Source organism: Rhizobium sp. NZLR11, from assembly GCF_019685115.1.
Taxonomy (GTDB): Bacteria; Pseudomonadota; Alphaproteobacteria; order Rhizobiales; family Rhizobiaceae; genus Rhizobium.
In genome coordinates, this window is the sequence record NZ_JABDWD010000008.1 from 1 (window position 1) to 54,175 (window position 54,175).

General features: G+C 60.4%; 60 protein-coding genes and 1 tRNA gene (1 of these 61 cut by a window edge). 22 read left to right on the plus strand and 39 right to left on the minus strand.

Going from position 1 to position 54,175, the window contains the following annotated elements; translation table 11 throughout:
* The 4 genes from HJB83_RS15385 to HJB83_RS15400 form a co-directional block, all read right to left on the minus strand.
* A partial coding sequence (locus tag HJB83_RS15385) for an ACT domain-containing protein (protein ID WP_221132444.1) occupies positions 1-148 on the minus strand: 148 nt, incomplete at its 3' end.
* A 217-nt stretch (positions 149-365) separates the two neighbouring features.
* Entirely contained in the window at positions 366-1,382 is a 1,017-nt protein-coding gene (locus HJB83_RS15390; RefSeq protein WP_221116640.1) for an acyltransferase, read from the minus strand.
* Between the two features lie 46 nt (positions 1,383-1,428).
* Positions 1,429-2,709 (minus strand): hypothetical protein, encoded by a 1,281-nt coding sequence (locus HJB83_RS15395; protein ID WP_221116641.1) that lies wholly within the window; start codon positions 2,707-2,709, stop codon positions 1,429-1,431.
* Position 2,710: 1 nt separating this feature from the next.
* Positions 2,711-3,760 (minus strand): glycoside hydrolase family 5 protein, encoded by a 1,050-nt coding sequence (locus HJB83_RS15400; protein WP_221116642.1) that lies wholly within the window; start codon positions 3,758-3,760, stop codon positions 2,711-2,713.
* 135 nt (positions 3,761-3,895) lie between these two features.
* Here HJB83_RS15400 and HJB83_RS15405 point away from each other — a divergent pair, with 135 nt between their 5' ends.
* Both HJB83_RS15405 and HJB83_RS15410 read left to right on the plus strand, forming a co-directional pair.
* On the plus strand, positions 3,896-5,512 hold the full coding sequence (locus tag HJB83_RS15405; protein ID WP_221116643.1) for a GumC family protein: 1,617 nt from the start codon (positions 3,896-3,898) through the stop codon (positions 5,510-5,512).
* Between the two features lie 59 nt (positions 5,513-5,571).
* Complete coding sequence (locus HJB83_RS15410) at positions 5,572-5,901, plus strand: hypothetical protein (RefSeq protein ID WP_221132348.1); 330 nt, start codon at positions 5,572-5,574, stop codon at positions 5,899-5,901.
* A gap of 359 nt (positions 5,902-6,260) precedes the next feature.
* Here the strand turns inward: HJB83_RS15410 and HJB83_RS15415 are convergent, their stop codons facing one another.
* The 8 genes from HJB83_RS15415 to rfbF form a co-directional block, all read right to left on the minus strand.
* Entirely contained in the window at positions 6,261-6,935 is a 675-nt protein-coding gene (locus tag HJB83_RS15415; protein WP_207582510.1) for a GNAT family N-acetyltransferase, read from the minus strand.
* Positions 6,936-6,959: 24 nt separating this feature from the next.
* A complete protein-coding gene (locus HJB83_RS15420; protein WP_207582511.1) occupies positions 6,960-7,718 on the minus strand; it encodes a cephalosporin hydroxylase family protein in 759 nt (252 codons plus the stop codon).
* Between the two features lie 32 nt (positions 7,719-7,750).
* The gene (locus HJB83_RS15425) at positions 7,751-8,899 is read right to left on the minus strand and encodes a DegT/DnrJ/EryC1/StrS family aminotransferase (protein WP_207582512.1); all 1,149 of its coding nucleotides are present in this window, start codon (positions 8,897-8,899) and stop codon (positions 7,751-7,753) included.
* A 76-nt stretch (positions 8,900-8,975) separates the two neighbouring features.
* The gene (locus HJB83_RS15430; protein WP_221132349.1) at positions 8,976-10,214 is read right to left on the minus strand and encodes a glycosyltransferase family 2 protein; all 1,239 of its coding nucleotides are present in this window, start codon (positions 10,212-10,214) and stop codon (positions 8,976-8,978) included.
* On the minus strand, positions 10,211-10,753 hold the full coding sequence (gene rfbC / locus HJB83_RS15435) for a dTDP-4-dehydrorhamnose 3,5-epimerase (RefSeq protein WP_221132350.1): 543 nt from the start codon (positions 10,751-10,753) through the stop codon (positions 10,211-10,213). Before rfbC ends, HJB83_RS15430 begins: the two co-directional genes overlap by 4 nt.
* Positions 10,750-11,985: a class I SAM-dependent methyltransferase gene (locus HJB83_RS15440; protein WP_221132351.1), complete on the minus strand. Its 1,236-nt coding sequence runs from the start codon at positions 11,983-11,985 to the stop codon at positions 10,750-10,752. Before HJB83_RS15440 ends, rfbC begins: the two co-directional genes overlap by 4 nt.
* A complete protein-coding gene (gene rfbG / locus HJB83_RS15445) occupies positions 11,982-13,046 on the minus strand; it encodes a CDP-glucose 4,6-dehydratase (RefSeq protein ID WP_207584235.1) in 1,065 nt (354 codons plus the stop codon). The genes HJB83_RS15440 and rfbG overlap by 4 nt, the downstream gene beginning before the upstream one ends.
* Positions 13,037-13,810, minus strand: coding sequence for a glucose-1-phosphate cytidylyltransferase (gene rfbF, locus HJB83_RS15450; RefSeq protein ID WP_207582516.1), 774 nt, complete (start codon positions 13,808-13,810; stop codon positions 13,037-13,039). The genes rfbG and rfbF overlap by 10 nt, the downstream gene beginning before the upstream one ends.
* A gap of 349 nt (positions 13,811-14,159) precedes the next feature.
* Here rfbF and HJB83_RS15455 point away from each other — a divergent pair, with 349 nt between their 5' ends.
* Positions 14,160-14,456, plus strand: a complete 297-nt coding sequence (locus HJB83_RS15455) for a DUF982 domain-containing protein (protein ID WP_221132352.1) — start codon at positions 14,160-14,162, stop codon at positions 14,454-14,456.
* A 349-nt stretch (positions 14,457-14,805) separates the two neighbouring features.
* Here the strand turns inward: HJB83_RS15455 and HJB83_RS34595 are convergent, their stop codons facing one another.
* Positions 14,806-15,096 (minus strand): poly(hydroxyalkanoate) granule-associated protein, encoded by a 291-nt coding sequence (locus HJB83_RS34595; protein ID WP_311044290.1) that lies wholly within the window; start codon positions 15,094-15,096, stop codon positions 14,806-14,808.
* Here HJB83_RS34595 and HJB83_RS15460 point away from each other — a divergent pair.
* A complete protein-coding gene (locus tag HJB83_RS15460; protein ID WP_221132353.1) occupies positions 15,017-15,295 on the plus strand; it encodes a hypothetical protein in 279 nt (92 codons plus the stop codon). The genes HJB83_RS34595 and HJB83_RS15460 overlap by 80 nt on opposite strands.
* 360 nt (positions 15,296-15,655) lie before the next feature.
* On the opposite strand, the gene HJB83_RS15465 is transcribed toward HJB83_RS15460, so the two are convergent.
* The 13 genes from HJB83_RS15465 to HJB83_RS15525 all read right to left on the minus strand — a co-directional run bounded on the left by HJB83_RS15465 (position 15,656) and on the right by HJB83_RS15525 (position 29,507).
* Positions 15,656-16,894, minus strand: a complete 1,239-nt coding sequence (locus tag HJB83_RS15465; protein ID WP_221132354.1) for an HNH endonuclease — start codon at positions 16,892-16,894, stop codon at positions 15,656-15,658.
* Positions 16,891-17,859 (minus strand): DNA cytosine methyltransferase, encoded by a 969-nt coding sequence (locus HJB83_RS15470; protein WP_221159566.1) that lies wholly within the window; start codon positions 17,857-17,859, stop codon positions 16,891-16,893. Before HJB83_RS15470 ends, HJB83_RS15465 begins: the two co-directional genes overlap by 4 nt.
* Positions 17,859-18,809, minus strand: coding sequence for a DNA cytosine methyltransferase (locus tag HJB83_RS15475; protein ID WP_221132356.1), 951 nt, complete (start codon positions 18,807-18,809; stop codon positions 17,859-17,861). Before HJB83_RS15475 ends, HJB83_RS15470 begins: the two co-directional genes overlap by 1 nt.
* 100 nt (positions 18,810-18,909) lie before the next feature.
* The gene (locus HJB83_RS15480) at positions 18,910-19,350 is read right to left on the minus strand and encodes a very short patch repair endonuclease (RefSeq protein ID WP_221132357.1); all 441 of its coding nucleotides are present in this window, start codon (positions 19,348-19,350) and stop codon (positions 18,910-18,912) included.
* 129 nt (positions 19,351-19,479) lie between these two features.
* On the minus strand, positions 19,480-19,905 hold the full coding sequence (locus HJB83_RS15485) for a hypothetical protein (RefSeq protein WP_221159567.1): 426 nt from the start codon (positions 19,903-19,905) through the stop codon (positions 19,480-19,482).
* A gap of 659 nt (positions 19,906-20,564) precedes the next feature.
* Positions 20,565-21,215: a recombinase family protein gene (locus HJB83_RS15490; protein WP_221132359.1), complete on the minus strand. Its 651-nt coding sequence runs from the start codon at positions 21,213-21,215 to the stop codon at positions 20,565-20,567.
* 550 nt (positions 21,216-21,765) lie between these two features.
* Positions 21,766-22,671 carry an HNH endonuclease signature motif containing protein gene (locus HJB83_RS15495; RefSeq protein WP_221132360.1) on the minus strand — a complete coding sequence of 302 codons (906 nt, stop codon included), beginning with the start codon at positions 22,669-22,671 and terminating at the stop codon, positions 21,766-21,768.
* A gap of 326 nt (positions 22,672-22,997) precedes the next feature.
* Positions 22,998-25,217, minus strand: a complete 2,220-nt coding sequence (locus HJB83_RS15500; protein WP_221132361.1) for a hypothetical protein — start codon at positions 25,215-25,217, stop codon at positions 22,998-23,000.
* Between the two features lie 161 nt (positions 25,218-25,378).
* A complete protein-coding gene (locus HJB83_RS15505) occupies positions 25,379-25,690 on the minus strand; it encodes a hypothetical protein (protein WP_221132362.1) in 312 nt (103 codons plus the stop codon).
* Positions 25,691-26,139: 449 nt separating this feature from the next.
* The gene (locus HJB83_RS15510; RefSeq protein ID WP_221159568.1) at positions 26,140-26,676 is read right to left on the minus strand and encodes a hypothetical protein; all 537 of its coding nucleotides are present in this window, start codon (positions 26,674-26,676) and stop codon (positions 26,140-26,142) included.
* A gap of 565 nt (positions 26,677-27,241) precedes the next feature.
* On the minus strand, positions 27,242-27,454 hold the full coding sequence (locus tag HJB83_RS15515; protein WP_221159569.1) for a hypothetical protein: 213 nt from the start codon (positions 27,452-27,454) through the stop codon (positions 27,242-27,244).
* 191 nt (positions 27,455-27,645) lie between these two features.
* Complete coding sequence (locus HJB83_RS15520) at positions 27,646-29,334, minus strand: tyrosine-type recombinase/integrase (protein WP_221132365.1); 1,689 nt, start codon at positions 29,332-29,334, stop codon at positions 27,646-27,648.
* An 86-nt stretch (positions 29,335-29,420) separates the two neighbouring features.
* Positions 29,421-29,507, minus strand: a tRNA-Leu gene (locus tag HJB83_RS15525).
* 168 nt (positions 29,508-29,675) lie between these two features.
* On the opposite strand from HJB83_RS15525, the gene HJB83_RS15530 reads away from it, so the two are divergent.
* Positions 29,676-30,098, plus strand: coding sequence for a BA14K family protein (locus tag HJB83_RS15530; RefSeq protein WP_207582519.1), 423 nt, complete (start codon positions 29,676-29,678; stop codon positions 30,096-30,098).
* A gap of 10 nt (positions 30,099-30,108) precedes the next feature.
* Here HJB83_RS15530 and HJB83_RS15535 read toward each other — a convergent pair whose 3' ends face one another.
* On the minus strand, positions 30,109-30,402 hold the full coding sequence (locus HJB83_RS15535; protein ID WP_207582520.1) for a SelT/SelW/SelH family protein: 294 nt from the start codon (positions 30,400-30,402) through the stop codon (positions 30,109-30,111).
* 120 nt (positions 30,403-30,522) lie between these two features.
* On the opposite strand from HJB83_RS15535, the gene HJB83_RS15540 reads away from it, so the two are divergent.
* Both HJB83_RS15540 and HJB83_RS15545 read left to right on the plus strand, forming a co-directional pair.
* The gene (locus HJB83_RS15540; protein WP_221132366.1) at positions 30,523-31,260 is read left to right on the plus strand and encodes a type 1 glutamine amidotransferase; all 738 of its coding nucleotides are present in this window, start codon (positions 30,523-30,525) and stop codon (positions 31,258-31,260) included.
* Positions 31,261-31,271: 11 nt separating this feature from the next.
* Positions 31,272-31,820, plus strand: a complete 549-nt coding sequence (locus tag HJB83_RS15545; protein WP_221132367.1) for a sugar O-acetyltransferase — start codon at positions 31,272-31,274, stop codon at positions 31,818-31,820.
* 43 nt (positions 31,821-31,863) lie between these two features.
* On the opposite strand, the gene HJB83_RS15550 is transcribed toward HJB83_RS15545, so the two are convergent.
* Entirely contained in the window at positions 31,864-32,292 is a 429-nt protein-coding gene (locus tag HJB83_RS15550) for a helix-turn-helix domain-containing protein (RefSeq protein ID WP_221132368.1), read from the minus strand.
* A 149-nt stretch (positions 32,293-32,441) separates the two neighbouring features.
* On the opposite strand from HJB83_RS15550, the gene HJB83_RS15555 reads away from it, so the two are divergent.
* Positions 32,442-33,833: an MFS transporter gene (locus tag HJB83_RS15555; protein WP_246762706.1), complete on the plus strand. Its 1,392-nt coding sequence runs from the start codon at positions 32,442-32,444 to the stop codon at positions 33,831-33,833.
* Between the two features lie 88 nt (positions 33,834-33,921).
* Positions 33,922-34,374, plus strand: coding sequence for a GFA family protein (locus HJB83_RS15560; RefSeq protein WP_221132369.1), 453 nt, complete (start codon positions 33,922-33,924; stop codon positions 34,372-34,374).
* Between the two features lies 1 nt (position 34,375).
* Here the strand turns inward: HJB83_RS15560 and HJB83_RS15565 are convergent, their stop codons facing one another.
* The 4 genes from HJB83_RS15565 to tenA form a co-directional block, all read right to left on the minus strand.
* Complete coding sequence (locus HJB83_RS15565; protein WP_221132370.1) at positions 34,376-34,675, minus strand: CcdB family protein; 300 nt, start codon at positions 34,673-34,675, stop codon at positions 34,376-34,378.
* A complete protein-coding gene (locus HJB83_RS15570; RefSeq protein WP_088940105.1) occupies positions 34,675-34,905 on the minus strand; it encodes a type II toxin-antitoxin system CcdA family antitoxin in 231 nt (76 codons plus the stop codon). The genes HJB83_RS15565 and HJB83_RS15570 overlap by 1 nt, the downstream gene beginning before the upstream one ends.
* 58 nt (positions 34,906-34,963) lie before the next feature.
* Entirely contained in the window at positions 34,964-36,796 is a 1,833-nt protein-coding gene (gene lepA, locus HJB83_RS15575; protein WP_207582528.1) for a translation elongation factor 4, read from the minus strand.
* Between the two features lie 77 nt (positions 36,797-36,873).
* Complete coding sequence (gene tenA, locus HJB83_RS15580; RefSeq protein ID WP_221132371.1) at positions 36,874-37,572, minus strand: thiaminase II; 699 nt, start codon at positions 37,570-37,572, stop codon at positions 36,874-36,876.
* A 138-nt stretch (positions 37,573-37,710) separates the two neighbouring features.
* Here tenA and HJB83_RS15585 point away from each other — a divergent pair, with 138 nt between their 5' ends.
* Complete coding sequence (locus HJB83_RS15585) at positions 37,711-38,280, plus strand: XRE family transcriptional regulator (protein WP_207582530.1); 570 nt, start codon at positions 37,711-37,713, stop codon at positions 38,278-38,280.
* A gap of 23 nt (positions 38,281-38,303) precedes the next feature.
* On the plus strand, positions 38,304-38,822 hold the full coding sequence (locus HJB83_RS15590; RefSeq protein ID WP_207582531.1) for a GNAT family N-acetyltransferase: 519 nt from the start codon (positions 38,304-38,306) through the stop codon (positions 38,820-38,822).
* A 29-nt stretch (positions 38,823-38,851) separates the two neighbouring features.
* Here the strand turns inward: HJB83_RS15590 and HJB83_RS15595 are convergent, their stop codons facing one another.
* Positions 38,852-39,463 (minus strand): HAD-IA family hydrolase, encoded by a 612-nt coding sequence (locus HJB83_RS15595; RefSeq protein WP_221132372.1) that lies wholly within the window; start codon positions 39,461-39,463, stop codon positions 38,852-38,854.
* 133 nt (positions 39,464-39,596) lie between these two features.
* Here HJB83_RS15595 and HJB83_RS15600 point away from each other — a divergent pair, with 133 nt between their 5' ends.
* The 3 genes from HJB83_RS15600 to HJB83_RS15610 all read left to right on the plus strand — a co-directional run bounded on the left by HJB83_RS15600 (position 39,597) and on the right by HJB83_RS15610 (position 42,167).
* Complete coding sequence (locus HJB83_RS15600; protein WP_221132373.1) at positions 39,597-40,622, plus strand: histone deacetylase family protein; 1,026 nt, start codon at positions 39,597-39,599, stop codon at positions 40,620-40,622.
* A gap of 9 nt (positions 40,623-40,631) precedes the next feature.
* Positions 40,632-41,183 (plus strand): recombination regulator RecX, encoded by a 552-nt coding sequence (gene recX, locus HJB83_RS15605; protein WP_221132445.1) that lies wholly within the window; start codon positions 40,632-40,634, stop codon positions 41,181-41,183.
* A 90-nt stretch (positions 41,184-41,273) separates the two neighbouring features.
* Complete coding sequence (locus HJB83_RS15610) at positions 41,274-42,167, plus strand: DMT family transporter (RefSeq protein WP_207582534.1); 894 nt, start codon at positions 41,274-41,276, stop codon at positions 42,165-42,167.
* A 3-nt stretch (positions 42,168-42,170) separates the two neighbouring features.
* On the opposite strand, the gene HJB83_RS15615 is transcribed toward HJB83_RS15610, so the two are convergent.
* Positions 42,171-42,638: a group III truncated hemoglobin gene (locus HJB83_RS15615; protein WP_221132374.1), complete on the minus strand. Its 468-nt coding sequence runs from the start codon at positions 42,636-42,638 to the stop codon at positions 42,171-42,173.
* A 182-nt stretch (positions 42,639-42,820) separates the two neighbouring features.
* Between HJB83_RS15615 and mbfA the strand changes: the two genes are divergently transcribed.
* Positions 42,821-43,804: an iron exporter MbfA gene (gene mbfA / locus HJB83_RS15620; protein WP_221132375.1), complete on the plus strand. Its 984-nt coding sequence runs from the start codon at positions 42,821-42,823 to the stop codon at positions 43,802-43,804.
* Positions 43,805-43,928: 124 nt separating this feature from the next.
* On the opposite strand, the gene HJB83_RS15625 is transcribed toward mbfA, so the two are convergent.
* Together HJB83_RS15625 and HJB83_RS15630 are read right to left on the minus strand one after the other, a co-directional pair.
* Positions 43,929-44,528 carry a transglutaminase-like cysteine peptidase gene (locus HJB83_RS15625; RefSeq protein ID WP_221132376.1) on the minus strand — a complete coding sequence of 200 codons (600 nt, stop codon included), beginning with the start codon at positions 44,526-44,528 and terminating at the stop codon, positions 43,929-43,931.
* A gap of 164 nt (positions 44,529-44,692) precedes the next feature.
* The gene (locus HJB83_RS15630) at positions 44,693-45,562 is read right to left on the minus strand and encodes a carboxylesterase (RefSeq protein ID WP_221132377.1); all 870 of its coding nucleotides are present in this window, start codon (positions 45,560-45,562) and stop codon (positions 44,693-44,695) included.
* A gap of 179 nt (positions 45,563-45,741) precedes the next feature.
* Between HJB83_RS15630 and infC the strand changes: the two genes are divergently transcribed.
* The 5 genes from infC (at position 45,742) to pheT (ending at position 50,920) form a co-directional block, all read left to right on the plus strand.
* The gene (gene infC, locus HJB83_RS15635) at positions 45,742-46,278 is read left to right on the plus strand and encodes a translation initiation factor IF-3 (protein WP_081525788.1); all 537 of its coding nucleotides are present in this window, start codon (positions 45,742-45,744) and stop codon (positions 46,276-46,278) included.
* Positions 46,279-46,601: 323 nt separating this feature from the next.
* Positions 46,602-46,805: a 50S ribosomal protein L35 gene (gene rpmI, locus HJB83_RS15640; RefSeq protein ID WP_003544621.1), complete on the plus strand. Its 204-nt coding sequence runs from the start codon at positions 46,602-46,604 to the stop codon at positions 46,803-46,805.
* 38 nt (positions 46,806-46,843) lie between these two features.
* The gene (gene rplT, locus HJB83_RS15645; RefSeq protein ID WP_003555927.1) at positions 46,844-47,248 is read left to right on the plus strand and encodes a 50S ribosomal protein L20; all 405 of its coding nucleotides are present in this window, start codon (positions 46,844-46,846) and stop codon (positions 47,246-47,248) included.
* A 149-nt stretch (positions 47,249-47,397) separates the two neighbouring features.
* Positions 47,398-48,480, plus strand: a complete 1,083-nt coding sequence (gene pheS / locus HJB83_RS15650) for a phenylalanine--tRNA ligase subunit alpha (protein ID WP_207582539.1) — start codon at positions 47,398-47,400, stop codon at positions 48,478-48,480.
* Between the two features lie 16 nt (positions 48,481-48,496).
* Positions 48,497-50,920, plus strand: coding sequence for a phenylalanine--tRNA ligase subunit beta (gene pheT / locus HJB83_RS15655; protein WP_221132378.1), 2,424 nt, complete (start codon positions 48,497-48,499; stop codon positions 50,918-50,920).
* Positions 50,921-50,972: 52 nt separating this feature from the next.
* Here the strand turns inward: pheT and HJB83_RS15660 are convergent, their stop codons facing one another.
* Together HJB83_RS15660 and HJB83_RS15665 are read right to left on the minus strand one after the other, a co-directional pair.
* The gene (locus HJB83_RS15660) at positions 50,973-51,332 is read right to left on the minus strand and encodes a nuclear transport factor 2 family protein (protein ID WP_221116663.1); all 360 of its coding nucleotides are present in this window, start codon (positions 51,330-51,332) and stop codon (positions 50,973-50,975) included.
* A gap of 100 nt (positions 51,333-51,432) precedes the next feature.
* Positions 51,433-52,428, minus strand: coding sequence for an aldo/keto reductase (locus tag HJB83_RS15665; protein ID WP_221132379.1), 996 nt, complete (start codon positions 52,426-52,428; stop codon positions 51,433-51,435).
* A gap of 122 nt (positions 52,429-52,550) precedes the next feature.
* On the opposite strand from HJB83_RS15665, the gene HJB83_RS15670 reads away from it, so the two are divergent.
* A complete protein-coding gene (locus tag HJB83_RS15670) occupies positions 52,551-53,438 on the plus strand; it encodes a LysR family transcriptional regulator (protein ID WP_207582542.1) in 888 nt (295 codons plus the stop codon).
* Between the two features lie 49 nt (positions 53,439-53,487).
* Here the strand turns inward: HJB83_RS15670 and HJB83_RS15675 are convergent, their stop codons facing one another.
* Complete coding sequence (locus HJB83_RS15675) at positions 53,488-53,985, minus strand: ferritin-like domain-containing protein (protein WP_007633960.1); 498 nt, start codon at positions 53,983-53,985, stop codon at positions 53,488-53,490.
* A 147-nt stretch (positions 53,986-54,132) separates the two neighbouring features.
* Here HJB83_RS15675 and HJB83_RS15680 point away from each other — a divergent pair, with 147 nt between their 5' ends.
* Positions 54,133-54,175: the start of a hypothetical protein gene (locus HJB83_RS15680; protein WP_207582543.1), read on the plus strand. Its footprint extends 575 nt past the window's final position; only the first 43 of its 618 coding nucleotides appear in the window; it begins with the start codon at positions 54,133-54,135; its stop codon lies off the right edge, out of view.

The window sequence follows — 54,175 nt, forward strand, 5'->3', positions numbered from 1 at the left end:
TGACGCGCATGAAGAACTTGCCGGTATCGAGATCGTCGAACTGCGAGCTGTCGATGATGTTGCAGCCCTTGTCGGCCAGATAACTCGAAATCGCCGCCACGATGCCGCGCGTCGACTTGCAGGATACCGTCAATACATAGCTTCTCATGTCTCTCGCTCTTCCCTCTTCAAGACCGCCGCCGTGCTTAGATCAAAGCCCCGGCGGCGAACAGGCCGGCGCACTTTCATTCATGCGACAAATTGCAAGATGAACCGTCATGTTTCTGCAAGTTCTCTCACGTTGGGCATAGCTTAGGAGAAGTTGCGCGAAAAACTGTGCCGCCAGCGCCGCCGGGATGCGTATTCTCGCCTTCGAGCGCTGAATCTTAGGCCGGCGGGCGGCCTGCCACCGCGACCTTGCGGCGGGGCGTGGTGATTTCGTGGATGAGTGCGCCGCCGATCGACGAGAGCACCAGCGACAGGATCACGAAGAGGACCGGCTGCTTCAGGATGCCGATCGGCAGGCGGTCGGCGGCGACCCTGAGGAAAGCCAACGTGAAGGCGTGGGTGATATAGATGCTGTAGGAGCAGTCGCCGAGATAGTTCAGCCAGCCGATAAAAGGCAGCCTGGAAAAGTCGATGGAGACCGCGCCGTAGACGATGAAGATCGCCGGAATGCCCCAGGCGTAGAACCGGCTTTCCGGCCCCATCAGCGCCTCGTTGATGAAGAGAAATGCGAACCCCAGGGCCAGTGCCGCCCATGCCCAGCGGTTCGGCAGAAGCACCTTTTGCCGGTAGAGCCAGCCGAGCACGACGCCGGCGAGAAACTCCAGGATGATCGGCTCGCCGTAGAACCGGCTGGCCGTCATCTCAGGCAGCAGCCGGCAGACGATCAGGATCATGGCAAAGACGGCCAACATCGCTGGAATCCGGCGGACTTCCGGGAGTGCCAGCAGCAGCGCAAACACGAGGTAGAAGAACATCTCGTAATTCAGCGTCCAGCCCGGCACGACGACGGGGGCGATCGTGCTCGGATCGGCGGCATTGGCCCATGGCAGAAAGAACAGCGAGGCGATGAGATGCGACAGGTCGAACACTGTCGATTTCAGCAATGACGGGGCCGCCAGCGCCACGACGGCCGAAAACAGCGTTGCCAGCCAATAGAGCGGCACGATGCGTTTGATCCGCCGGCGGGCAAAATCGATGGGGCTCATCGCCCGCCCGCTCGTCGTTAGCCACATTACCAAACCGCTGAGCACGAAGAAGATGTCGACGCCGGTCTCGCCATAGACGAAGGCGGTGGCGTCGACGGCGGGGTTGACCTTGGCAAGCTGCAAGATCGCGTGGAAATAGACGACCATCAGCGCAGCGATGGCGCGCAGATATTGAAGCTGGACAAGCATCGAGCGTCTTGCTCCTCGGGCTCGCGCGGGCGCCGTGCCGCTACGGTCAACTCATTACATCTGCCGCACGATCCTGCCGGAGGCGCGGGCTGTCGTGGAAGCGCATATATCCGACGACGAACCACAGGAGACCGGCGATCTTCATCGAGAAAACAGCGGTCCCCCCGATCATCATATTCAGAAAAATGAAAAGAGAAAGTGAATGGGCGCAACGCCGCTGCGCCGCCGTGCGTCCCGCCGGAAAAAGGCAGACAAACAGCCAGAAGGCGATGACGCCGAAGATCGTCGCCGCGTAGATCAGATAAACATAGCCGCTGTCGGCAAATTCGGCGACCCGGTCGACCGAAAGCCCGAGGATGGCGAGAGGATCGAGATCCATGACCTTCTTCATCGTCAGGTTGATGCGGCCGGTGAAATTGTCGCCGGTCGCATTGGGTTTCAGGGTGTAGACGAGGAAACCAGCGGCGACGATCAGCGGCATCAGCGTCAGATTGAAATTCTTCGGGATCTTCGGAAAGACGAAATAGCCGCCGATGCAGGCAAGGCAGAAGATCAGCATCGTGCGCGTATCGTTCGTCACCAGGATCAGTACCGCCGTGCCGATCATGAGCAACCGGTCCCAGCGACCGAGCCTTTCCCACATGGAAATCAGATAGATCGCGATCACGCCGCAGAAATTGGCGAGCGACACCTGTTCGAGGAAGATCGACGACGAGCGGTGGTCGATAATGCCGAAGGAGAAACGCTCGGGAAAGCCGAGCGCGTTCTGGAACAGGCCTGTCGTGTTGTAGCTCAATGGCAGCAGCCCGCGCGTATTGGCGAAATAATCGGACGGATGGACGATGCTGACGTAGAACGGCACGCTGACGATCTCGAAGATCAGGAAGATCATCACGGCAAGGCTCGCCCAGCGAAAGGCGAGCTTCATGGTTTTCTCGTTGCTCCAGCCGCCGAGGCCGGTAAAGCAGAAGATGATCAGCACGTTGCGGAAATGATCGACGAACAGCATGCGGTTCAGCACGCTGACGTAGATCGTCACGACAAGCGTGAACAGCAGGAACAGGAAGGCCGGGAGGTCCGTCTCGTAGATCCCCTTGTGCAGAATGTAGAGGATGGCGCTCGCCATGATCAGCCCCTCGCTGGCGGCGACATGCGTTAACGAGAGCGGCATGATGTTGTGGTTGATGAAGGCGAGAATGCCGTTGTAGAGCACCGACAGCAGGCCGAGCCAGAGCACCGGGTAGTCGATGCGCGACGCTTGACCGGCGGCATTGAGCCGGTTGCCGGCTATGGTGAAACTCGCTGCCTTCTGGTCGAGGATCGCCATGTCAATTCCCCGCCGGCTTGACGGTGACGCAGGCGCCGGCTTTGGCTTTTGCCGAGGCGACGAGAAGCCGCATCTGCGGCCGCTCGGTGCCCTTTCGCGGCTGGACGTTGAACGGTTCGTCGGCCGGCCACCATTCGCCCGCCGCCCAATAGGACCAGCCAAGCCAGGCGTCGCCATTATCAGACATGGTGGAATAGATCTCGGTTAGCCCGCTCATGCAGTCCTTGTCGGTGGAGGCGCCGAATTCGCCGAGAAAGCCGCGCTTATGGTTCTTCTTCAGCCAGGCGGTGACGCCGGCGATCGCCTCGACGGCGGCGCCTGAGCCTTCGCAGGTCGGGTGGGTTCCGGAGGAATCGGCGTCGAGATACTGGTGGACCTCATAGGCGTAGAAGTCGAGCGGATCGCGCACGCCGAGCATGACCGTGCCATTGGCGCCGCCGATCACGTCCGTTTCCCAGCTTGCCGCGCCGCTCCAGGCGGTGCCCGGCACCAGGATGAGGTTGCGGGCGCCGACGGCGCGGATGCTGCGGATCGCCGCATTGGCGGCATCGAGCCAGTCCGTCGCCTTGATGTCGTGCGGTTCGTTCATCAGGCCGAAGAGCACGCCGTCCTGATTGGCGAATTCGACCGCGAGCCTTGCCCAGAAATCACCGAAGGCAGCATCCGTCGCCGGCGCCGTGCCGATCTGCGCCTTGTCGTAATAGCCGAAATTATGCGGGTCGAGCAGCACGGCCATGCCGTGCTTGCGGATCAGCCCGACGGTATCCTTGATCCGCTTGAACTCGTCCTCGTCGAGCCGCCCGCCGAGCGCCGGCTGCAGCCGCTCCCAGCGGAAGGGCAGGCGGATGATCGTCATGCCTTTTTCGGCGAAATAGCCGATCGTGTCTTCGCCGGGATAGGTATAGTTGGTGCCGAAGGTGCCGCCGCGCTCGCCATATTCGCCGCCGGAAAGATTGACGCCGCGAAAACAGGGCGCGTCGGCGGCAAGGGCCGGCGACGGGACGAGAGCGGCCGCAAGCAGCAGCGCCGTCAGATGTCGTCTCGTCCTCATGGCTATCCTCGCAATCGCGGCAAATCGCAACATCGGCGTCGCTGAGATTATTTTAACGGTCCGTTAGCTAAGAATTTCTAAAGTCTCAGCACCTCGGCTTCAGTCTTTCACGCTGGGCGGGACACGAGTGTGCGTATGAACCAGTATGACAGGAACAGGGTAAGCCGGCTCCCTGGCTGGCGCAGTTATGAGTCAACTCAGACTGCGCCGGAAGGCGTGCGCATGCGCAGCCCCGTCGTCCGTCCGGACGATTTCGTGCCGCCGGTGCTCGAACCCGCCGCTCCTGTGCCGCCACAGGCAAGTGTCGCGGCACCCCGCCGGTCCGAGCGCCCGGCGCCTTCGCCCCCGACCGCACCTTTGAAACAGTCAGCCGTGGACGCGCCGTCGAACGCCGTGCCTGTGCCTGCCGCACCGCTTCTCGATCTCCGCTCCAGTGTTGCGGCGATCTGGAGCCGACGGCTGGTCGTCCTTGGTCTGGCGCTGCTCGGCGCCGTTGCCGGCGGGGCGGTGGCGCCGTCCATCGGGCAGAAATTCACCGCCGTCAGCAGCCTCTATTTCGATCCGCGCCAGATCGGCCTTGCCGATGCAGGCGGGCAATCGTCGGGGCCTTCGCCGGAAATGATCTCGACGTTGATCGACAGCCAAGTGCAGATCCTGACTTCGGGCAATGTGCTTCGCCGCGTCGTCGAGACCATGAAGCTTGACCAGGATCCGGAATTCACCGGTGGCCGCACCGATGGCGCCGCCGTGATCGGCGCCCTGCAGAAGGCATTGGTCATCACCCGTCAGGCCAGCACCTATGTTGTTTCGCTTGCCGCGACGACCAATGATCCCGAAAAATCCGCAAGGCTCGCCAACCAGGTCGTCACCTCCTTCACTGAGGAGGAGAACAGCGCCTCGAACGGCATCTACGAAAACACCTCCTCGACGCTCGACGGACGTCTCGACGATCTGCGCCAGAAGGTACTGGAGGCCGAGCAGGCTGTCGAAACCTTCCGCGCCGACAACGACATGGTCGCCACCGAAGGCAATCTGATCTCCGATCAGCGGCTCGTCTCGCTGAACACGCTGCTGGTGACGGCACAGGAAAAGACCATTCAGGCGAAGGCCCGCGCCGATGCCGTCGCCAATCTCCGCGTCGAAGACATCGTCGCCGGCAACCAGGCGGAGGGTGGCGTCACCTCGCCGCTGGTCAGCCTGCGCCAGCAATATGCCACCCAGGCCGCCGCCGTCGGCAGCCTCGAAAGCCAGATGGGCACGCGCCATCCGCGCCTGCAGGCGGCCCGCTCCTCCCTGCAAAGCATTGCCGGTGAAATCAAGGGTGAATTGCAGCGTCTCGCCACGTCCGCCAAGGGTGAGTACGAGCAGGCCAAGGCCGCCGAGGACAGCATCGCCAAGGAACTTGCCGTGCAGAAGGCGCTGCAGGCGAGCACCTCGGACAAGCAGGTGGAATTGAATGAATTGCAGCGCAAGGCGACGGCGGCGCGCGATATCTATGAGACGGTGCTGAAGCGCTCCAGCCAGACGAACGAGGAGCAGAACCTCAACCAGAGTAACATTCGCGTCATCTCGCCGGCCGAGCCGCCGGTCAAGGCCGATGGCCCAGGAAAGAAGATCCTGCTGGTCGCCGGCGTCATCGGCGGTCTTCTCGCCGGTTTCGTCGCCGGCGCGGCCTTTGCGATCCTTGCCGGCCTCTTCGGCCATCCCGTTATCAGAAGTTATTTCAGGAAATCGCCCGCGACCGCCGCTTGATGACGGTCTCCGGTTTTCCTACATCCTGTGAGTGCCCTATTGCCGGCAGGAGAATTGCCATGCGGCTCATGATGCTTCTGATGTCGCTCGTTGCCGTGTCCGGCCTGGCGCCCACGTCCGCCTCTGCCGTCGACTGGACGAAATCGGTCGATTCCAACGTTCAGCCCCTCTATCCCTACAAGGGTCTGCCCGGCGTCAAGGCGCAGCCGGACAAGAAGGAGGAAGAATCCTATAATTGCCGCACCGAAACCGTCCAGATCCGCCGCCGTTACGACGAAATCTTCCGCTCGGGCGGCATGCCGACGCTGATGTATGTCTGCGAACGCGACGGCTTCATCTCGATGGACGACAAGGTTCCGCTACGCGGCCACTATCAGCCGGTGCGATAGAGCCTTTCCTGATCAGATTGAAGCATTCTGTTGGCTCAAACGGAGTCGGATGCTCGACCGGCCGGCGCGCGTCGTAGCCGAGCTCTACGGCCAAGCCGGCCGGTCGAGCAGGCGGCCCGTTTCAGCCAACCCTGCCGCAGATTTGCCTGGCAAATCTGCAAGACTTGGAAATCGCCGGACGCACTTATCGCTTTGCCATAGCGAAGCGGTGCGGCCGGTGGGCCGGACATCTTTCCGCCAGGATCAGAGGCGATCGGCTCGGATGTACCTGGGGTATGCCCATCGCCAATCGCCTCTGCCCTGACGAAAGCCTGCTCCGGCAGAGTGCTTCAATCTGACCAGGAAAGGCTCTAGGCGCTTCAGCCGGTCAGCAAAGCCGCTGAATGCGCCTGTCGGAAACGTTCGATCGGAAATTCCATCCTCAGATAGTCGAAGCCGGCATTTGCTTCTGGTCGATCAACGACCGAATATTTGACCATGTCCTCTTCCTCGATGCGCCGCAGCGGCAGGCTTTCGGCTGCCGAAAAGCCCAGCCGTTTGTAGAGGCCGATCGCTTTTTCATTGTGGGAGAAGACGTGCAACTCGGCCGTTTCGGCCCCAAGCCCGGCGAACGTCCACTCCAGCATTGTCATGCCGCAATGGAACATCAAATTGCGGATATCGCTCGCCCGGCCGCGGATGACATTGTCGAATTCGGCCGAGCCGGGCCGGATGTTGCAGACGCCGAAATTGCCCAACCGGTTTCCGCCGGGATCGCAAATGACGAATAGGATTCGGTCATGGGCGGGCAGCGAGATGCTTTCGAGCCACCGCCGCGTACGTTCCTTGCTGGCGCTAAACTGGGTGAGGAAAAACGGCATCGACTGGTTGCGCCACGTCGTCAGGTCGTCGATCAGGCCAGGCTCGTCGAGCATCGATCTGTCGATGCATTGCAGGTCGCCCACATGCCTGCCGCTATCGTCCCTGATCGGAAGTCGGAGCCGTCGTGCCGGATCCGCATTGTCCTTGAGGTTGACGATATCCACCTGCGCCATGAACGGCTATCCCTGATTGTCCGCTCACGCCTTGCGGCAGATGCAGTAGCCGCCCGGCGACGAAGACAGCACGAGCTTGCCGTTCAGGACCGGATCGACTTCGAAGCGGTCGGTTTCCGCCAGATAATCGGTGACTGCCTTCAGCGGCTCATTGCCGCGCAGCCAAATCTGGGAGCGCTTCGTGAAGGCCTGCTCCTCGGTCAAGTGGCCGATGAGCGTGTCGGCGACGACGAGGTAGCAGCCTTCCGTCACCAGCGGACCGTAGGCTCGGCATTCCGCCAGAACATGCTCGTAGGAATGGTCGCTGTCGAGCACAACCATGACGCGGGCGCCCGGCGGGATCTCGGCCTTCACGGCGGCAAGCACGTCGTCGTCGACGGAACCGCCCTGGATCATCTTGATCCGGCTCGACATCGGATGGGATTCGATCGACTCGCGATTATGGGCGCGGATGTCGATGTCGACCCCGACAACTTTGGCCTTGTCATTGCCCGTGGCGGCGAGGATCGACGCCATGAAGATCAGCGAGCCGCCGCGCGCGATGCCCGTTTCGATGATGACATCGGGTTTGGTCGCCCAGATGACTTCCTGTGTCGCCAGGATATCGACCGGAAGCTGGATGATCGGCACGCCCATCCATGACCAGAGATAGAAGTAGTCGAACTTGTCGAGCCCGATCAGCGTGTTCAGCGACTGTTGGAAACTTGCCTCGTCCTTGCCGAGCGCAAGCGACATCTCCCGCCTGTGGGCTTCGAATTCGAGACGATCGTCCTTCGTGGTCATGACTGTTCTTTGTCCTTCGCTGTAGGGCTGCCTTAGACCGACTGCCGCAATGCCGTGCTGTTATGGTAGATCCGCCCGGCCGCCACATCGAGCAGCGTTGCCGCCACCCGGTCGATATCGGCTTCGCTCATGTCGTGATAGCTGGGCAGGTTGATCGCGCGGCCCGGAATGCTCCAGGCGTTGACGTTCTCGGGCCGGTCATCGAACATGGAGAGGCTGGAGAGGGGATGGAAGAAGACGCGCGCGTCGATATTGGCGGTCTCGAAGGCCTGCTGCATCATCTCGCGGACAATACCCGTCGACCGATGAAAGACCGCGGTCGGCATCCACGCGCCGTTAATCGTGCCGCTATATTCCGGGTTCATCGAGATGCCCGGCAGGGCGGAAAGCCGGACCATGTAAGCGGCGAGGATTTCCCGCTTGCGGGCGACGAGTTCTTCGATGCGCTCGAGCTGTGCGCAGCCGATGGCCGCCTGGATGTTGGACATTTTGTATTTGAAGCCGATTTCGTCGGGCCAGAACTGCTTGGTCTGGCCGCGCGCGCGGCCGTGGTTGCTGAGCGTCAGCACCCGTTCGTAAAGCGCGGCGTCGTTGGTGACGAACATGCCGCCTTCGCCCGTCGTCAACGTTTTCGTGCCGTGGAAGGAGAAGGTGCCGAAGGCGCCCATCGAGCCGGCGCGGCGGCCATTCCAAACGGAGCCGATCGCTTCCGCCGCATCCTCGATCACTGGGATGCCGGTGCGCTTGCCGATCTCGAGCAGCGCATCCATGTCGCAAAGATTGCCGTAGATGTGGGTTGCGATGATCGCCTTGGTCTTCGAGGTGATGTGCCGCTCGACCTCGTCTGGATCGATGCACCAGGAGTCCGGCAGCACGTCGACGAAAACCGGCTTGGCGCCGAGGTGGACGATCGGCGAGACGGTGGCGACCCAGTTGGTGTCAGCGAGGATCACTTCGTCGCCTTCGCCGACACCGAGCGCGGCCAGGCCCATGTGCATGGCGCCGGTGCAGCTCGATGTAGCGATGGCGAAGTCGCTACCGAGATGGGTCTTGAAGTCGCGTTCGAAGCGGTTGATGTAGTCGTAGCAGCGTGCGCCCCAGCCGGTCGCTGCCGCGTCCGTGGCATAATCGATTTCAAGCTGGGTGATGGAAGGCTTGGTGTAGAAGATCCTGTTTGTCATGCCGCTAATTTCTGTTGAATTGAAATCGAGACGCGGGCGCCCGCCACGACGCTAGCTTTTGAAACTGGCGCGAGGCTCACATGATGATGTGCCGGGCGACATCGTGCTCGTGGAACACCAGATTGGGCAGGTAGCCGAGTGCTACGAAATATTCCCGGTCGCTGTCGACGTTGATGAAGACGGCAGTGCTTTCCAGTGGGCTGTCGCTGATTTCCACCGTAACCTTCACCTTTTCGTTGAGGCCGAGTTCGCGCATCAGGCCTTCGAGTGCGGTGATTTCCGAGAAGCCGCCGAGAAGCAACGTGTCGATGCCGATTGCCGAATTCACTTCGCTCACCAGCGTCTGGATGGCGACCATCAGAGGCAGCCCTTCGCGGAAGGGGCGAATTTCCGGGTGGTCGAGCATCCCGCCCCACATGATGCGGGTATAGAGCTCATAGGCCTTGATGAAATTCTTGCGCGCGGCCCAGAAGCGGAAGGCGACCGCCATGCGGTTGAGCGTGAAGATCTTGCACATCTCTTCATACTTGAGACGTGACTCGGGCGTCAGGATCACCGCCCCGCGCCTGGCGCCCGTATAGAGGAAATATTCAAGTCCGCCGCGATAACGATCCCAGCTCGTCATGACGTCATTGGCGCCTTCCTGTGGACGGTCACGAACGATCGCCGAATTGGCGATGGAGCGATAGAACGGCCGCTGCAGGAAGGCGACCGCGCCTTGATCGAGGAAATGCGCAAGGAACGGGAACGGGTAGAAGCAGATGTCCCGCGGGATCCAGGCCGACCGCAGGGCCGACGCGCGGTAGATCGCGATTTCCGGAAAGATGTGGCGTTCGAAGATATACTGAAAGACGTCGCCGAAGCTGCCGCGCGGAAACTTCCGATCCTCCTCGACATTGTAGAACTTGGTGATGTCGTTTTTGGCGACTTCGTCATAGAGGAACCAGGGCGCATGGGCGCAGGTCACATCCTGGTTCTCATCGAGATATTTGACGGTGTTGGCCACCGCATCGGCAATCAGGATGTCGTCGTCGGCGAGATAGACGACGTATTCGCCCCTGCCGAGGCGAAGAGCGCTCGTGACGTTGGCGTTAGCGCCCGCATTGACCTCACGCTTGTAATAGCGGATCGGCAATCCGTGCCCGATGAACTCCTCGACAACTTGCTGGGTGTGATCAGTGGAGGCATTGTCACAGATGACGATCTCGAAGGGAAAATCGAATTTATAGTTGTTCCGGCAATAGGTCAGCGCGTTTCTGAGGTAGGCCTCGCGATTGTACGTCGGGATGCAGATGCTGAGTTTGATGCCGCTCAAAGGCTTGTCTCCTGGCCGTAGCTCTCAAGCGCGGCGTCGCGCTCGCTGATGATGCTCGGCATGAACGGCCAGGCGATGGAAAAGGCGGGATCATCCCAGCGGACCCCGCGGGCAAGTTCCGGTACGTAGGTTTGCGACATCTGGTAGAAGAGCTCGCAGTCGTCCTCGAGGGTCAGGAAGCCGTGCGCGCATCCGACAGGTATGTAGAAGGCATTGTGACTGATGGCATCGAGCTCGACGGAGGCCCACTTGAGATAGCTCGGCGAATCCGGCCTGAGATCAAGTGCCACGTCGAAGACCCTGCCGCGCGTGGCGCGCACCAGCTTCGCCTCCGGCCGCGGCTGCGCCTGGTAATGCATGCCGCGCAGCGTCCCGCGCATGTGGTTCTGGGAGACGTTGCACTGCGGGTAGACGGGCACCAGACCCCGCGCCGCGAAGGTCTGTGCGTCGAAGGTTCGTGCGAACATTCCCCGGTCGTCGGAGCGCGCGTCGACTTCCACGACAAAGGCGCCCGAAACCGCCGTCGGAAGGAATTTCATCCGAGCACCGTCAGTTCCGGCACGGCGACGGCAAAGCGTCCACCCCAGGCTCCGACCCTGCTGTTGGCCGCAACGACTTCGTTCTTGATGTTCCAGGGCAGGATGAGAATGTAGTCCGGCCGCGTCTCGTCGATCTTCTCAGGCGCATAGATCGGCAACTTGCTTCCCGGCAGGAAGTGTCCCTGCTTGTGCGGATTACGATCGACCACGTAGTCGATCAGGTCGGTGCCGACACCGCAGAAATTCAGCAGCGTATTGCCCTTGGCTGCAGCGCCATAGGCAGCGACCGTCTTGCCGTTGCGCTTGGCCTCGTTGAGGAAGGCGAGCAGCCCGTCCTTGATCGGCGCGACGCGGTTCTGGAAGGCCTCGTAGATCTCGACCTTGTCGAAGCCGGCAGCCGCCTCAGCGGCGCGGACTTTGGCTAGGCCGTGACCGATTGCGTGAACCGTGGATGTTGCACGGCAGGCAAGCACGCGGAGGCTGCCGCCATGGGTCGGCAGTTCCTCTACGTCGAATACATTGAGGCCGTGCGCGGCGAAGACTTTTTCGACGGCGAGCAGCGAAAGATAGTAGAAATGCTCGTGGTAGACCGTGTCGAACTGGATGTTTTCCATCAGCCGCAGCAGATGCGGGAATTCAACGCTGACAACGCCATCCGGCTTCAGAACGGCAGAGAGCCCGCCGACGAAGTCGTTGATATCAGGCACGTGGGCCAGCACGTTGTTGCCGATGACGATGTCGGCGGCAAGGCCGCGGGAGACGAGGTCGGCAGCGGTTTCCTTGCCGAAGAAGCGCGCTTCCGTAGGAACGCCGATCTGCCGCGCCACCTCCGCGACGTTCTCAGCCGGCTCGATGCCGAGCACCGGCACGCCGGCCTCGACGAAATGTTTGAGAAGATAGCCGTCATTGCTCGCCACTTCGATGACCTGCGACGCCGCGGTAAGGCCGAAACGTTCGCGGGCCATGATGGTAAACTGGCGGGCATGCTCCACCCAGCCGTCGCTGTAGGAGGAGAAGTAGGCATAGTGGCTGAAGATGTCTTCCGGCGGGACGAAAGCATCGGCCTGCACCAGCCAGCATTCGGAACAGACGAAGGCGCGCAGCGGATAGGATGGCTCCGGCTGCTCGAGTTGCTCTTCCGTCAGATAGGCATTGGCGAGCGGCGTCGAGCCGAGGTCGACGAAACGATGCTTCAACGGAGCATCGCAAAACCGGCAATTGTGCGCTGTCATGATACTGCTTCCTCATATGCCGCGATCTGGCCGAGCGAGAAGGCGCGCATGTCTTCGCCCTCGCGGTTGGCTTTGTACCAGGCGGCAGTCCAGTCGATGGTCTGTTGCAGGCTCAGCCGCGGGCGCCAGCCGATGGTGTCGAGCGCGAGCGCCGAGCTCAGGGTCAGCGCCGGCGCTTCGGGCAGATGTTCCCCCGGCGCCAGCCGCCACACGTCTTCGACGCGATGCGCACGCCCGAGCGCCTCGGCAAGTTCGGAAACAGTGGCGAAGCTTTCGGGATGCGGGCCGAAATTCAACGCATTCGGCAGATCCTTGACGCGTTCCTCGGTCAGCGCTTTCGCGAAGCCGAGATAACCGCCAAGCGGCTCCAGTACGTGCTGCCAGGGGCGGATCGCCGCGGGATAACGCAGCATGATCGGCTGGTTGCTTTCGAAGGCGCGGATGAAATCCGGGATCAGCCGATCCCTGGACCAGTCGCCGCCGCCGATGACATTACCGGCGCGCACCGTGGCGAGCCTGAGATCTCGGCCATTGAAAAAACTGTCGCGGTAGCTCTGGCAGATGAGTTCGGTACAGGCTTTGGAATTGCTGTAAGGATCCTTGCCTCCGAGCGTATCGGTCTCGACGAAGGGGATGCCGCTGCCATTATTGGCGTAGACCTTGTCCGAGGTGATGACCAGCACTGTTTTGACGGAGGGCGTCTGCCTGACTGCGTCGAGAACATTTGCCGTTCCCATGACATTGGTCGAGAAGGTCTCGGCCGGGTTCTCATAGGAACGCCGCACCAGCGCCTGCGCCGCCATATGGATGACGATCTCCGGCTCGAAACGCCTGGAGAGAGAAAGAAGCGCCTCGGCGTCGCGGATATCGACGATGTGATGGCCGCGATCGTCCCAGGGAGCGAGTTTCCGATAGAGTGACGGTTCGGTCTCAGGCGCCAGGGAAACCGCGCTCACCTCAGCGCCGAGCCGTTCCAGCCACAGGGAAAGCCAGGAACCCTTGAAGCCGGTATGGCCGGTGAGGAAAACCCGCCGCCCTTTCCAGAAATCGGTCAGGCCCATTGCTTCCACGGCGCCTTCCCGGAATTCCAGAGTTCTTCCAGATGGGTGCGCTCGCGAAGCGTATCCATCGGCTGCCAGAAGCCGTCATGCTTGAAGGCGGCAAGCTGGTTGTTGGCGGCAAGCCATTCCAGCGGTCCGGCTTCCCAAATCGTGTCGTCGCTTGGGATGAGATCGACCACCGAAGGGTCGAGCACGAAGAAGCCGCCATTGATACGCTGGCCGTCGCCTCGAGGTTTCTCGACGAAGGAGGTGATGAACTGGCCTTCGATATTCGTGGCGCCGTAGCGTCCGGGCGGGGTTACCGCGCACATCGTCGCCTTCAGGCCGTGATCGCGATGGAAGGCGACTTCGGCGGCGATGTCGATGTCGCCGACACCGTCGCCATAAGTCATGCAGAAGGGTTCGCCTGGTGTCAGATGGTCGCGAATGCGCCCGAGACGGCCGCCGGTCATCGAATGCATGCCGGTATCGACCACGGTCACGCGCCAGTTCGGTCGTTTACCGCCGTGATAGTTGATACTGTTGGCGCCGAGGTCGACGGTGATGTCGCTGTGGTGCAGAACAAGGTTTACGAAATATTCCTTGATCATATAGCCCTTGTAGCCGGCGCAGATGATGAAATCATCGAGCCCGTGATGGGCATAGATGTTCATGATGTGCCAGAGGATCGGCATGCCGCCGATCTCGACCAGGGGCTTAGGCCGGACGCTGGTCTCTTCGGCGAGGCGCGAACCCAGACCACCGGCGAGAATTACGACTTTCATCCCGAGCGAACTCCAGAGTGTTTAGAAACAATTATGGTTTCCGGCCTGCCCGGCGAGGCAGTCCGGCATGCGGGGCGCTCACAGGCGGCACGGCCGTATGCCCATCCTGGTCCCGGTATCCGATTTCGTTCTTGTGCGAGGCTTGCGGGGGTGTCGGACGAGGCGGCCGCGCTTTCGGCAGGCCATGCGTTGAGCAATGAAACAGCCCCGCTTGGCCGCACTCGTCACGCATCCATTGCCGAGGCCGTCGATAGAAAACGGCTCTATCGGGCAACGATAGCGCCTCCCGCCTTCCCCGGCACGCTTTTTGCATTGTTACTAATATTCTAACTCTTGGGGAGAAAATGCCATGCAATGGAACACATCGGCGGATTTTGCGCCTCTTGTTCTCTTTCTCGGCGACCGGCACAAGCGCAAGATCGTCAGGACGCTCCACGACGCAGCCGAAGTTCTGATGGTGGACTGGCCGTTTGAGGATGGAGAGGAGTACGTGGCGGCGGTGAAGGCTTGCGCCGATGCCGTCATGGGGCAAGCGGGAATGGACCGACTCAGAGAATTGCTTCTGAGCGCCGCCAGAGAAGCCGGCATGGGGGTTCTGACCGTTATTCCAGACAGCAGGAAGACGACGACCGAAATGGCCGCGTGAAGGCCATCAACCACGCCATCACGCGCCGGCCAAAGCGGCGCTGACGCATGAGATGCACATGCTGCGAACCACCCGATAAGGGAAAGCTCTGCTGATGGCTCCCGCAGGATACCGGTCCGCCGGCCGCTTACTGTCGACAGATGCACACGTCGTCACGAAAAAACCTCACTTCGGAATCCCGAAATTCCCCCGCTTCGGGATTCCGAAATCCGCCGGGTTTTGGGTGAGGTCATCGTGGGAAAACATTCAATGATTTCAAGACAGCAACCAATTTCGGGATTCCGAAGTGCTATATAGATTATGGGAGGAGGTCCCGGGATCGCCGCCAATTCTTGTCCCGAAGAGACGGTTAGGCCTCAAGATCAAGCTGGAGTGGAGTGCTGGCTGCTTCGGCGACTTTAGCCTTCCGATTTTTTGCCGCACGGCGTGGTGGCTTTGTGATCTTTGGCAAAGTGTCGGAGCCGAACTCGTCTGACTCGGAGCCGACCAGCAGCGGATAGGCAGCAAGCGCCGCACCGGCCGAGGATACATCAACGACCTGGTTGGGCGGAGGCATTTCAATGGCCAGCTTGGCGGCTGGCGCCGCGCGCGCCTTTGAAGGCTCAGGGGCGCTGGCTACGGATGTGGCGTATCGGATCATCACAAGGCTCCATTTTGTTCGCTTTATGTTCCATTCGGCAATGAACAAGTCAATGGCGGCTGGCTATCGGCGACCGGAATACGCGTTAATATGGATTTTGAAAGTCCGTGGAATTGAGCAGGCAAGCCTTGAACGCATTGCTGCTGGCCTGTTTCCACAGGCACAAATGCGTAAATTTTGGATAGGCTTAACTCCTTGATCCGGTAGTGATCAAGAATGGAATGGTGCCCAGAAGAGGACGGGACAATAGAACTTTTTCGTCGTTGATTTCATTGGCAAAAGGCGCGTTTCCGTTGTGGGGCTGTGTGGCATGTTTGTGTGGCAGTTTGGACGTGGTATCAATACGCAACATGCCGGTGCGGAACGCGACGCGTGCAATAGCAGAATCAAGTGATTACGCGGTCTCTTAAGCCAAAGCCTTCCACGTCGATGGTCCGCGATGAGCGTGAAAAAAGCGTCTAAGATTAGCTGTTTTCGCTAACCAGCCACCAGCTGTGTCGACTGTTCAGCGATGGCTCCGGCAGAGACGCCAGCTGTGCATAGAGCCAATTGTAGATTGTCAAAGATAGTCGTTGCGCCATCTTACATTAGCGGGGTTGACGAACGCGGGAAGGGCGATTGCTTTCGGAAGGGTCTTATAGTTGCAGCTTTGGAGAACGCGGTCGGTCAGGGCCAAGTCGCCATTACTGAGAATACGAATATGCTGTCCGTCATAGAGCCGATGGATATCGACGCGGAGGCAGAAACTGTTGTCGCTGCTGTCTGCGCCACCGTTGGTAACGGGAACGATGTGTGCTGCCTCTAGGACCTGTGAAAGCTCCTCTCCAGTGACGAGGCATTTGCCTCCGTACGCGTCCAGTACCGTAGCACGGAACTTTGCTTGGCCCTTCCTAACAACTACCTGCGCGGTGGCCTTTTGGCGCTCGATAATCGAAGGCAGGTCGGAGTGCTGGACCTCCTCAAGCGCCTTTTGCGCGTTGATCGGTCCGGTGAAAATGGAGGTCGTGGCAGGAACGCTGACTGCGTTGGTCTCAAAAAGTTCGTCCAAATGGAACCGCTGATCGTACCCATCGATAGCGTGGTCCCTTCGGAGAATATCAAAGTTGGCGAGAAAGAGCATGAACTCGCGAGCGAGGCGGTGGTCATTGGCAGCGGGAGTACAATCCGGCCAGCCCGTGACGACCACCGGGCCTACGCGGCGGTAGCGGAGTACATAGGTGACCATGTTCGCGATTGTCTCTTTAGCTCCCGCGAGAGGAATGACAACCTTGATTAGTTCGTTCGGTGTAAGGAACGCATCCTTGATGCCGGCCGACTGTCCTATGCTATTGATGACCTCAAGAATAAGCTGGAGTGGCCGGATTTCCAGTCCTGTGGCTTTCCATCTAGCGATCTCAGCGTCTGAGTAGGTTTGTGGATTAGGAAGGACCGTTTGCTGCACCATGAGTGCCGCGAACTCACCTTGAGTGATCTTTCCACTCGATACCTGCTTGCCAAGATCGGTAAGCTGGATGATGCCCCGCGTAGGCTTAAGGAGGCCGGTGCCTTTCCAGTATTGCCCGGAATTTCTAATGAGATTGCGGTCGGCTGTTCGACCGAGATCGATATCGGTCTTCGTATCGGCCTGAACCCTCGCGAGGTCCTTTGCGACCTGTTCGCTTGAGGGAGCTTCGTTTTCGTGCTTAGCCAGAGCGCGCAGCACTCCAAGAAATACCGGAGCTTCCAGAAGCCCTTCTGACGGCGCAACGGATAGCCACCGCCATTTATAGGTATCGAACGGCTTAATTGGGGGGATCATGCCACGTCCGATTGATCGTGTCCGGCTTGCGTCATCTCAGCGTTTTTCAGCATCCCGCCAATGGCCTTGCCAAGAAGCGGCGGCACGGCATTTGCAATTTGCCGGTACGCAGAAGTTTTCGTGCCGTGGAACTCGAACGTATCCGGGAAAGATTGGACGGTGGCAAGCTCCCGTGCGGTCATCCGGCGATGGTTGCGGGGATGGTGCAGGACTACCACTCCGCCCCGTTCGTCGCCCCGTGCGGTCACTGTAGGCGCGGGCTTCGTAGGATCGATCCTACGATGACCGATGTGGCCGTTGAACCGGAGCTTGTATTTCGAGCATTCGTGGTTGGGAATGTGCGGCGCGTCTTCGGGCTCCGGGAAGTGAGCGAGGGCCTTCCCCACGGACAGCCATGGCTTCACGCCCGTCTTGAGGGCAATTTCCGGGTCTCCGTGTGTGGCAGGAGGGGGGAAGGCGAAATCGTCGGAAAGGTCGTTCCGAACGCCAAGGATGAGCAACCGCTTGCGGGCTTGGGGAACCCCATAGTCAGCCGCGTTTACAAGATGATGTCGGACCTTGTATCCGAGATCACTGAACTCCTGCACAATGGCCCTAAGGACTTCACCCTTGGCAAATGAGGCAAGGCCCTTGACGTTCTCGCCCACGAAGAAGCGAGGCCGCTTCTCTGCGACAACCCGGACCATCTGCTTGTAGAGTTGGTTGCGTGGGTCTTCCAGCGACCTCGCCCAATTTGCCACCGAGAAGCCTTGGCATGGGAAGCCGCCAACAACCACGTCGCAGTCGGGGATCTCCGAGCCGGGGATCTCCGTGATATCGCGCTCGTCAACGTGCGCGCCGATATTCTTTTCATACGAACGGACGGCGTCCGAGAAGATGTCGTTTGCCCAAATGACTTGCAAGCCAGCCTGAATGAGGCCTAGGTCGAGCCCTCCGGCACCTGAGAAAAGCGAAACGACGCGCATCAAGCAACTTCCTTTAGAGGTGCGGCTTCCTTCAATTGGTCGCCTAATACCTTGCCGAACAAAACGGGAACCGCATTCCCGACCTGCCTGTAGCACGAGTTCATCGCCCCGACAAACTCAAAGTCTAACGGGAATGTCTGAATAGAAGCTTGCTCTCGGATAGACATTCGCCGGTGATTATTAGGATGCTGGATTGCGCAGACGCCGCCGCCGCCGTTGCCGCGAGCCAAGATCGTCGGCGACGGCTTGTCCGGGTCCGTCGTCCGGTGCCCCGTGAAGTTGCGGTTCGTCACCTTGTATTTGGAGAAGATGTGATTGGGTATGTCGAGACCGGCGGCGGGCTCCGGAATGTGCGCCAGAGCTTCCCCGATCGTGACCCAATTCCTCAACCTCGTATCCTTCCGGCGCGGGTCAGCGTGTGTCGGCTCCGGAAATACGAAGTCACGGCCTCTCGGGAGATCGCTGCGCACCCCGGCAATGATAACGCGTTGGCGCGCTTGAGGAACTCCGAAGTCCGCGACATTGAACAGGCGCTTGGACACGCGGTATCCCGCAGCGGCGAAATCCCGCTCGATCTTCTCGACGGCTCGTCCCCCGGCAAGGCTAAGGATGCCCCTCACGTTCTCTGCAAGGAAATACTTGGGGCGCTTATCCCGTACGACCCGTAGGAATTCCAAATAGAGGCGGTTCCGTTCATCCTCTTCAAAACGAAGCAAGTTAGCCTGAGAGAAGCCTTGGCACGGGAAGCCGCCGACAACCACGTCAGAGTCCGGAATGGAGGAAGAGGGGATGCTGCAAATGTCTCCAAGGACGATGTGATTACCGATGTTGCGGGAGTATGTGCAGACGGCATCTTTATCGAAGTCGTTTGCCCAAACCACTTCATGACCGGCTTGGATGAGCCCCAAATCTAGCCCACCCGCGCCGGAGAAAAGTGACACTACTCTCATGATACCATCCCAAGAAACGAAGCAGGTGCGAGCGTAGACGAGCAGACCATCTTTGTGAATCCCTTCCGGGAACACATCACAGGTCATTGCGAACGTGGCTTCAAGTTTCGAGCAAGCTTCGATGGTTGGGCATATTGAGAAAGGTTTCGATCTGGGCTTGCAGGACGACCTCCTCCTTAAGCTCGCATTCCCAGAGGACAAGGACACGCCACCCGAGTGCTTTGAGAGCAGCAACGTTCTCAGCGTCACGGGCTACCGTTCGCGCCAGCTTGGGAACCCAGTAGTCTTGTCTGCTGGTCGGGATTGCGGACGCCCGACAGTTGTTGCTTGGGTGCTGATGCCAGAAGCAACCGTTGACAAAGACCACGGTATTCCACTTCGGAAGGGTGATGTCAGGCTTTCCCGGCAGGTCCTTCCGGTGCAAGCGATAGCGCAAGCCCATACCATGTAGAAGACGCCGGACCAGCATCTCCGGTTTAGTATCCTTACTTCGAATCTGAGACATCAGCGCGCTGCGCGTTTGAGGCTTCATAAAGTCCATAGTACTATCCGGCAGGATATTCGCGTTAGGCAATAGATGGTAATTTCCTGGTAAAAATACCAGCCGAAGCTAGGTCTATGGTGGCGCGCTGGACGAGGTTTGAGAAAGCTCAGTTTCCATATCGACGGCTCAACGCGAGACCATATGCTTCGTGAGGTGGGCCAGCGTTTCGGCCATCTGCTGGAGGATCGACAGGACAGGTGCTAGGTCGGGCGTTGGGGCCGTAATCGATGTGAGGCCGCGTCGATAGTCGGCGTATGCCTTGACGACCATCTCGCATACGGTTTGTGTGTCGAGCACATCTGCGAGTACGGCAATCCGAATGGCTTGCCCCTCATTCAGGAAGAATTCCTCAGAGGGTCGGCCTCCGTCCACCTCAGAAGCCTTTTCTACAGTGGCAAGAAACCCATAAGCTGCGAGTTCATTGACGTGGCGTTTGATAAGGTCACGTAACTTTATGCGCTTTGCGAACCGTAGCCGCGCAGCGAGTTCGAGGTCATGAATGCGCATCTCGTCGTTAATCATATGCAGCGTGACAGAGGGCGTATTGGTCATGTGTTTCCTTAGGAGCAGACAGACCAACCCTTGCACAGGCTAGTCGGAGACAGAACGGGAAAACATCCGGCAAAGCAAAAGGCGAGCTTATTGCCCGCCTCATGGATAGTCCCAGGTCACGGTCGAATGCCCGCTGACGGTGCGGATCAAACCACGCTAACAGGTTCGCTAGGGACCACGCGCTGCGGCTTTCGGCTGTGCACTACGCCCGCGCCTTTCGCAACGAAAAGCTCGTGGCACGCTGTCTCCAGCCACAAAGAGGAACGGTGGATCTCGATGGTGACTGATCCGACTGAGATTGTCATTTGAGAATACTCCTTGGCAGTTGCGCGACAATTCGCAAGACAGACATAGGTCCGAAAGGGAACGCACGTCAAGAAGAAGTTACAATTTATATAACGTTTTCAGTTGCATAAGTGAGAATGAGAGAGTGGAGCGCGGGCGGCTATGCGGTTGATGCGCCCGGAATTTCAAACAGACGGCCACACAGATGAGTACGTACGGTTAGCTGAAACAGCGCGACCTCACGGGCGGCCCTTGCAAGCGCTGACGCTGCGCTATATCCATTCGACAGGCGGGCCTCGCTCTGTGCTCCGTACTGATTTTACTTGGCAGTTGATCGGGAGGGTTGTTCATGGCGTGGCCTGTCGCTTCAGCGGTCAAACGCGCTCTATCACGCGGGATACCTGCACTGCGGACCACGTACCGCCTCGTGGCGTAGCAATCCCCATTTCATTCAGAGTCTCGGCAATCTTAGCCAGCGACTGCCCAGCCTCACGCAGCGGACCAACCACCTTGATAAGGCGTTGCGCCTCCCCGTTGGCCCTCTCCCGAATAGCGGCATTGCGCTTCATCGTGGCGTCACGCAATCCGCCAAGCTTAACGCCACGGTCTTTTGCTGCGCGTAGTGCCGCCTTGGTGCGTTCGCTGATGAAGGTCCGCTCCTGCTCTGCGAGTGCAGCGTAGATATGAAGCTGGAACTTGTCAGCCATCGGCATCTGCGCCACGCGTAGCTTGACCTTCTTGTCATCCATGAGCGAGGCAATGAAGGACACCTTACGGCTCAGGCGGTCGAGCTTGGCCACAAGAAGCTCCGCGCCGGTCTTGCGGACTAGCGCAAGGGCCTTCGTCAGTTCGGGCCTCTCGTTGTCGCTTCCCGACTGGATGTCTTGGAACTGCCCTATGACTTCGTACGGCACCTCGGAGAAGTTGGTGAGGAATATGTCGATGTCGCGCTGCTGGGCTTCGAGCCCTAGACCGCTCTTGCCCTGGTCTTCGGTGCTGACGCGCGTATAGATGACATACTGCATTGCCGGTCTCCGTTGTGCATGTAATGACCGTATATCGATCGATGTTACAAACGTCAACGTCCGTTGTGGGTGTTATGAAACCGGTTCGTATGTTGCTGGAGGATTAGCGATGCGCCAAGCAAAAGGAGCGCACAAGGAACGCACGCAACGTATGAGACCCCAAGGGCTGATGGGCTACCATCTACCCGCAGCTTATCAAGCGAGAGCCCAACGCTGGCCATAGAACCGCCCACGGCTGACCTCGGGTCTCACTCTGCCGGAATGTCCAGTAACAGCAGAAGGACCGCACAAGGCCAGCCATGGGCAAGCTGGAGGCATAGCGGCGCCGGGCATGAGCGCATGGAACTTGATTAGCCGACCGCGATGCGATGTTCGCTCAGGGTCGATGGGGAGTTTTCGGAAATTCTAATGTCATAAGAGGCCAGACATTTTTGCTCCGGAAAACAGCGTGCCGGTGGGTGACGCTAACACAAAATTTTCCGGCTGCGATTTCAGGTTGCGTGCTTGTCCTTCTATCTCGGGACTTTTTCACGCTATGCCTAAAGCTGTTCTATGGGCGCATCTCGGGCGGTGCCTCTCGCATCTTCGCTTGGGAACAAGCGGGGCAGTAATCGCCGCCGTAGGACGTGCGGAGTTTTCCGCCCTTCACCTTCAGACCCGCCTTGCGCGCTTGCTGCAGGACGTATGCAGCCGTGACACCGTGAGCCTTGGCGATGTCATCAGAGTGCTGGCCCATCTTGAAGTCTTGCACGATGCGCGCGTCCCGCTCGGGCGTGTGGCCGTATGCCCGTCGAGCTTCACGCTTCTGGTAGTTGATCTCTCCAGAAGATGCCAGTTCCTCAAGGATGCGGCTAACGCTGTCGAGGTCGCACCCTACGCGCTTGGCAATCATGAAGGGACGAAGGCCTTCAAAATGAAATGCCTTGATGCGGTCCCGGTCGATGTAGCTGGAGCCAGGCGACACGCCAGCCTTGCGGAGCACGTAGCAGACCGTGGCCTGTGTGCAGCCGACCTCCTTTGCGATCTCCCTCTGCGCCATACCGCTGACATGAAGTGCGAGAATGTTGTCATGATCGAAGCTGCGGGCTTTTCCTCGATCTGACCGGATCTCCACCCCCTCTTGCATAAGAACAAGCTGTACGGTTTCGCGGCGCGTTCGATAAGCCTTAGCCAGGGCAGTCAGCGTTGCGCCGTAGCTGTATGCCTTGCAGAGGGCCGCACGCTCAGTTTCTAGGCGCTCCGCAGCAAGTCTTCGCCGGTCGACCCTGCGGCGTTCGGTACGCTTTGCCCAGCCGTTTACCTTCTTGGTGTTCCAGATGAGATTGGATAGGAGGTTACAGGTCGGCGTGTCGTTCAGGTGTAGAGCTTCGAAACCTTCAGGGCACGGCCCTCGGTGCGCTTCGAGCACGAGCCGATGGACCTGCTTTGGGGCCATTCGTCCTTCGGGCGTGGTCAAGAAGATGTAAATGTATCCGGTGCGGTGGAGATACGGGTCAACGATCTCGTGCGTTCCTGCGACCCTGATACGGCCATGCGTGCTAGCCTCGTGGGTTGGGATGCTTGGGATCGTTGCCCATGCTTCATCTGAGAGCGACGCGCGTTGCGGCTCTTCGATAGGTCGAGTCATATGCGGGATGGTCCTATGAACTGCCGGAAGTTATTGATCGTTAGCAAGTTTGCTAAAGTGAACTTGAGGATCTGCGACGAGAGGACCGGAGAGGCAGACGGGCTTACCCCGCCAGCCGAGTAAGACCAGCGGGGGGGGCGCCGCTTTCGAGATGATTAGTCGCGCGACGGGCCAAAGCCACCCAGGTTGAGGGGCATCGGCGGGTTGACCTTCATGTCCTGATTGATGGTGCGCTGTGTGCCCTCTGCGAGAGCGGATGCGGTCTTGTTCTTCTGCTCTTCCTGATGCACATCGCTGTACATGCGAATAAGCTCCGCGAACGACATTGACATGGTGCGTGTGAGTAGGCCGTCAGTCGAGACGACAACGAAGCGGTTGGTCTGGCCAACACGCTGAAACGAGAGCGTGTTCGGATCGATGCCCTTGAACTCTGGCGTTTCCAACAGCCTCTTACGCGCGGCCTCGAACATTGGCTTGGCCTTGTCAGGCTGACTGATCGGGAGGCCCGTCATGTCGATGGACTGGCCGTTGAAGTTCGTAACGTTGGCCTTGAGCCTCTTCGTCACGATATCAGGGATCTCTGCAGCCGTGCGGCCTGACCGGAACAGCTGATCTGCAAACCGCCCAGCGAGAGCTTTAAGCTGGCTCTCGTTGCCACCGGCTTCGGAGGAGAACCAGTTGAACGGCCCCCAGCCGTCGTTGTTGGTTTTGATGTTGTCGATGACAGCCTTGATCGTTTCCTCCTTCGTCTTGCGATCCAGAGGAACGGTGCTGTCGTAGTTGTCGCGGTCAGCGATGGCACGCTTCAGGGCAGCTTTGGGATCAAGCTTAAACCGTGCAGATGCCGTGAGGCTGTCGACGAATGCGCGGTCCTTGTCGGACTTGACGATGGTGTCGAGGAGGCCCGGTGCTTTCGTGGCGATGCGGACAAGCTCGTGAGCCTGTGCGATCTGCGTCGGCGTGGGTTCATCGTCAGCGCGGCTTGAGGCGAGGACGCCCTTCGCTGCATCCGCCAAGTCGTCAGGAAGCTCGTCATTGCGCGTGAAGATGTCGAGATAGGCATCCGTACCGGCCTCCCTGATTTCCGCATCCGTGGCCTTTGATCCGGCCTTTGCAGACATTGTGTTCTGTCGAGCGATTTCGGCGTTCGCCTTGATCGCCGACATGATGATTTCCTTACGCGGAACTGTGGCTGTCTTTCCGTTGGCTAGAGTTACCTTGCCGTCATCACCGACAGCCGACTTTACTGCACCGCTCTGCACTGCTTCGGACAGCTGCACGCTATTCTGCGCGAGAAGGATATCCTTGGCATCGGCGCGTTGCTGTTCGGACATGGCGTTTGCCTGAGATCTGAGGGCGGCAGTGTGCGTATTGAAGATCGAGTTCAGGCCGGCTGCAGTGAAGATCTTGGGATGCGCGTCGGAGAAAGCCTGTGCTTCTTTCTTCTGATCTTCGGTGAGTGTGCCTGTCTGAGCAGACTGCATCCAGCTGAAAAGCTTGGTCTGGAAGTCTTCCTTGACGCGACCTTCAGTGACAAGGTTCGCGCGCTGCTGTGCGTTCTGGAAGACCTGTCCCATGATGTTCTTCAGTGGACCAGAGCCGAGATCGATATCCCCAAGGACGTTGACCTTATCGATATCGCCGTTGTCACCGGCCTTGACGACAAGACCCTGAAGCAGTGCTGCCTGTTCAGCAGGGGCGGTGTGGATGAAGTCGGTGTTCTCTTTGACCATCTGGCGCACGATAGCGCCCATGACCTGAGGGTTCTCAGCTTGGCTCATTGCTGCGTCGAACGCACCTGAGAGCGTCAGGTCACGCTGCTGGACGAAGTTCTTCGTGGCGGTCTGTGTCTTCGCGGCCTGAAGCTTGGCGGGGAGATCCGCTAAGCTCTGCTCAAAATACCGCATTGCCGTGGCGTTATTTCCGAAACGCTGCTTGAACTGATCGCGTGCAGCAATGATTGCAGCGTTCTGGTCAAAGTTCGCCTGGTCGCCGCTCTCACCAAAAGCCTTGACGATTGCATCCTGAGCTTCGTTTGCGGCGACAAGGCCCTGCCTTGCCCCGAGAGCTTGTACGGTCTTAGGGCTGTAGGCACCGGACTTCAGCTGTTCGCCGATGGCATTGCTGTCCTTGCCCATGGCGTCAAACTCAGCGCGAGCCTGTTCGTCTGCTTGAACCTGGGGGTCGTGCTTCTGGTCAAATAGGGACTGGCCGAACTCTTGGACGGTCGGCTGAAGCTTTCCGATCTCCGACAGGAAGGTGTGGATTTTGTTGGGGTCCGTTTCCGGTCGCTCGGTCTGGACCATAGGACGGCTGAACGTCGGGTTTGAAATCGGGTCAAGCTGGATTGCGGATAGTGTGGGCTTGTCGACCATGAAAATGGTGTTCCGTGTTGTGGCGGTTGATAAGGGAATGGGCACGTCTGCTCTCCTCTCCAAAGGCGGGCCTACAGCCAGCGTGAAAACCGCCACAGCAAAACGCTAGGGGCCTCGGCCTTTGAAGGGGAGAGCAGACGTGGAAGATTGATAGAGCGGGATTAGGCGGTGCGCTCTACTGCGGCGCTGTTGGACTGCCCGTCGACAATCCATAACCCGAGAAGAATTCCCATCAGGAGATGCGCTGTGTGCCTTGCATCATCGGTGGTAGCGGTGGCGATCTTCGTCTGGATCTCGGTGACCTTTTCAGCAAAGAGAGCGTCGTTGGCAGATGGCGGGCGTTCTGTCAGCGCTGCGAGGACTGAGGAAATTTCCTCAGATGCAGTGGCCATCGGGAAGAGCGCGGGAAACGCTATGATGTTGGACATTCTGGTGGTGCTTTCTGATTTGCCGGAAGTCGGCTTTAGGCGCATGAGTGCGCGTCTCCCTGCGGACGGTGCCGTATGGGATTGGTGATGTTCGATGCTAACAAGTTTCGCTTAGAGACCTGTTCTGCGTGGCGGGAGACCAACGACTAATGGCGGTGCCCACGATGAGGAGTTGTGTAGGCAGATACTACGCCCCCGCTTTAAGCCAGACCGGTCAGCTGTCTAAAGCTCCGCTATTATAAGCAGAGTTGAATAAGGGAAATCATTGAACAGGGTCTCCAAGAAGCGGGGCCGCAGTGCCTTGCATCTCAGGTCTTAGCTGTAATGGTATTTCCCGAGTTCGATGGTGAGCAGCAGCCGTGTAGGAATAGCGCCGGTGGTCAGCTTAAAGCGTTCCACTTTCTCTAAAAAGGGAGAACTGAACGTCAAAAGCCCAGCGCTCCGGGCTTCCCGCTTCTGGACTCCGCACGATATTACACAGGTCGCGGTGTGCGTCAGGCAACGCGCAACCATGGATAGTGAATAGCGATGTCCGCATAAATGCACAGCAAAGCCGACGTGTATGCCGCGCATCCTACCGCATATCCGTCAGCCGTGGCTGGCTCGTTGATGCGCTTAACGTGGTATTGCAAAAGCTGCGGAGTGATGCCCAGCATACGTGCAATGTCCGCCTTACGCATTCTGCGGCCCAGCATTTCGCCAATTTCAGTGCGCATCGCGATGACGCGGGCTTCCTTGTCTGTGCAAAGCGAGTCCTCTGGTAGGCAGAAGGGCATGCCGATGGATTGGGAACGGTGCTCAACCACATGCTGTTTCGCTTGTGCGAGTTCGACCGCGAGTGCTGGACATGGTTCAGCGAGATACTTGTAGACGGCGTTCTTCGATAGTTCGAGCACCTTGGAAATCTCAGCGACGCTTTCCCCAGCTATCGCCATCGCGTGCGCGGCCTTGTGGTTGAATTCACGGGTGTCGCGTTTGGCTTGCGTTGCGGCAGCTGTACGCGCGGCTAAGCCGGTAACGATCTGTAGCATGGGAGGTCCGTAGCATTGGTCGCAGAGCGGGGGATGAAGGGTTGAGAAAAACGTGCTGGCGTGAAGGTTCCGAACCTAGACCACGGAAGATATCCGGACTGCCCTACCTTGCCTGTCCATTTCATCCCGAGAGCGTCGGTTTTGTTCGTCCTTGTCCAAGGGTGAGGTTCTTATCCCGCCGTGTCCAAGAGCAAGGGTCTTATTGCCGTCTGCTGCCAACCACCAAGAGCGTCGGTCTTATTGTCCAACAGCTGCGTTGCGTCTTTGACATCCCGCTCAAGAGCGAGGGTTTTGTTCTTCGGTTGCAAGACCGCGACTGGATCGATCTTACGTTTTGCGATTGCTGTGGACGGAGTAGAACATTCCGAAGGGCGGTTCTTCGTATTCGGTGTGACGTGCTGGGTAGGCCAGCGAAGGAGCAGCGTTATGCTGGCTCGCGGTAATCGCGGGGTGTCACGTGTCGGATAGGAGAAGAGCGGCGGGGCGGTACCACCTAGAGAAAGGGTCTTATTCCCACTGCACCAAGAGCGTTAGTTTTGATCCTAATGTATCCAGAGTGTCAGTCTTATTCCCTGATCGCCTTACGCACTTTCGCAGCAGTCGCGGTGCGTGAGAACATGCGGACCAGAAGGGCTTGCGCTTCGTTTAGGTAGTAGGCTTTGCCGGGACGTCCACGACCTGCCGATTTTTGGGGAACCGCCCCAATATTCCCATGCTGCGTCAATTCCTCAAGGTTTGGCACGATGAGGTCTTTACGGATATTCGCAGCAGTCTTCATGCCTAAGCGTTCGGCCAGATCGGTATCCAGAGCGCGAGTTTTGATACGTGGCATCCGCATTAGAAAAGGCCAAGGTCTCGATCACCTTGGCCCTATTCATAACCCTCTAGCGAAGGGGGTCTCGGGGCTACGGCCTCGGGACGTCAGGACGGTAGATTATGTCCGAACTTAACGCAATTACCTCTGCGGCTCTATTCGACGTTAGGAGCGCTGTCGGCTAAGGCCTTGAGATCGAGCTTAGAGATCGCTTCAAGCATTTCTGAGGTCTCCGCATGGTGGTATCCTGCAGCATCGCTCGTGGGAGCATGGCCCTGTATGGCGTCAACTAGACGGCTGTCGCATCCCGACCGGCGCGGAAGCTCTGACTTGAACCAGTGCCTGAACGAGTGTGTCGGCCCCTTACGCCTGTCTGTGATCCCCAATCCGCGCACCCAAGTGCCGACCCGATTGCTGACACCCTTCGACGGGTGCTTCTGGTCGTCTCGCAACTGCACTGCAGCCTTCCCTTTGCTGCCGCCGTAGAACAACGGCCCCTTGCCGCGCTTCCTAACGAACTCCAAGAAGCCTTCAGCAATGAGGTCGGGGTGTAGCGGTACCATCCTCTCCGACCCTTCATTCTTCAAAGATCCACCATCCGGTGCCGTCGTGATGTGGATGCACGGGTTCCCCGCATCGTCGGTGATGACCATGTTACCCCACAGCTGCGCTATCTCAGCGACACGCGAGCCTGTCTGTGCTTGAAGCCATGGTATCCAGCGGAGGTGCGCAAGCTTCTCCTTACGCGCGCTATTGAGTATGAGCGCCACTTCAGCGCGGGTGAAAGCCTGACGCTTCGTCCCTGCGATAGCCTTCTGCGGTGCCTTCACGCCATCAAAGGGATTGCGGCTGATTCCCGTCGTCTCGCTGTTACTGAGGCCGAATCGGTAGAGCGTGTTGAGCGCAGCGAGGTACGTCGTCGAAATCTTCTTGAGACCTTCGGCTACGAGCGCGTCTTTCCAGCGTAAGGCATCGACACGCTCAACCCTGTGCGGGTCGTCATGTCCTATGAACTTCGTAAAGCGGGCCAAGTAGCCGCGCCATGTCGAGATCGTAGAAGCCGCGCGCTTATCCGCTGCCTTCCAGCGGTCGAAGAGGTCATCGAAGGTCTTGACATACGCATCAGTCGAACGCTGCGCTGCGGCGGGCTTGGCTTTAAATTGTGGGTACTGTGACGCGTAAGGGTCGGCAGAGTAGTTTCCATGGCTACGCTGCGTGAGTGTTTCCACGACCTTTCTTAAAGTCGCCGGTAGCCCTTCGACTAGATCGCGATAAGACTTCTCCGAGAGCATCAACGCACGGGCGGATAGGAACGCGTCCACGTCGATAATGCGCCTAACACGCGCGACAGCGGCGGCTCTGCCTTGCGGGGTCAACGCTAGAATGCCGATTTCGGCATCAGCGATCATCTCACTCCACTCGGAAAGCTCGTTCCACTCCTCGACCCCATCCTCGACGGCAATCTTGTAGCGGGCCGGGGGATTCGCCTCATGCTCAGCGAGGAGGGCTTTGTGAATATCGCCCAAGAGCGCGGTCAGCTGCAAATGCGAAAGATCCTCAGGCCCGCGCTGGGCGGCGTCTAGGAATGCTTCAACGTGGCGCAAGGCGGCAGCGTGACGGATTGCAGCGAGGCGGGAGGCTGGAGCGCCAAGCGAGAAGGCAATCATCTCAGAAATCGTGACGGTGACTGCGTAGGTAGCGCTGCCTGGCGCGGCTGTCTGTGGAAGGTCCAGGGAGAGTTTCTTGCCCTTCAAAACCGACAGGAGAGCGGTTGGAACGCGCTTCTTAAATTGCTCGTTCTTCGTGCCAGCGCGCTTCATCGGTCGGGAGATCCGCATTACCATTGTGGGGCGCTCCTGTGTGACAGTGAGGAGCAGTCAACCCCTTGAAATGCTAATTGAATAACGATTTCAAGGGGGACAAAAACGGATGGTGCCCAGAAGAGGACTCGAACCTCCACACCCTTTCGGGTACCAGCACCTGAAGCTGGCGCGTCTACCAATTCCGCCATCTGGGCGACGGAGAGCGATGTAAGGGGGCGGCTCCTGACTGTCAACCGGGTTTTTGAAGTTTTTCTGACAGTTGGCAAAAAACAGTCGCTCATATGAGAGGGAGTGGCCGGAGGGCAGGCATAGCGCTTCGCTTGGTATGCCCTATATAAAGGAAATATCGAAAGGAATCCCTCATGCCCGTTGTCCGCATGCTAGTGTTCGCCGGTCTTCTCGCCGTTCTCGCGCCTGCCATGGCGGGCGCTGATTCGCTGAAGCTGGGCAAGCCGGGGATCGGGCCGCTCAACACCGGATCGACGCTCTGCGATTTTCGCGGGTGCTTCGGTTTCGGGCCGCAGCAATGGCATCGACCCGCCTATGTCCAGCCGAATTACCGCCCGCGCGGCGCGACGGGTCCGACCTATTACCAGCCGGGTGCGGCTGGCCGGCCGCAGCTGACCTATGAGCCGCCGCCGGTGCGCCGGCTGCAGCCGAAGGTGGCTGACAAGAACAGCCATGTCGCCTGGTGCAGCAATGAATACCGCTCCTACGATCCAAGAACGGATCGCTTCCTCACCTATGAAGGCATCTACAAGACCTGCCGCTCGCCCTATCGCTGAGTTGCCGCCATTAGCTTTCGAGCAAGGCGCGGTCGACATGACCGAGATCGCGGCCGGGCTCGATGATATCGCGCACCCGCTGCTTCAGTTCCTTCGGCCCGGGAAAGCCGCCGTCGCGCTTGCGCTCCCAGATCAGATCGCCGTTGACGCGGATCTCGAAATTGCCGCCGGTGCCGGGGATCAGCGCTACTTCCCCGAGACTGTCGGAAAAAGTGTGCAGCAGCTCCTGCGCCATCCAGGCGGCGCGCAGCAGCCAGTTGCACTGGGTGCAGTAGAGGATCGAGACACGGGCTTTTTCGGTCATGGCAGACTCCTTTTCTCTGCGCTGATGTAAGCCCTGTTGTTGGCGCGCGCAATCGCCAGCGTCTTGCGCGCCACCCGCCGGCATGGTCTCTTCCTCTATCGGCCATACCGGGAAAAACCCATGCGAGTCGCAGTCATCGAAAATATGAAGAACACCGGCCTCGGCGCGCTTGCCGCTGCACTCCATGAGGCGGAAGCGGAGATCGAGTGGTTCCGGGTGTGGCAGGACGGCGTCCTGCCACCGGATATATCCGGCCATGACGCGCTTGTCGTTCTTGGTGGCGAGCAGAGCGCGCTGGATGACGAGACGCACCCCTATCTGCCGGAGCTCGTCCGGCTTTCGCGCCGCTTCGGCGATGCCGGCAAGGCCGTGCTCGGCATCTGCCTCGGTAGCCAGATCCTCGCCCGCGCCTATGGCGGCGACAATTTGCTAGGAAGCGCCCGCGAATTCGGCTGGCACGGGATCGGCGTCACCGAGGAGGGCCAGGCCGACCCGCTGCTGTCGGCGCTTGGCGGCGAATTCACCATCTTCGAATGGCATGTCGATACGTTTTCCCTGCCCGCGGGCGCGGTGCGTCTGGCGACAAGCCCTGTCGCCGAGAACCAGGCTTTCCGCATCGGCCGCGCCGTCTATGGCACCCAGTTCCATTTCGAGGCCAATTCCGCGGTCGTCGCGCAATGGAAGGCCGAATTCCCCGATACGATCGAGCGCATCGCGCCAGGCTGGCTGGAGAGCCATGCCGAACTGGCGGCAAGACATGGGCGTGGCGCCGATGCCGCGGGCCTTGCCATCGCCCGCGCCTGGGTCAGCCTGATCGAAGGAGACGAGATCGAGATGCTGTCAGAGGCCTCGGCGTGAGAGGCGAGGTCATGCCGGCAAGCGAACGCGAGAAGATGGCGGCAGGCGAATGGTATTGCTGCCTCGATGACGAACTCGATCTCTTGCGCCGGCAGGCGCGCCGGGCTGTCCATGCCCACAATACGCTGCCGCCGGACGAACGCGGCGCCATGGCGCCGGCCCTGAGGACGCTCTTTGCGCAGGCGGCGCCCAATGTCTTCATCGAGGCGCCGTTTCACTGCTCCTACGGCATCAACATCACTCTCGGCGAGCGCGTCTATTTCAATGCCGGCTGCACCATCCTCGATTCCGGCCGGGTGACTATCGGCGACCGCACCATGTTCGGCCCCGGCGTGCAGATCTATTGCGCCGAACATCACAAGGACCCGACGCTTCGCAGCCGGGGCATCGAGATCGCTCGGCCGGTCGTTTTCGGCAGCGACGTCTGGATCGGCGGCGGCGCCATCATCCTCGGCGGCGTCGCGATCGGCGATGGTGCGATCGTCGGCGCCGGCGCCGTGGTGACCAGGGATGTGCCGGCGAACGCCACCGTGATCGGCAATCCGGCGCGCGCTCGATAGCCCTTCTCCAATTTCATCTGTCGCGGCATCATTCGTTGCCCGGCTAAAGGCCACTGTCGGCTCGCGCATCGTAGCGTTGCCGCGCGGCGATGATGCCGGCCTGGTTCTGCTCGGTCCACAGCACCAGCGAACGGATCGTTTCGTGCAGCGTGCAGCCGAGCGGCGTCAACGCATAATCGACCTTCGGCGGCACGACCGCATAGACGGTGCGCTCGATGATACCGTCCCGCTCCAGGTGCCGCAGCGTCGTCGTCAGCATGCGCTGGCTGATGCCGTCGATATTCCTCTTCAATTCCGTGAAGCGAAGCGTGCGTTTTTCGAGCAGCGCAATGACGAGCAGCGACCATTTGTCGGCGATCCGGTCGAGGATCTGCCGGACCTCGCATTCCTCGCGCGCATCCCATTGCAGGACGTCATAATTCTTGCCGGTGCTGCAAATGTCACTCGGTGAGTTTGAAGTGCCTTCTTCCATGGTGCCGGATCATGTCTTAACTAGGCTTCGGTTACAAGAGGGAACCGAGGCATGAAAAGTAACTCGCCTCATCCCCGTTGTTTCAGCTCGTCAACCGAAGGAACGGATCCATGTCCACCCCATCTTCCCAGACCAAATCAGAAGGACGCATGAGCCCACGCTCAGCCGGGGCACTGATCGTGCTCTGTGGCGCGATCTTCCTCGAAGGCATCGATGTCGCCATGCTCAATATCGCGCTGCCGGCGATCCGCGCCGATCTCGGCCTGTCGACAACGACGCTCAGCGCCGTCGTCAGCGCCTATGTGCTCGGTTATGCCGGCTTCATGCTGCTTGGCGGCCGCGCCGCCGATATCTTCGGCAGGAAGCGCGTCTTCCTGACGGCGCTCGCCGTCTTCCTCGCCTTCTCCGGCCTCGGTGGTTTTGCGAGCGAGGGCTGGATGCTGCTCGTTGCCCGCTTCGTCACCGGTGCAGCTTCCGCCTTCATGACGCCCGCCGGCCTGGCGCTCATCACCGCCAATTTCCCCGAGGGAGCGCAGCGCAACCGGGCGGTAATGATCTATGCGTCGACGGCGTCGGCCGGCTTCTCGCTCGGCCTTGTCGCCGGCGGCCTGCTTGCCGCGATCGACTGGCGCTGGGTGTTTTTCGCGCCGGTGGTGCTTGCGGCGAGCCTCCTTGCCGTCGCCCCGCGGCTGATCGTCGACCGGGGTGCGGGAACCGCGCGCGGAAAATTCGATCTATCTGGCGCAGTGACGCTGACCGGCGCCATGCTGCTTGCCGCCTACGGCGTCACCCGGCTCGAGCATCCTGGCGAGCGCGCGGAATGGACGATCGCCGTCTTTGTGGCAAGTGCGCTGTTCTGGCTTGCCTTCATTCTGATCGAGCGCTCCTCGGCTGCCCCCTTGGTGCGGCTCGGCATTCTGCGCTCGGGCGCCCTGATCCGCGCCAATCTCGGCGCCCTGCTGTTTGCCGGCTCCTTTTTCGGCTTTCAGTTCATCGCCTCCCTGTATCTGCAGGAGCTGCTCGGCTGGACGCCGATGCAGACGAGCCTGGCGCTGCTGGCGATCGGCATCGACGCGGTGGTTGCGCCGATCCTGACGCCGCGGCTCGTCGACCGCTTCGGCAATGTCTGCGTCATTCTCGGCGGTTTCCTGCTGGCGCTTGCCTGTTATGCGCTATTCTCTCGCATGGGCTTCGACTGGACCTATGCTGCCATGTTCCCGTCGATGCTCCTGCTCGGCCTTGCCTTCGCGCTCGGCTATGGCCCGTTGACCATCGTCGCGACCGACGGCATCGCCGAAGACGAGCATGGGCTTGCCAGCGGCTTGGTCAATACCGCGATCCAGTTCGGAGCCGCGCTCGGCCTTTCCGGCGTCAGCGCCATCGGCGCCTATATTCTCGGCGAAGAAATCTCTCCCGAAGCCCGGCTGGAATCGCTACGTGTGGCGCTTCTGGTGCCGATGGCGGCTGCAGCCCTCGGCGCGCTGGTCATGGCAACGGGCCTGCGGGGCCGCGGCGGCTCCCGCCGCGAAGCGGTCGCCTGACCATGCTCGGCAAGGCTACGCATCGTGGCCTTGCCACCTCGACAGCGGCGATCATTCCGCTAGATCATCGGCAAACGGGAGAAATATCATGACAGCGCAAACCCTACCCATGGAAGGCGGCTGCCGTTGCGGCCAGGTGCGGTTGAAGATCAGCGTGCCGCCGTTGCTGACCATGGCCTGCCATTGCACAGGCTGCCAGAGGATGACCGCGAGCGCCTATTCGTTGAGCGCCGCCATCCCCAGTGAAGGCTTCGAGGTGACGAAAGGCGAGCCCGTCATCGGCGGCCTGCACGGCGTTACGAAACATTATTTCTGCCCGCATTGCATGAGCTGGATGTTCACCCGTCCGGAAGGCATGGACTGGTTTGTCAACCTGCGTGTCACCATGCTCGACGATCCCAGCTGGTTCACCCCCTTCATCGAGACCTGGACGAGCGAGAAGCTGGCCTTTGCCGAGACCGGCGCCGTGCACAGCTATGAGGCGCTGCCCGAAATGGACGCTTATGAGGGGCTGGTGAAGGAATATATGGGCGGACAGTGACTCAGAAGCCCTGGAAGAGAAAATCCAGGGCGCTGGTGATACGATCGCTGTCGGAGGTGAGATCCGCGGCGACGACGCCGATCTCTTTAATGGAAATCGCACCGACAAATTGGGTCGCCATCACGTATGGCACGTGGTTGATCACGAATTGCGGATTGAGCTGGCGCATTATTTTGGGAAGAGCTTGCAGCGGAAGCATCGGTGCCATGATCCGCGTCGTCAGCTCGCCATGCAGATCTGACTGCAGATCGAGAGCAAGCGCATCGGTATGCACGAGATTGTAGACGTGAAACCGTGCCATCAGAATTGGCGATATTTCTGAAACGGCAGGCCGTGCTTTTCGACATAGGCATTGGAAGCGGCGATAGCCTCGGCATTCTCGATACGCCACAGCCGCTCGCGTTCCGCCTTTATGGCTTTCGCGATTCCATCTTCCGCCGCCCTGGATATATTGATCTTGAGGTCGCGCGCCTGCGAGACGAGACCTTCATCGAGAGAGAGGTTCGCTGCTTTTCTCGCATGCTGCGCCATGACGATCTCCTTGGTTTGATGCGCACACTATATGCGCATCAGATGCCATTGAGAAGCGTTACTCGTCGCCCATCTTCAGCGCTGCAATAAACGCTTCCTGCGGAATCTCGACCTTGCCGAACTGGCGCATGCGCTTCTTGCCAGCCTTCTGCTTGTCGAGCAGCTTGCGCTTGCGGGTGGCGTCGCCGCCGTAGCATTTCGCCGTCACGTCCTTGCGCAACGCCGAGATGGTCTCGCGGGCGATGACATTGCCGCCGATCGCCGCCTGGATCGGAATCTTGAACATGTGCTTCGGGATCAGCTCCTTGAGCTTTTCGCACATGTCGCGGCCGCGCTTTTCGGCCGCCGTCCGGTGCACCATCATCGATAGCGCGTCGACCGGCTCGCCATTGACGAGGATCGACATCTTCACCAGGTTGCCCTCGCGGTGGTCGGTCAGCGTATAGTCGAAGGAGGCGTAGCCCTTCGAGATCGACTTCAGCCGATCGTAGAAATCGAAGACGACTTCATTGAGCGGCAAGTCATAGGTCAGCATCGCGCGCGTGCCGACATAGGTGAGTTCGATCTGGATGCCGCGGCGGTCCTGGCAAAGCTTCAGAATGCCACCGAGATAATCGTCAGGCGTCAGGATCGTCGCGCGGATCCACGGCTCGTGGATTTCGGAGATCTTGACGACATCGGGCATGTCGGCCGGGTTGTGCAACTCGCGCTCCGTGCCGTCGGTCATGAACATCTTGTAGACGACGGAGGGTGCGGTGGCGATGAGGTCGAGGTCGAACTCGCGCTCCAGCCGCTCCTGAATGATTTCGAGATGCAGCAAGCCGAGGAAGCCGCAGCGGAAACCGAAGCCAAGGGCAGCCGACGATTCCATTTCGAAGGAGAACGAGGCGTCGTTGAGGCGAAGCTTGCCCATGGCGGCGCGCAGATCCTCGAAGTCGGCGGCATCGACCGGGAACAGGCCGCAGAACACCACCGGCTGCGCCGGCTTGAAGCCCGGCAGCGCTTGGGCGGTCGGCCGCTTGTCCTCAGTGATCGTATCGCCGACGCGGGTATCGGCCACTTCTTTGATCGAGGCGGTGATGAAACCGATCTCGCCAGGGCCGAGGCTGTCGATATTGACCATCTTCGGCGTCAGCACGCCGACGCGCTCCACCTGGTATTTCGCATCGGTGCCCATCATGCGGATCGTCTGACCCTTGGTCAGCACGCCATCGATGATGCGCACGAGAACCATGACGCCGAGATAGGTGTCGTACCAACTGTCGACCAGCAGCGCCTTCAGCGGCGCTTTTTCGCCGCCGGGGCTCTTCGGCGCCGGCAGCTTGTTAACGATCGCCTCCAGCACGTCGGGAATGCCGAGGCCGGTCTTGGCCGAAATCAGCACGGCCTCCGAAGCGTCGATGCCGATCACTTCCTCAATCTGCTCCCTGATGCGGTCGGGTTCGGCGGCCGGCAGGTCGATCTTGTTGAGGACGGTGACGATTTCGTGGTTGTTGTCGATCGCCTGGTAGACGTTGGCGAGCGTCTGCGCCTCGACGCCCTGGCTGGCGTCGACGACGAGCAGCGAGCCCTCGCAGGCCGATAGCGACCGCGAGACTTCGTAGGCGAAGTCGACATGGCCGGGCGTGTCGATCAGGTTGAGAATATATTTCTCACCATTGTTCGCCTGATAATGCAGGCGCACGGTCTGGGCCTTGATGGTGATGCCGCGCTCGCGCTCGATATCCATATTGTCGAGCACCTGCTCGGACATTTCGCGCTCGGCAAGGCCGCCCGTCGTCTGGATCAGCCGGTCGGCCAGCGTCGATTTGCCGTGGTCGATGTGGGCCACGATCGAAAAGTTGCGGATATGGGACAGCGGAGTGGTGGAATTGGTGCTCATGCGCGCCATATAGCAGCGCCGCCCCCTGCCGCAAAGCGGTAATTATCCCGCTGTTTACGCTATTTTGTCGGCCGGTCGGGCGCGGATCAGACCGGCCACGTCTCCAGCCGCCAGGCTGAATCCCAGAACATCCATTCATATTGCGAGGCGCGCACGAAGACATCGCTCATCTCGGCGCGCTCCACCGGTGACGCGGCGCGGGCGGCAATGTCGGTCAGCGCGATCACCTCGCGGGCACCGGCGGCAAATTGCGGATCGCCATAGGTGTTGATCCAGGCCTGGAAGGCGTTGCCCTCGATCGCCGGCCGGTTCTTGATCGCCTCGCCGACGTGCCAGTAGATCCAGAAGCAGGGAAGGATGGAAGAAAGCGCCACCGCGTAGGAGCGGTGATAGGCGGTGGCAAGCAGGAAGTTGGTATAGGCAAAGCAGGCAGGCGAGGGTTCGGCTGATGTCACATCCGCGGAGGTGATGCCGAACTGGGTGAGGAAGCCTGCATGCAGGCCCTGCTCGACGGTGATCGCCTTCTGCGCCGAACCGAGGAAGCGCAGCACCTGCGCATTGTCGGGCGCCTTGGCCGCGACGATCGCCAGGCAGCGCGCATAATGCTTCAGGTAGAGCGCATCCTGCAGAATGTAGTGCCGGAAAACCTCCGGCAGTAGCGTGCCGTCGGACAGGCGGGTAAGAAGCGGCAAGACCTCGATCTTGGCCATAACGGGCGCGATCCTGTCCCAGGCGGCGGCCGTGAAGCTTGCCGTCAGTTCGGTGCTCTGCGTGCTGGCGTCCATCGTTTTCTCCCATCTGAATTGCGCTGCCATATATCGGCGAGGCTGTGGCGAAAGCAAGGTCAGCGCCGACCGCCTGAAGAGAGTTGATTCCATCATCGGATCATGTATTTCTCTTATAGTGGAATCATGGATCTAGAGATGGAAGACCAACTGGAACAGGCAATCGGCATCCGCATCCGCAAGCTGCGGCTGGAAAAGGGCTTGACGCTGGAGGATCTTGCCGCGTTTTCCGGCGTCAGCCGGGCGATGATTTCGCGCATCGAGCGGGCGGAGGCGAGCCCGACCGCCTCGCTGCTGGCCAGAATTTGCGCCGCCCTCGGCCTGTCGCTCTCGGCCTTCTTCGCGGAGGAAGGGCAGCAGGCCTCGCCGCTTGCCCGCCGGCAGGAGCAGCAGGTCTGGCGCGACCCGGAGACCGGTTATCTCAGAAGGTCTGTGTCGGCTCCGGGCACCGCCTCCGATGTCGACATCGTCGAAGTCGAATTTCCGGCCGGCGCCCGCGTCAGCTTCCCCCCGCATGCCAGCGCCCATGGCATGACCCAGCATGTCTGGCTGTTCGACGGCGAGCTGGAGATGACGGCGGGGGAGGTGGTCTATCGGCTGCGCCCCGGCGATTGTCTCTTCATGCCCGTCGGCGAGGGCCATGTCTTCCACAATCCCGGCCATGCCCCGGCGAGCTATTGCGTCGTGCTCGATCGCGGCGGCCGCTAACAGCTTCATTTCAGGAGAACAGCATGGCCGACATTCGTACCCTTTCTGCCGAGGAGGCGCGCGCCGCCATTCCGGCGCTGGCGCAGGTGCTTGCCGATTGCGTCGCGGGCGGCGCTTCCGTCGGCTTCATGCAACCTTACGGGTCTGAGGATGCCGTGCCCTATTGGCGCGATGTCGCCGATGCGGTCGCCTCCGGCGGGAACCTGCTGCTGGTCGCCGAACTCGACGGTCAGATCGTCGGCACGGTGCAGGTAGGCGCCGCGCAGATGCCGAACCAGCCGCATCGCGGCGATCTGAAGAAGCTCTTGGTGCATCGCTCCGCCCGCGGGCGTGGCCTTGCCCGGCTGCTGATGGATGCCGCCGAGCGCGAGGCGGCAAGGCGTGGCAAGACCTTGCTGGTGCTTGATACGGCAACCGGCAGCGATGCCGAGGCGATCTATCCGCGCCTCGGCTGGCAGCGCGTCGGTGTCATCCCGGATTATGCGCTGTGGCCGCAAGGCGGCTTCTGCGATACCACCCTGTTCTATAAGCGGCTCGCCTGATTGCGCCGGCCCGGCTCATCCCAGACGGCTTATCGCGGATGGCTGAAGGCGGAAAGCGTCTCGTGCAGCCTGGCGCCCGCCGTCCATTGCGCCGCACTCCAGCCGAACTGCCGCGCCGCTTCGATATTTTCCGCCATATCGTCGATAAAGGCGATCTCGCCGGGCAGGGCACCGGCCCGCTCGGTCGCCAGCCGGAAAAACTCAGGCGAAGGTTTGCGGTGTCCGAGCGCTGCGGAGTAGAGGATGCCGTCGAAATGCGCGCCGAGGCCGGCCTCTTCCATCAGGTAGCGCGCCCGCCTGTGCTCCTGGTTGGTCGCCAGGAAAAGCGTGATGCCGCTTTGCCGGAGCGCGGCAAGCTCTTTCAGCAAGTCGAGATCGAGGCGGCGATCGTTTTCGAACCAGTATTCGATCAGCGTCGCGGCGCTGAGATGGGGCGCGATCTTTGCCAGCACTTTGGCAAGCCCGGGCTCCAACGCTTCGCGGCCGATAATGATATCGCCCCAGCAGGTCTGGAAGAATTCCTGCTGCAGCAGCTCGAGGCGCAGTCCGAGATCGCGTTCGAGATAGGTGAAGTGCGGCAGGCCGTCGGCCGGCCGGCCATGAATAAGCACGCCGTCGACATCGACCATCAGCACTTTCATGCGGGAATTTTCCTCGTTCTCAAAACACTGGTGAAGGTGGCGTTATCTGCCTCGGCGATCAATGCCTCCTGTGGCTTTTTTGCTGGAGTCAACCCGTGTAAATCTCGACTTTCAATCAACGGCAGGATCTGAAATGCGCGTCATCTATTCCGAAGACCACAAGCTGCGCGACGCCAGGACCGAGCTTTACGCCGGTCAACTGGTGACGCCCTTCGAGGCGCCGTTCCGAGCCGAATGGATCCTCGCGGCGGTGAAGGAGGCGGGCTTTGCCGATGTCGTCGCGCCCGATGCGCACGGACTGGAAACGGCTGGGAAGGTGCATGATCCCGCCTATCTCGATTTTCTCGCCACCGTCTGGGATCGCTGGGTGGCGGCGGGGTTCGAAGGGGAGGCGATCGCCAATTCCTTCCCGGTGCGCCGCACCAGCCAGCGTGTGCCCGAAAATATCGTCGGCGCGATCGGCCATTATGCCAATGCCGCCGACACCTCGATCACCAAGGGCTCCTATGAGGCGGCGATTGCCTCGATGCGCTGCGCGGTGTCAGGCGCCGACTGGTTGGCGCAGGGCCATCGTTTCGCCTTCGCGCTCTGCCGCCCGCCCGGCCACCATGCCGGCATCGATCTCTTCGGCGGCTACTGCTTCATCAACAATTCGGGCGTGGCGGCGCAGCGGCTGCTCGACCGCGGCGCGGCCAAAGTTGCCGTGCTCGACGTCGATTTCCACCATGGCAACGGCACGCAGGATCTCTTCTATCACAGAGGCGATGTCTTCACTGCCTCGCTGCATGGCGATCCCATGCAGGCCTTTCCCTATTTCCTCGGCCATGCCGACGAGGAAGGCGAGGGGGATGGCACCGGCGCCAACCGCAATTATCCGATGCCGCCGGGCACGCCCTGGGAGGTCTGGTCTTCGGCCCTTGCCGATGCGCTCGCCCGCGTCAAGGCCTTCGGCGCCGAGGCGATCGTCGTGGCGCTCGGCGTCGATACTTTCGAACGCGACCCGATCTCCTTTTTCAGCCTGACCTCTGACGATTTCACCCGCATGGGGGCGATGATCGCCGCTGCCGGCCTGCCGGTGCTCGTCTGCATGGAGGGCGGTTACGGTGTGCCGGAAATCGGGCTCAACGTTGCCAATGTCCTAAAGGGTCTGGAAGCCTGATTGCTTGATATGACCGACGAGACCGTTCCATCCGATATCCCGACGCCCCGCATGCTGAGCTGGGCGCGCAACTCCGCCATCTATCGCCTGGAGCGGCGGATGATGACGGAAAAGCAGCTCTTTGACGCCATCACCCGCAAGGCCAACGAGAAGTTCGAGGATATCAGCGCGGCGCAACTCAAGGCCGTTGCCGATTTCGCCGTCAATTTTGCCTATGACAACAAGGTGCTCGACGATAGCGCCTACGCGGAAATCAGCACGCGCTCTGCCGTGCGCGGCGGCAAATCGAAGCGCGCGATCGCCCGGAAGCTGACAGCCAAGGGTGTCTCCAGCGACAAGGTTGAGGCCGCACTTGCGGAGGCTGACGATCTCTATGCCGCGGCGATATATGCCCGCAAGCGCGCCTTCGGTCCCTTCCGCCGGGTCGAACTCGACGAAAAGCGAAAGGCCAAGGAGCTCTCCGCTTTCGCCCGCAACGGCTTCAGCTTCGAGATCGGCAAGAAGGTCTTCGAAATGAGCTTCGACGACGCCGAAGAGGTGATCCTCTCCGGCCGCCTCTGATGCATCAGGTCTTTTGCTGCCCGGATCAGAAGTTTGAATTTGTCCGCCGCAAATCGCCTTCGTATGAAGAGCGCTCAATCGGAGACGCACATGGAAGACAGAACGAACGACGGTTCCGGCGTGCTGGCCATCGAAGCGCCTGCAACATCCGGCGGCGTGGCGGCGGGTGCCCTGATGTGCCTCATGTCCATGTCCTCAATCCAGTTCGGCGCGGCGCTGTCCTCCTCCGCTATCGCCACCTATGGACCAGCCGGCGCCAGCTGGCTGCGCCTTGCCTTTGCCGCCATCATTCTGGCCGTCGCCGTCCGTCCGCGCATATTCAGCTATAGCCGGGAGCAATGGACAAGCGCGCTGGTTCTCGGCACGACGACAGCGCTGATGACCATGAGTTTCTTCGCGGCGATCGAGCGCATACCGCTCGGTCTTGCCGTGGCGATCGATTTTCTCGGCCCGCTTTCGGTGGCGACCATCGGTTATGGCCTCAGCCGCCGTCTCGTCTGGCCGCTCATTGCCGCGCTCGGCGTTCTGGCTCTTGCCCATGACGGTGAAGGCTGGGTTGGGAATATCCAGGGCATTCTTTTCGCCTGCGGCGCGGGAACCGGCTGGGCGATCTATATCGTGCTCACGAAGAGGATCGGCGCAAGCTTCAAGGGGTTGGAAGGGCTTTCCATGTCGCTCATGGTCGCCGCTCTGGTCGCCACACCTTTCGGCTTCTCAGGCGCCGTGCCGGCGCTCGATAGCTACGGCCTGATCGAAATGGCAGGCCTTGCCATTCTCGTGCCGCTACTGCCCTACACGCTGGAGCTGATTGCTTTGCGGCGCATGCCGACGACCTCCTTCGGCATTCTGATGAGTCTGGAGCCGGCCATTGCGGCGCTTGCAGGCTTTGCCATTCTGGCGCAGCCCCTGACCCTTCTGCAGATGGCCGGAACGGCCCTGGTAGTCGCCGCAAGCGCCGGCGCCACCTTCTCCGCAAAGCAGTAGGGATCAGCCCGTCTTCTTGGTCGGATCGTCGAGGGCGGGATTGTAGAACAGCGAGAGCGTCAGGCTCTTGGCGATCCGCTCCGCCGTCGCCATGAACCAGGCCTTGGCCTCCGGCGTTGGGGCGATATCGTCGAGCGTCGCGGCAAACAGCGACAGCCACTTCGGAAAGAGGTCAAGCGTCAGGTTCTGGACACCGGTATGCGCCTGCACCGGCTTGCCGCCATAGGCGCCGCTACGGAAGGCTACCGCCGACCAAAAGCTCTTCATCTTCGCCATATGCGCCGGCCAACGGCCAGACAGCCTGGCGTCGAACACCGGGCCGAGATCGGGATGCGCAAGCACGCGGGCGTAGAAAGTCTCGACCAGCCTGTCGATGAAGGCCGCGTCGACGCCCATTTCCCGCATTTCGGCCTCCGCCCTTTCGCGGATCGCCGCGACATGGGCAGGGCGGCCCTGAATCTCAATCATCATTCCAAAAACCCCGGCGCCGCGTGATGCGGCAGCCCTTATATAGGCCTACATGGCAACGAGCCAAAGTCGTCGGTGCCGATTGCGGCAATCTGTCAGTCGGTTCGCCCCACTAATCCTAAGCACTTGACCGTCATTGCGTCGTTCTTTAGATTTAGAATTATTCTAAAGAATTGGAGAAAGTCATGCTGGCGCGGTTTTTCAGATCCCCGAAACGATCCTTTGAGTCGCTGTCCGAGCAGGAGATTCTCGCCCTTGCGATCGCCTCCGAGGAGGACGATGCCCGCATCTATCTCGCCTATGCCGATAGGTTGCGCCGCGAATTTCCGGCCTCCGCCAAGGTCTTCGAAGATATGGCCGAGGTCGAGGATACGCATCGCAAGTCGTTGTTCGATATCCATCGCCAGCGTTTCGGCGAGCGCATTCCGCTGATCCGGCGTGAACATGTCGAGGGCTTTTACGAACGCAAACCCGACTGGCTCAGGGCAAATCTTACGCTGGATGCGATGCGGCGGGAAACCGAGGCGATGGAGGAGCAGGCCTATCGTTTCTATGTCGAGGCGGCAAAACGCACCTCGGACGCCTCGACACGCGAGCTTCTCGGCGATCTCGCCCTTGCCGAACAAGGGCATGAGGACATCGCCCGCATGCTGGGCGACAAACATACGCCTGAAGATGTCAGGCGCGACGAGAACGAGACGGTGCACCGGCAGTTCGTGCTGACCTATGTGCAGCCGGGTCTTGCCGGTTTGATGGATGGCTCGGTCTCGACGCTGGCGCCGATCTTCGCCGCCGCCTTCGCCACGCAGGATACCTGGCAGACTTTCCTTGTCGGTCTTTCCGCCTCCGTCGGCGCCGGCATCTCGATGGGCTTCACCGAGGCCGCCCATGACGACGGCAAGATCTCCGGCAGAGGCTCGCCGGTCAAACGCGGCCTTGCCTGTGGCATCATGACGGCGCTCGGCGGCCTCGGCCACGCGCTGCCCTACCTCATCCCGCACTTCTGGACGGCGACCATCACCGCCGCCATCGTCGTCTTCTTCGAACTCTGGGCAATCGCCTTTATCCAGAACCGCTACATGGAAACACCCTTCCTGCGCGCCGCCTTCCAGGTAGTGCTCGGCGGCGGCCTGGTGCTCGGCGCCGGTATATTGATTGGCAATGGGTGAGGAGCGTTAGCGACGAACACCTTGAGCGGAAGCGAAAGGTAACGGTAGACGCCTCTCCGCCGTCCAGAAAAACAAAAAGGCCGACTTTCGCCGGCCTTTTTCCCCACATTCCCCCCGGAAATCCTTACCGCAGCGCGCCGACCAGTACGTCGCGGCCGTTCTCGATGGTGACCCAGCGGCCGGAATTGTAGCTCGACTGCCGCTTGACGAAGGAATAGGGCGTTCCAAACCACGGCTTGACGTCGGAGGCGAGGTTGTCGAGCACGAAATCGCCCTCGGCGGTGCGCAGCGTCAGCACGGCATGGCCTTCACCGTCAGGCTTGCGCACGACGGTCATCAGCAGATCGGCAGCCGAAAAGCCGCGCTGGATCAGCGTCCGGCGCTTCAGCAGCGCGAAATCCTCGCAGTCGCCGGCAGTGGTCGGATAGGCCCAGACCTCATCCTTGCCGTAGATTTCCTTGTCGGTCATCGGCGTGATCGTGCGGTTGACCGTGGCGTTGACCGAACGCACCAGCGACCACTTTGCCGGCGTCATCTCGACCGGGCCAGAATTGCGGTTTGCGCCGCATTCACTGCGGTGGATCTGACAGAAATCGTAGTGGCCAATTGGCTGGGAGGTGGCATTGCCCGTTACCATCGAAGCATTTCTGCTGGGGGCCGGTATGGCGGCCGTCGCCATCGCAAAAATGGCCATCATGGCCACAAAAATACCCTTTATCCGCACGCCCGCTCTTCCTCGCATCGCCCCTTATTTATTAACAAAGTGTTAATGGAGAGGGCCAAGAAGAGTCAATCGTTACTTCTTGGGAGCACCTTACGACTCGCCGACATGGTTAAAATGCAACGGGTTGGGGGCTTGCGTCAGGGGAATTTCTCGGCCGGTGCTGTTCAAACGGGCATCTGCACATTTGTCGATGAACGGATGATGCCTTTGACGGCGCTAAGCAGAAGCGCGATATCGCTCGCGCGGGAAAGCCGGTGGTCGCCGTCGCGAATGAATGTCAGCACCACGTCGTCGGCGGGAAGATGTTCGACCAGTTTCATCGCATGCGCATGCGGCACGTCGGCGTCTTTCATGCCTTGGAGGATATGCACCGGGCAGCCCGTTTCGATGATGCCGTCGAGCACCCGGTTTTCGCGGCCGTCCTCGAGCAGTGCCCGTGTGTAGATGTTCGGCTCAGGGCTATATTGCGAGCGCTCTTCGAAATAACCCCGCTCGGCAAGCGACTTGCGCTCCTTGGCCTTGAGGTTCGGCTCGATCAGCTCGGAGGTGAAATCGGGGGCCGGCGCAATCAGCACCATCCCCTCGAGTTTTGGCCCTTCAAGTTTTGGCCCCTCGAGTTTTGGGCCTTCGAGCTTCGGGCCGTCCTGCCGCGCAAGCTCCTGCGCCAACCTGAGCGCGATCCAGCCGCCCATCGACGAGCCGACGAGGATCACTCGCTCGGGGGCAACGTGGCGGATGACGGCAAGCGCTTCCTCCAGCCAGCGTGAGATCGTGCCGTCGCTGAAGCTGCCGCCGGACAGTCCGTGGCCGGAATAATCGAGACGGATGCAGGCGAGCCCAAGTTCCGCCGCCAGCCCGTCGAGTTCCACCGCCTTGGTGCCGCTCATGTCGGAGCGGTAGCCGGACAGCCAGACGAGCGCTGGTGCGCCATTGCCGGCCTGCGCCGGGCGCACCAGCATCGCGATCTCGCGCGCTGCCTCTCCCTCGCCGACCGTCAGGAACTGCGGCTGGGTATTGGGCATCTGATCGAACATCGGCGAAACTCCTGTTATTTTGCCCTATAAAACAGATTCTTGGCAGGCTGACAGCGGGTGATTTTTCCGCTAAAGGATGATATTGACTCCGTTGCAGCGATGACGCGACACGTTTGTGCACCCCGATATGGGAGCGCGAGGCTGCAACGTTCCGAAAACAACGCGAGGAGAATACGACCATTCGCAGACCTTTTAAAACCGACGCGCCCGTGAAGGACGGACCGCGCTCGAACCGTGAAATCCGCATTCCCAAAGTTCAGCTGATCGGGGCTGACGGCGAGAATATGGGCGTCGTGCCTACCGACCAGGCCTTGAAAATGGCTGAGGAAGCCGGCCTCGATCTCGTCGAAATTTCCCCCAATGTCGAACCGCCTGTGTGCAAGATCCTCGATCTGGGCAAGCTGAAATATGCCAACCAGAAGAAGGCTGCCGAGGCGCGCAAGAAGCAGAAGATCGTCGAAGTCAAAGAAATCAAAATGCGCCCGAACATCGACACCCATGATTATGAGGTGAAGATGAAGGCGATGGGTCGCTTCTTCGACGAAGGCGACAAGGTCAAGGTGACGCTGAAGTTCCGCGGCCGTGAAATGGCCCACCAGGAACTCGGCATGAAGCTTCTGCAGCAGGTCAAGGCTGATACGATCGAGTTCGCCAAGGTCGAAGCCGAACCCAAGCTCGAAGGCCGCCAGATGATGATGGTGCTGGCGCCGAAGTAAGCGCCAGGCACTTTTTCGCCCCAAGGCCGTCCGCAAGGGCGGCTTTTGTGCTTTCGGCCATGATGATTCGGGCCTTGTACTGGATGCGCGAAGATTCCTCCGCCGCCCCGTTGCACTTTCAGAACGCTGCGGTTATAAGCGCGCGTCCGAACTGACCGGCAGGGCATGCCGTGGCAGTTTCGAATGCTTGCGGAACGGTTCGTCGCCGATGCCGCAGATCAACAACAAACGCTCCCGCACCTTGTTGCGACGGCCGGAGAACCGGACTTCGCGAGAAGGGCTTTTTTGATGAAGCGCGCAGGGAGGACAGAAGGAGTAGCAAAATGCCCAAGATGAAGACGAAGTCCTCTGCCAAGAAGCGGTTCAAGATCACCGCAACCGGCAAGGTCAAGGCTGCCGCTGCCGGCAAGCGCCATGGCATGATCAAGCGTTCCAACAAGTTCATTCGCGATGCACGTGGCACCATGGTTCTCGCAGAACCGGATGGCCGCAAGGTTATCAAGAATTACCTGCCGAACGGTCTCTGAGACTCGTCCGCGAACGCTAGATTTAAGGAGATCATGATATGGCACGTGTAAAAAGAGGCGTCACCTCTCACGCCAAGCACAAGAAGGTTCTGAAGGCCGCAAAGGGCTTTTACGGCCGTCGCAAGAACACCATCCGGACTGCCAAGGCTGCTGTCGATCGTTCGAAGCAGTACGCTTACCGCGACCGCAAGGTCAACAAGCGTAACTTCCGTGCGCTCTGGATCCAGCGCATCAACGCCGCTGTCCGGGAATTCGGCCTGACCTACGGCCGCTTCATCGACGGCCTGACCAAGGCTGGCATCGAAGTCGACCGCAAGGTTCTCTCCGACATGGCAATCCACGAGCCGGAAGCATTCGGCGCGCTGGTCAGCGCCGCCAAGAAGGCTCTTGAGTACCTCAAGGAAGCCGGCACGGCGAACGAGTTTGAAGGCGCGGTCAAGTAACCAGCGCTTCCCAAGCTTTGAATTTTTGATTTTGGGAAACCCGCGCTGGTTTGGGCTAGCGCGGGTTTTTCTTTCTTTATATCCCTTGCGCCGGCCGGCGCCGCCTGCCTCCCGATCGCCCGCCTGATACTGGACGGAAAGAAGTGACAATGTCAGATATCGACCAGCTCAACGCATCGCTGCTCGCCGAAATCGCCGCCGCCGATGACGAGGCGGCCCTCGAGGCCGTGCGCGTTTCCGCCCTCGGCAAGAAGGGCTCCGTCTCCGAACTGTTGAAGACGCTCGGCGCCATGACGCCGGAGGAGCGCCAGACCAAGGGCGCGGCGATCAACGTTTTGAAGAATGCGGTGACCGAGGCGCTCGCCGCCCGCAAAACGACGCTCCGCCAAGAGGCGATCAATGCGCGGCTGAAGGCCGAGACGGTCGATGTCAGCCTGCCGGTGCGCTCTTCGCCTGCCGAGCGCGGCCGCATCCATCCGATCAGCCAGATCGTCGACGAGATCACCGCGATCTTCGCCGACATGGGCTTCTCGATCGCCGAAGGTCCCGACATCGAGACCGACTATTACAATTTCACCGCGCTGAATTTCCCCGAAGGCCACCCGGCCCGCGAGATGCACGACACCTTCTTCTTCCATCCGGACGAGAATGGTGAGCGCAAGGTGCTGCGCACCCATACCTCGCCGGTGCAGGTGCGCACCATGGAGGCGCAGAAACCGCCGATCCGCATCATCATCCCCGGCAAGACCTACCGCCAGGACAGCGACGCCACGCACTCGCCGATGTTCCATCAGGTCGAGGGTCTGGTCGTCGACAAGAAGGCCAATGTCGCCAACATCCGCTGGGTGCTCGAGGAATTCTGCAAGACCTTCTTCGAGGTCGACAGCGTGACGATGCGTTTCCGCCCGTCTTTCTTTCCCTTCACCGAGCCCTCTTTCGAGGTCGATATCCAGTGCGACCGCTCCGGCCCGATCGTCAAGTTCGGAGAAGGCACCGACTGGATGGAGATCCTCGGCTGCGGCATGGTCCATCCGAACGTGCTGCGTTACGGCGGGCTCGATCCGGACGAGTATCAGGGTTTTGCCTGGGGCATGGGCCTGGACCGCATCGCCATGCTGAAATACGGCATGCCCGACCTGCGCGACTTCTTCAACGCCGACGTCCGCTGGATGACGCATTACGGCTTCCGCCCGCTCGACATGCCGACGCTGTTCGGCGGCCTCAGCGCTTGAACGGAGAATTGGGACGATGAAATTCACGCTCTCCTGGCTGAAAGAGCATCTGGAAACGGATGCCGGCCTCGATGAAATCTGCACGCGCCTGACCGAGATCGGGCTGGAGGTCGAGGATGTCGACGACAAGGCGGCGTTCAAGCCCTTCGTCATCGCCAGAGTTGTCTCGGCGGAAAAACATCCTCAGGCCGATCGCCTGAAGGTGCTGATGGTCGATACCGGGGCCGGCGCGCCGGTCCAGGTCGTCTGCGGCGCGCCGAATGCGCGCGCCGGCCTCGTCGGCGCCTTTGCCGCTCCCGGCACCTATGTCCCCGGTATCGATGTGACACTTGCCGTCGGCAATATCCGCGGCGTCGAAAGCCATGGCATGATGTGCTCCGAAAAGGAGCTGCAGATCTCCGACAGTCACGACGGCATCATCGATCTGCCTGAAGATGCGCCGGTCGGAAAGAGTTATGCCGCCTATGCCAATCTCGACGACCCGGTCATCGAGATCAACCTGACGCCCAACCGGCCGGATTGCACGTCGATCCACGGCATTGCCCGCGATCTTGCCGCCTCCGGCCTCGGTACGCTGAAGACCCGGCCGGCGCCATCCTTCGCCGTCGACGGCGAGACGCCGGTGAAGCTGACGCTCGATCTCGACGATCAGAAGCTCTGCCCGGGCTTTGCGCTGCGCTTGGTGCGCGGCGTCAGGAACGGCCCGAGCCCGCGCTGGATGCAGCAGCGGCTGATCGCCATCGGCCTGCGTCCGATCAATGCGCTGGTTGATATCACCAACTACATGACCTTCGATCAGGGCCGGCCGATGCACGTCTTCGACGCTGCCAAGGTCAAGGGCAACCTCACCGTCCGCCGCGCCGCCGAAGGCGAGACCTTGCTGGCGCTCGATCAACGTGAATACAAGCTCGGCCCGAACAATGTCGTCATCTCCGATGAAGACGGCATCGAATCGATCGGCGGCATCATGGGCGGCGAACATTCCGGCTGCGACGAGAACACCGTCGACGTGCTGATCGAATCCGCCCTCTGGGACCCGATGAACATCGCCAAATCAGGCCGTAGCCTCGGCATCATCACCGATGCCCGCTACCGCTTCGAACGCGGCGTCGATCCGGACTACATGGTTCCCGGTCTCGAACGCACGACGGAACTGGTGCTGGAACTCTGCGGCGGCACGGCCGCCAGGGCCGAGGTCGTCGGCTATAAGGGTTACGAACCAAAGATCGTCGATTTCCCTTATTCTGAGGTCAAGCGGCTGACGGGGCTCGAAGTCTCGGATGAGGAAAGCAACAGCATTCTGACCCGCCTCGGCTTCACGGTCTCCGGTTCCGGCGAGCGTGTCTCCGTCGCCGTTCCCTCCTGGCGTCCCGATGTCGATGGCAAGGCCGATCTCGTCGAGGAGGTCATGCGCATCCACGGCGTCGACAATATCAAGCCGGCGCCGCTGGAAAGCCATGCGGCGGTCAACGGCAAGATCCTGACGACGCTGCAGATCCGCACCCGCATCGCCAAGCGGGCGCTTGCTTCGCGCGGCATGCTCGAAGCCGTCACCTGGTCCTTCATTCCGGAAGATCAGGCCAAACTCTTCGGCGGCGGGGCGGCAGCCCTCAAGCTTGCCAACCCGATCGCCGCCGAAATGTCGGATATGCGCCCTTCGCTGCTGCCGGGCCTGCTGACGGCAGCCCAGCGCAATGCCGACAAGGGTTATGCCGACGTCGCCCTCTTCGAAGTCTCCGGCACCTATGAGAATGACAGGCCGGACGGCCAGCGCCGCGTTGCCGGCGGCATCCGCCGCGGCACGGCCTCGCTTGCCGGCGCCGGTCGCGCCTGGTCGAATGCCGCCAAGGGCGGCGGCAAGCCGGTCGATGTCTTCGATGCCAAGGCCGATGTGCTCGCCGTTATCGAAGCCTGCGGCCTGCCGATGGGCAATGTCCAGATCGAGCAGGGTGGACCGGATTGGTACCATCCCGGCCGCTCCGGCACCGTCAAGATGGGGCCGAAGGTGGTACTTGGCTATTTCGGCGAATTCCATCCGCTGACCTTGGAAGCGCTCGATGTCTCCGGCGCGCTCTGCGGTTTCGAGGTCTATCTTGATGCGATGGCCGAGCCGAAGAAGAAGGCGACTCGCACCAAGCCGGCGCTCGATCTATCGCCTTTCCAGGCGGTCAAGCGGGATTTCGCCTTCGTCGTGGACAAGACGGTGGAATCAGGCGCGGTCATCAAGGCTGCGACAAGCGCCGACCGCAAGCTGGTCACCGGCGTCAATGTCTTCGATATCTTCGAAGGCGCGTCGGTCGGCGAGGGCAAGAAGTCGGTGGCGATCGAGGTTCAGATCCAGCCGGTCGAGCGTACGCTGACGGATGAAGATTTCGAGACACTGACGCAGAAGATCATCGCCAGCGTGATGAAATTCACCGGCGGCGTCCTCAGGAGCTGATCCTGCCGGCTTTGCCGAGACAATGGGACCGGTCGTTAAGCGGCCGGTCTTTTCACGTATGAAGGTGGTAGAGCTTGCTGACGATTGTCCAGCGGCCTTCGATCTTTAGCAGCGAGAGATAATCGGTGAAGCGCATTCCGGCGAAATCGTCGGTAACCTTGACGCTCGCCGCATCGCCCTCGACATCGACGCTTTGGATATCCATGAAAGGCTGCGTTCCGGGCGGGGCAGGCTCCTCCGCCAGGATTGCGGAGATGAATTCGTCCCGCGTCAGCCATTCGACGGCATTCTGGTAATAGCCGATGATCGAGCTTTTCGGGTGGAAGGCCTTTTTCAAGGCCGCCTCATTGGCGAAGGCCATGCCCTCGACATAGAGATGAACCGTCTGTTCGACTGCTTGCCTGTCCGACATGTTTTCATCCCGTTTGGTGGGATGGCGGTAAATAGTTTCGCCAGCCGCCAAGGCAAGCCCGGCCGGTTGCATCAGGCCGGGCTTTGGTTTCAGTAAGGGCTCAGAGGTTCGTCATAGCAAGCGAGGCATCCGAATAACGCTTGCCGGCCACCTTCCCTACGGGGATTGCATGGCCGAGCTCTTCAAGCTCAGCCGCACTCAGCACGATATCGGCAGCGGCAGCATTCTGTTCGAGGTGGTGAAGCTTGCGGGCGCCGGGGATCGGCACGATGTTGTCGCCCTGGCTCAACACCCAGGCTAGCGCCAGCTGTGCGGCGGTCACGCCTTTGTCGGCAGCAAGCCGCTCGAGCGTTGCGACGAGTGCCGCGTTGGCGTCGAAATTCTCCGCCTGGAAACGCGGAACCTGCCGGCGGAAATCGTCGGCGGCGAGATCGTCGACCTTGCGAATCGCGCCCGTGAGGAACCCGCGGCCGAGCGGGCTGTAGGGCACGAAGCCGATACCGAGTTCGCGGCACGTGGCAAGCACATCCTCCTCGGGATCGCGCGACCAAAGCGAATATTCGCTCTGCAGTGCTGCGATCGGATGCACCGCATGGGCGCGGCGGATGGTGGCGCTGCCGGCTTCGGAGAGGCCGAGGGCGCGGACCTTACCCTCCTTCACCAGCTCGGCCATGACGCCGACGGTGTCCTCGATCGGCACATTGGGATCGACGCGGTGCTGGTAGAAGAGGTCGATGGTCTCGATCCCCAGGCGCTTCAGCGAGGCCTCGGCGACCGCTCTGACATGCTCCGGGCGGCTGTCGACGCCGGTGATGGCGGCAGTGCCCGCCTGGCTGGTATCGATCTTGAAGCCGAACTTGGTGGCGATCACCGCCCGGTCGCGAAACGGTTTCAGCGCCTTGCCGAGAAGAACCTCGTTGGTGAAGGGACCGTAGACTTCGGCGGTGTCGAAAAAGGTGACGCCGAGATCGATGGCGCGATGAAGGGTCCTGATCGATTCTGCCTCGTCGCTGGCGCCATAGGCAAAGCTCATGCCCATGCAGCCAAGGCCGACGGCAGAGACGGTGAGATCATTTCCGAGTTTTCGGGTTTTCATGCTGCGCTCCTTTTGAGCTGAACCGCTTTTGGGGGTTTGTGCGGTACGAACAGACCATATTCCTGCCGTATCGCTCAGAAAATACATGCAATTTATAACGGGTTGTTCTATCTGTTCGATCAATGAACCGAACACAGCTCGCACAACTTGCCGTTCTCGCAGCCGTCTCCGAGCATCGCAGCTTCCGGGCCGCTGCCAAGGAACTCCTCGTTGCGCCCTCGGCCGTCAGCCATGCGATCTCGAGCCTCGAGGAGAGCCTGGGTGTCAGACTCTTGGCGCGCACCACCCGCAGCGTCGCGCCGACGGAGGAGGGCCGCCTGCTTCTCGAACGGCTTCGCCCGGCGCTCGAGGAGATCGGCATTGCTTTGGAGGCGGTCCGCGATACGCGTGCCAGGCCTGCCGGAAACCTGCGCATCACCGCGCCGCGCTTTGCCTCCGATCTCCTGCTCGCCCCGCGCCTCGGCGACTTTCTCAACCTCTATCCCGATATCACCCTGGAGATCGCCAATGAGGACGGCTTCACCGATATCGTCAAGGAGGGGTTCGATGCCGGCATAAGGCTGGAGGAGAGCCTGGAAGCCGATATGATCGCGGTCAAGGTCTCGCCCGATCTGACGACGGTGATTGCCGCTTCGCCCGATTATTTCAAGCGCTTTCCGAAGCCGCAGCATCCGCGCGATCTCGTCGGCCACCGCTGCATCAAGCGGCGCTTTACCAACGGCTCAATCTATCGCTGGGAGTTTGAAAAAGATGGGCAGGAACTGGTCGTTTCCGTCGACGGGCCATTGATCGTCAGCGAGGACCGGCTGGCCCTGCTTGCGGCGCTGAACGGCGCTGGCCTTGCCTATCTGTTCGACATGCGCGTGGATGCCGAGCTGGCAAGCGGCAGCCTCGTGCGGGTACTGGAGGATTGGTGCGCGCCCTATTCCGGGGCGTTTCTCTATTATCCCACCCGCCGGCAGATGCGGCCGGCACTGCGCGCCTTCATCGATTTCTTCAAATATGTTTAGGAAGATGCGGGCGACCGGCAAGAGACCTGCCGCCCGTTCTGTTCATCCGTCAGGCAGCCTTTGCCTTCTGGTTCGCCGCCGTGGTGGCGAGCTGGGAAAGGGTCTTGTCGGTCGCCGTTTCCTCCTGCAGCGTCTGGTCGAGCAGGCGGACGGCATCCTTGAGGCCGAGTGTCGCCGCCCAGGTTTTCAGCGTGCCGTAACGGGCGATTTCATAATGCTCGACGGCCTGGGCAGCAGAGATCAGACCGGCATCGAGGGCTGATGTGCCCTTGAATTCCTCCATAATTTCCTCGCCCTCGGCGATAATGCCCTGGATCGCCTCGCAGGTCTTGCCCTGAGCGCGTTTGCCGATCAGTTCGAAAACCTGCTGCAGGCGCTCGACCTGGCCTTCGGTTTCCTCGCGATGCTTTTCGAAGCCCGCCTTCAGTTCGGAAGACTGGGCGGCGCGCGCCATCTTCGGCAGGGCGCGCAAGATCTGCCGTTCGGCAAAATAGATGTCCTTGAGCGTATCGTAGAAGAGATCTTCCAACGTCTTTTCCTTGGCCATTTTCTCGATCCTTGTTCTGGGAAAGGCCGCGAACGCGGCGACACATTAAGAAGCGAGGATCGCGCAAATTGTTCCCGGTCGATTTCGGGTGGACTGGAAATCTGCTCCGGGCGATCATTCCTGCTGTCGATGGAGAAAGATAAAGTCATGCGTAAGCCGGGTTCGATGAAGGGTCTGGAGGATCTTGGCC

What these genes read in the sequence shown, in the direction of transcription:
- HJB83_RS15415 (WP_207582510.1), bottom strand. Translation starts at nt 6,935, where the DNA reads ATGGCGCAGGTGGATATCGTCAACCTCAAGGACAATGCGGATCCGGCA.
- HJB83_RS15405 (WP_221116643.1), top strand. Translation starts at nt 3,896, where the DNA reads ATGAACCAGTATGACAGGAACAGGGTAAGCCGGCTCCCTGGCTGGCGC.
- HJB83_RS15560 (WP_221132369.1), top strand. Translation starts at nt 33,922, where the DNA reads ATGACAGCGCAAACCCTACCCATGGAAGGCGGCTGCCGTTGCGGCCAG.
- lepA (WP_207582528.1), bottom strand. Translation starts at nt 36,796, where the DNA reads ATGGCGCGCATGAGCACCAATTCCACCACTCCGCTGTCCCATATCCGC.
- rpmI (WP_003544621.1), top strand. Translation starts at nt 46,602, where the DNA reads ATGCCCAAGATGAAGACGAAGTCCTCTGCCAAGAAGCGGTTCAAGATC.
- HJB83_RS15475 (WP_221132356.1), bottom strand. Translation starts at nt 18,809, where the DNA reads ATGAGAGTAGTGTCACTTTTCTCCGGCGCGGGTGGGCTAGATTTGGGG.
- HJB83_RS15545 (WP_221132367.1), top strand. Translation starts at nt 31,272, where the DNA reads ATGCCGGCAAGCGAACGCGAGAAGATGGCGGCAGGCGAATGGTATTGC.
- HJB83_RS15465 (WP_221132354.1), bottom strand. Translation starts at nt 16,894, where the DNA reads ATGATCCCCCCAATTAAGCCGTTCGATACCTATAAATGGCGGTGGCTA.
- HJB83_RS15600 (WP_221132373.1), top strand. Translation starts at nt 39,597, where the DNA reads ATGCGCGTCATCTATTCCGAAGACCACAAGCTGCGCGACGCCAGGACC.
- HJB83_RS15540 (WP_221132366.1), top strand. Translation starts at nt 30,523, where the DNA reads ATGCGAGTCGCAGTCATCGAAAATATGAAGAACACCGGCCTCGGCGCG.
- rfbC (WP_221132350.1), bottom strand. Translation starts at nt 10,753, where the DNA reads ATGAAATTCCTTCCGACGGCGGTTTCGGGCGCCTTTGTCGTGGAAGTC.
- mbfA (WP_221132375.1), top strand. Translation starts at nt 42,821, where the DNA reads ATGCTGGCGCGGTTTTTCAGATCCCCGAAACGATCCTTTGAGTCGCTG.
- HJB83_RS15515 (WP_221159569.1), bottom strand. Translation starts at nt 27,454, where the DNA reads ATGAAGACTGCTGCGAATATCCGTAAAGACCTCATCGTGCCAAACCTT.
- rfbF (WP_207582516.1), bottom strand. Translation starts at nt 13,810, where the DNA reads ATGAAAGTCGTAATTCTCGCCGGTGGTCTGGGTTCGCGCCTCGCCGAA.
- HJB83_RS15470 (WP_221159566.1), bottom strand. Translation starts at nt 17,859, where the DNA reads ATGCGCGTCGTTTCGCTTTTCTCAGGTGCCGGAGGGCTCGACCTAGGC.
- HJB83_RS15395 (WP_221116641.1), bottom strand. Translation starts at nt 2,709, where the DNA reads ATGGCGATCCTCGACCAGAAGGCAGCGAGTTTCACCATAGCCGGCAAC.
- HJB83_RS15455 (WP_221132352.1), top strand. Translation starts at nt 14,160, where the DNA reads ATGCAATGGAACACATCGGCGGATTTTGCGCCTCTTGTTCTCTTTCTC.
- HJB83_RS15585 (WP_207582530.1), top strand. Translation starts at nt 37,711, where the DNA reads ATGGAAGACCAACTGGAACAGGCAATCGGCATCCGCATCCGCAAGCTG.
- HJB83_RS15410 (WP_221132348.1), top strand. Translation starts at nt 5,572, where the DNA reads ATGCGGCTCATGATGCTTCTGATGTCGCTCGTTGCCGTGTCCGGCCTG.
- HJB83_RS15500 (WP_221132361.1), bottom strand. Translation starts at nt 25,217, where the DNA reads ATGGTCGACAAGCCCACACTATCCGCAATCCAGCTTGACCCGATTTCA.
- HJB83_RS15565 (WP_221132370.1), bottom strand. Translation starts at nt 34,675, where the DNA reads ATGGCACGGTTTCACGTCTACAATCTCGTGCATACCGATGCGCTTGCT.
- HJB83_RS15490 (WP_221132359.1), bottom strand. Translation starts at nt 21,215, where the DNA reads ATGCAGTATGTCATCTATACGCGCGTCAGCACCGAAGACCAGGGCAAG.
- HJB83_RS15660 (WP_221116663.1), bottom strand. Translation starts at nt 51,332, where the DNA reads ATGTCGGACAGGCAAGCAGTCGAACAGACGGTTCATCTCTATGTCGAG.
- tenA (WP_221132371.1), bottom strand. Translation starts at nt 37,572, where the DNA reads ATGGACGCCAGCACGCAGAGCACCGAACTGACGGCAAGCTTCACGGCC.
- HJB83_RS15630 (WP_221132377.1), bottom strand. Translation starts at nt 45,562, where the DNA reads ATGTTCGATCAGATGCCCAATACCCAGCCGCAGTTCCTGACGGTCGGC.
- HJB83_RS15520 (WP_221132365.1), bottom strand. Translation starts at nt 29,334, where the DNA reads ATGGTAATGCGGATCTCCCGACCGATGAAGCGCGCTGGCACGAAGAAC.
- HJB83_RS15440 (WP_221132351.1), bottom strand. Translation starts at nt 11,985, where the DNA reads ATGACAGCGCACAATTGCCGGTTTTGCGATGCTCCGTTGAAGCATCGT.
- HJB83_RS15595 (WP_221132372.1), bottom strand. Translation starts at nt 39,463, where the DNA reads ATGAAAGTGCTGATGGTCGATGTCGACGGCGTGCTTATTCATGGCCGG.
- HJB83_RS15425 (WP_207582512.1), bottom strand. Translation starts at nt 8,899, where the DNA reads ATGACAAACAGGATCTTCTACACCAAGCCTTCCATCACCCAGCTTGAA.
- HJB83_RS15610 (WP_207582534.1), top strand. Translation starts at nt 41,274, where the DNA reads ATGGAAGACAGAACGAACGACGGTTCCGGCGTGCTGGCCATCGAAGCG.
- rfbG (WP_207584235.1), bottom strand. Translation starts at nt 13,046, where the DNA reads ATGGGCCTGACCGATTTCTGGAAAGGGCGGCGGGTTTTCCTCACCGGC.
- HJB83_RS15420 (WP_207582511.1), bottom strand. Translation starts at nt 7,718, where the DNA reads ATGACCACGAAGGACGATCGTCTCGAATTCGAAGCCCACAGGCGGGAG.
- HJB83_RS15615 (WP_221132374.1), bottom strand. Translation starts at nt 42,638, where the DNA reads ATGATGATTGAGATTCAGGGCCGCCCTGCCCATGTCGCGGCGATCCGC.
- HJB83_RS15670 (WP_207582542.1), top strand. Translation starts at nt 52,551, where the DNA reads ATGAACCGAACACAGCTCGCACAACTTGCCGTTCTCGCAGCCGTCTCC.
- HJB83_RS15485 (WP_221159567.1), bottom strand. Translation starts at nt 19,905, where the DNA reads ATGACCAATACGCCCTCTGTCACGCTGCATATGATTAACGACGAGATG.
- HJB83_RS15570 (WP_088940105.1), bottom strand. Translation starts at nt 34,905, where the DNA reads ATGGCGCAGCATGCGAGAAAAGCAGCGAACCTCTCTCTCGATGAAGGT.
- HJB83_RS15480 (WP_221132357.1), bottom strand. Translation starts at nt 19,350, where the DNA reads ATGGACTTTATGAAGCCTCAAACGCGCAGCGCGCTGATGTCTCAGATT.
- HJB83_RS15400 (WP_221116642.1), bottom strand. Translation starts at nt 3,760, where the DNA reads ATGAGGACGAGACGACATCTGACGGCGCTGCTGCTTGCGGCCGCTCTC.
- HJB83_RS15665 (WP_221132379.1), bottom strand. Translation starts at nt 52,428, where the DNA reads ATGAAAACCCGAAAACTCGGAAATGATCTCACCGTCTCTGCCGTCGGC.
- HJB83_RS15675 (WP_007633960.1), bottom strand. Translation starts at nt 53,985, where the DNA reads ATGGCCAAGGAAAAGACGTTGGAAGATCTCTTCTACGATACGCTCAAG.
- HJB83_RS15590 (WP_207582531.1), top strand. Translation starts at nt 38,304, where the DNA reads ATGGCCGACATTCGTACCCTTTCTGCCGAGGAGGCGCGCGCCGCCATT.
- HJB83_RS34595 (WP_311044290.1), bottom strand. Translation starts at nt 15,096, where the DNA reads ATGATCCGATACGCCACATCCGTAGCCAGCGCCCCTGAGCCTTCAAAG.
- pheT (WP_221132378.1), top strand. Translation starts at nt 48,497, where the DNA reads ATGAAATTCACGCTCTCCTGGCTGAAAGAGCATCTGGAAACGGATGCC.
- HJB83_RS15460 (WP_221132353.1), top strand. Translation starts at nt 15,017, where the DNA reads ATGGCCAGCTTGGCGGCTGGCGCCGCGCGCGCCTTTGAAGGCTCAGGG.
- HJB83_RS15555 (WP_246762706.1), top strand. Translation starts at nt 32,442, where the DNA reads ATGAGCCCACGCTCAGCCGGGGCACTGATCGTGCTCTGTGGCGCGATC.
- rplT (WP_003555927.1), top strand. Translation starts at nt 46,844, where the DNA reads ATGGCACGTGTAAAAAGAGGCGTCACCTCTCACGCCAAGCACAAGAAG.
- HJB83_RS15550 (WP_221132368.1), bottom strand. Translation starts at nt 32,292, where the DNA reads ATGGAAGAAGGCACTTCAAACTCACCGAGTGACATTTGCAGCACCGGC.
- pheS (WP_207582539.1), top strand. Translation starts at nt 47,398, where the DNA reads ATGTCAGATATCGACCAGCTCAACGCATCGCTGCTCGCCGAAATCGCC.
- HJB83_RS15530 (WP_207582519.1), top strand. Translation starts at nt 29,676, where the DNA reads ATGCCCGTTGTCCGCATGCTAGTGTTCGCCGGTCTTCTCGCCGTTCTC.
- HJB83_RS15510 (WP_221159568.1), bottom strand. Translation starts at nt 26,676, where the DNA reads ATGCTACAGATCGTTACCGGCTTAGCCGCGCGTACAGCTGCCGCAACG.
- recX (WP_221132445.1), top strand. Translation starts at nt 40,632, where the DNA reads ATGACCGACGAGACCGTTCCATCCGATATCCCGACGCCCCGCATGCTG.
- HJB83_RS15390 (WP_221116640.1), bottom strand. Translation starts at nt 1,382, where the DNA reads ATGCTTGTCCAGCTTCAATATCTGCGCGCCATCGCTGCGCTGATGGTC.
- HJB83_RS15535 (WP_207582520.1), bottom strand. Translation starts at nt 30,402, where the DNA reads ATGACCGAAAAAGCCCGTGTCTCGATCCTCTACTGCACCCAGTGCAAC.
- HJB83_RS15505 (WP_221132362.1), bottom strand. Translation starts at nt 25,690, where the DNA reads ATGCGCCTAAAGCCGACTTCCGGCAAATCAGAAAGCACCACCAGAATG.